Here is a 57,671-nt window from a genome sequence, read left to right on the forward strand (position 1 = left end):
GCGCAATCCTGGAATCATTTGGCCTCCGACTGGTACCGGCACCGCGGATACTCCGATGCGCGACCTGGAGGCGCTCGCCCGTCGTATTGAAGTTGCAAATCCGGACATTTGGGCCGTCAACGTGGTTGCGGGCTTCTCCTTCTCGGATATGGGCGATACAGGCGTGAGCTTCAGCCTAATCAGCACCGCATCGGATACGATCAACGCCGTGGCGCTCGAAGCGCTTTGCGCGGAAGCCTGGAAGCTTCGCCAGTCGGGCCTTGTCGAAGAATTGACCCCGCAGGAGGCTCTCGACCGGATAGGCGAAGCGAAAGCAGAAGGTCCCGCCATCCTCGTCGAGCCGTCGGACAACATCGGTGGCGGTGCGCCGGGCAACGGCACGGTTGTTCTTAGGGCGCTCATGGAGCGCGGGGTTCGCAATGCCGGCGTGATCATCAATGATCCGGAGGCCGTATCTCAGCTATCCAAGCTCGTCGACGGCGAAATGTGCATGGTCGAGATCGGCGACAGAAGCAATCGGTTCACCCCGGCCCTGAAGCTTCCCGTTACCATCGTGTCGCGCAGCGACGGCCGCTTCGGGCTTGAGGACCTCAACAGTCATCTTGCGGCGATGCGGGGAAGCCGGATCGATATGGGCCCGACTGTGGTGGTCGTCCATGAGGGCATCACGATCCTGCTCACTTCCATGAAGACGCCCCCTTTCGATCTCGGACAGTGGCGCAGCCAGGGTATCAATCCGGAAGAGCTACGCGTGATCGTAGTCAAGGCAGCGGTTGCGCACAGACGCGCATACGATCCGATCATCTCGGCCAGCTACACGGTGGCGACGCCGGGGCCCTGTGCGAGCGATCCTCGACTGCTGCCCTACCGAAAGGTCCAGCGGCCGATATTCCCCCTCGATCCGGAAAGTGAACGATGACAGGCATTTCCTACCACAATTCCCCCAATCTTCCCCACTCCCACCTGCCGTTCAGTCCGGCTGTGCGGTTCGGCAATCTCGTCTTCGTGTCCGGCCAGGCGTCCGTCGATCGTACCGGCAAGATCGTCGACGACAGCTTCGAGGGGGAAATGCGCCGTTCGATCGAGAATTTGAGGGCGGTGCTCGAAGGAGTGGGGAGCGGTCTGGAACACGTGGTGCAGACGCGAAATTATGTCCGGTACGCTGAAGATCTGTCCGCTTACAATGCGCTCTATACGGAGTATTTCCAGGCGCCTTTTCCGGCACGTACGACAATCACCAATTGCCTGTCGGGAACGCTCAAATACGAGATCGAATGCATCGCCGCTGTGCCCGATGTTTCTTGACCACGGGTGACCTGCCCTTAAGCATCAAGACTGCTACTGCTGCACAATCGGCTCCTTCTACGATATCGGCCGAAAGGGGGCGTTGCGGACCCGGCGAGATGACGTGTACTGATATTGCCCACGAGGGGGGTTGCGGTGTAACCGCGCCAAGTGGGGCAACCAATGCAGTCGCGTCGATCTGTACTTGTGGGTTCCGCCACCCTTGCCCTTTCGGCATGCATTTCAAAGTCATCGCTTGATGGGATTTCCGACGAAGTGACCGGTACCGGAAAGCTGCCGTCGCTCAAGGCACTCGGCGCCCAGCGTGGTCTCGAAATCGGCAGCGCATTTACCGGAAACCAGGATTCTGCCTATCGCCGCCTGGTGGCCTATCAGTGCGGGTTGATCACGCCCCAGTGGCAATTGAAGCCGCGCTTTTTGCGCCCGGAACGGAACTCGCCTTACAATTTCGCCCCTTGCGACGCGATCCACGCCTTCGCCGTGCGGAACCGTATGGCTTTTCATGGCCATACGTTGTTCTGGCACGAAGAGCCCATCCGCTGGGCCGAAAGCGGCGACTTTGCCGAAGTGAAGGAAAGCTATGGCGGCTTCATCCGGGATGTCGTCGCGCACTATCCGGATGCGGAATCGTGGGATGTCTTCAACGAGATACTGGACGAGCAGCAGCGCTACCGCAACGAACTGCTGATCCGCAAATACGGTCTGCAGTTCATCGACTTCTGCCTCCGCACGACCCACGAGACGGCGCCGAAGGCGCGCCTGTCGATCAACGAATACAATCTCGAATGTGGCCAGGATTGGTGCCGCTCGAAGCAGGCGAACATGGCTGCCCTGCTGCGCGACCTGAAGAAGATGGGTAGCCCCATCCATGCCGTGGGCATCCAGTCGCATCTCTCGACCGTCTATAGAGCGTCGCCCCGCGCCACGCTCGATATGATAGACGTCATCGCCGATCAGGGGCTCGACGTCTTCATCTCCGAACTCGATGTCAACGATTCCACCCTGCCGCAGGACATAGCCGAACGGGACCGGCTGGTCGCCGAGTACTATGAGGAATTCCTGACCGGGGTGCTCAGCCACAAGGCGGTCAAGCGCCTGGTTTTCTGGGGGATCTCGGATTTCGACAATTGGGTTGTGCAAGGCTACACAAGCGAGAAGCGAAAGGCCGGAACGGGAGCTGCCCGTCCGGCCTTGTTCGACTCCAAGAACCAGCCGAAGCCGGCCTTTCACGCCGTGGTCCGCGCCCTGTCGGCGGCGCCAGCCCGAACCGCTACGCCTTGACGACCCGATCGCAGACGATGTTTGCGCGCTGCATCGCGTTGCGGGTGTCGATTATCAATCTCGAATGGTTGGCGAGCAGGCCATAATCGACGTCGTCATGATCCGTCACGATGACGATCGCGTCATAGGCCGCGATCGAATCCCGCGACAGCCGGATGCAATCCTTGCCGGCGAGCGTCGGGTGCTTCCGCGTCCTTGGAATGCGCGCGACGTGCGGGTCGTGGTAGGCGATGTCGGCGACGCGGGTCTCGAGCAACTCGATCAGCTTGAGGGCAGGGCTCTCGCGGACATCGGAGACGTTCTTCTTGTACGCCACGCCGACCACCAGGATGGATGCCTGGCTGAGCGGCAGCCCAAGACGCTTGTCGAGCGCATCCGTCAACTTGTTGAGCACGTAGTGCGGCATCGACACGTTGATCTCGCCGGCCAGCTCGATGAAGCGGGTCGACACTTCGAACTCGCGCGACTTCCAGGTGAGATAGAAGGGATCGATCGGTATGCAGTGGCCCCCGAGCCCCGGGCCCGGATAGAACGGCATGTAGCCGAAAGGCTTGGTCTTTGCCGCTTCGATGACTTCCCAGACGTCAATGCCCATCGCGTCGTAGATCACCTTGAGTTCGTTGACCAAGGCTATGTTGACCGCCCGGAAGATGTTCTCCGTCAATTTGACCACTTCGGCGACCTTGATCGTCGATACCGGCACGACGGTCTCGACGATCGAGCCGTAGAACTGCGCCACAAGCTTTGCGGCGATCGCGCCATCGCCAGCGACGACCTTCGGTATCGTTGCGGTTTCGAAGCCCGCACTGCCGGGGTCCTCGCGTTCCGGCGAATAGCCGAGGAAAAAGTCGCGGCCTGAGCGAAGGCCGGTCTTTTCCAGGATCGGCTTCATCAATTCGTCCGTCGTGCCAGGATAGGTGGTCGATTCCAGGATCACCAACTGCTCCTTGCGCAGATGGCGCGCAATCGCCGCCGTCGTGTTCTCCACGAAAGACAGGTCGGGCTCGCGCTGCCTCGTCAGCGGTGTGGGAACACAGATGGCGATGACGTCGCATTCCTTGAATACGGCGAAGTCGCAAGTCGCCCTGAACCGATTGTCGGCCATATGCGACTGCAGGGTCTTCTCGCTGACCGCATCGATGTAGGACTTGCCCGCATTCAGTTTTTCCACCTTCGACCGGTCGATGTCGAAACCGATGACGTTGAAGCCGGCCCGGGCGGCGGCCGACGCAAGCGGAAGCCCGACATAGCCCATGCCGACGATGCCGATCGTGGCGGTGCGCGTCTCCAGCTTGGAAAAGAGCGATGAAGCTCGGGTCTGTTCAGCGACTAGCATGCTAATCTCCTCGTGTCGGCGCGATCTGCGCCATCAGGTACATTCTTGGACGCCAGGTTCCAGTTGTCTCAGATGCCCGACGTTACCTCCGGCGGCAGGAACGGGGTCCTTTCGGCCATGATGTATGAGATGGCTTCCAGGATGATGCCGTTCGTGTTGACGTCGGCAATTCCGGTGGCGGACTGGCTGATTTCGCCTACGCCCGAGGCGAAGCCGATGCCTGGCAATTTGCCCTTCTCGCGGATGAAGGAGATCAGGGTGTCGCTGTATTGGCTCTGGCGGCATGCGTACCAGAGATAGGACGCCTTGCTGTTGACCATCCTCAGCCTCTCTTCGCGCTTCGCCGCCTGACCTGCCTGCTTCGTCGTCGGCGCATCGACGACGAACTCGCCGCCTGTCGGGGTGATCTGGTATCCCTGGTATGTGAAGTAGGGTGGTTCCCCGACAGGGCCTTCGGATGTCGCCGTCAACGTACCGGTCTCGCGGTAACGCTTGAGCTGGGCATCGAAAAGAATGTCGGCGGCGAGACGGCCGTGCGGCGATCCGCCGAGCTCGATCTCCTCGGTGAGGTGGGGTTCCGTTGCGATGCGTCCACGGCGGGTCATCTCGTCGAACGCCGCGACCGCATCGTCCATGTTGCGGCTAGGGTCCTGCTCGCCGAAGACCGGCTTGGTGTCGAAGCCCCACAACCGGTAGCCGTTCGATACATAGTTCGCATAGCTGTTGTCGTGCAGGGAGATCGGGCGGCCCTTGCCGCTGATCATGTGCATTTCGCCCTTCACCAGGATCTTGTGGAAGCCCCACTTGCCGACAAGCTTGTCGATGCCGAGGCTGCCTCCGGTCTCATTGTCGAGCACCTTGAGCGCGATGAGCAGGCGTCCGGTATCGGCCGAATCGAACCCTTTGCGTTCGCCCGCCTGCTTGGCGAGCCGTCGTTCGGCGGGCGGTAGTCTGACGCCGGCATAGCGGTAGCTTTCCTCGCCGAGGAACTGCAGGATTCTTTCGGCTCGTTCCGCCATCGCCGTTTCGTCGATCAGGCCCAGCCGCTTCGCCGAAACGGTCGCCATGATGTTGCTCGCGACGTCCCACATGGTGGAGAAGGGATAACCCTGCTGCTTTCCGTCTTCCATCCAGGACGTGCCGGGCGCAATTCCGTTGAAGGCCTGCATGCCCCAGTCGAAGTAGCGCCAGGCGAGCGCGGCGTCGCTCAGCAGCTCGGCCTTTTCCTTGTCGGCCAGTTCCGACGGCTTCCAATTGCCGATCATGACCTCCGCCCGGGCGCTTCGGATCCGATCATAGCTTCCGAGCGGCGGCAGGACCTGGTTGCGATACTCGGCGAAGTTGACCAGCCTGGTGCCGCTCCGGCCGGACAGGAACGAGAGCACGTCCTTGATCTGCTGCATCTTCAGCGGCGTGTTCGCCGTGCTCACATGGATGCTGAACACCGCGTCGTTCTTGTCGCCGATCATGTCCAGGACTGTCTGGGTGTCCCGGTACGGATAGTCGCCGTCCCACGATTTTTCGAACATGATGGTGTTCGAGACGTGCAGCAGCCCGCGCTCATCCAGTCCAGAGAACCAGCGGAAATCATGCTTCTCGGCGCTGATGACGGGCGTGCCGATCTCCGACAGGGCGATCAACGTGTTTTCGTCATAGGCATTGTTCGGAGGGATGAAGGATACGGGCATGCGGCCGGTCGCATGGAACACCTCGGCCACGCCGTAGCGTATCAGATCGAGGTTCTTCTCGACCGTATTGCCCTCGAGCTCGGATGGTTGATGTTTCCATCCATGGGTCGAGACGTCGTAGCGCGGAAGCTGCACCATGCGCTTCAGGTAGGCTTCGATCTTCTCGTCCTCGGAAAGGAATTTGTTGTCCGAGACGGGAACCACGGCCTCGGTCACCGGATAGCCGGCGCTGATGAATTCCTCGACCAGTGCGATCTGTGCCGGATCGCGCTTCGCATCGACCCTGAGGTCGTCGAAGCGGACGACCACGAGGTTGTGGCTGTCCGGGTAGCTCTGCCGATGCAGTTCCATGGGCAGGATCGGCCTCGATTCACCCGCCTCTGTGGAACGCATTACGGCCTGCGCGATTTCGGTTGCATAGCTTGCAAGCTCGCCTTCGCTCATCTTGGCGAAGGCTGCGAAGGGAATGTCGACGATGATCGGGTCGTCGGACGTGGAAAGCTTGCCGATGCCGCTTGCGATGATGGCAGGATCGGGGATGCGTTTCGGCGTCGGCCGGCTGCTGCTTCTTGCCGAGCCGAAGATGTTCACCAGCCCGGTGTCCGTCGTCCAGTACCCCCCCTTGTCGGGCTGGATGCCAACCTCGTCCTTCACGCCGGCTGCCAGGCGGATCACCGATCGTATGCCGGTGGCCCGCATCGAAGCCCCGTCCTGATGGGAAGCGAGTGGCGAGTTGGTGGTCAGCGTGTAGGCCGTGGTGACGGCCGTGGACTTGTAGCGCTCGTATTCGTTGACTGCTTTCGAGAAGACCGCCTGCACACCGCTTGCCTGGCGGAGCTGGACATACGGATCCGCAGAGTCGATCGTCTCGGCATGAATGCCGATTTCGAGATCGGAATTCTCTTCCCGGATGGTCTGGCGCAGGTATTGCGCCATCTTGGAATCGTAGTCGAGCGTGACTCCGTCGCTGCCGTAGGGATTGACGGTCAGCGTAACCGGGACACCCCTGATACGGAAAGGTTCGATCAGCGTGGCGATCCGAATCGGATCCGATGTCGCGTCGGCGCCGCTGACGGTGACGATGAGCGGGTTTGGCCATGCGGCTGCGGCTCTCGCGGCGGTGCGCCCGAGAAGGGTAGCGGCGGGCACGCTCAATGCGCCGAGAAGAAGATTGCGTCTGGTGACGTTCATTTCACAGCTCCCTTCGGTTGTTCATGCACTGGTCGCGGTCGCATAGCGCTGGGGGCTGATCCAGCGTCCATCCGACTTGGCGACGAAAGAGGTGACGAGGGCGCGCCAGAAAAGCGCGGCATCGAGCAGCCGGATCAGCGGGAACAGGAGCCCGTAGAGAAGCATGCTCGGGCGGCGTTCCAGCAGGCTGACGGCTATGGTGAGGGTATAGTCCGCGGCAAGAAAGAGCGCGATCAAGGGTACCGGCGAGGTCATTTCGACAGTCATGTCGAGCAGGGAAAAGGCCGGAACCTGGATGTCAGCGGCCAGATAGAGCACCAGCATCAGCGGCAGGGCCAGCGCCAGCGCCGAAATGGTCAGCAGTTCGACGAGAAGCGGACCAAGCGAAAGCCAGAACAGGCTCGGCCAGACGCCATGGCGGCGAACCGTCTGCCAGAAACCCAGATACCACCGCTGAACCTGCTTGCGATAATCGTTCAGCGTGAATGGATCCTCCGACGAGCAACGGGCCCTCGGCGTATAGGCGATGCGTCCGAGCCCTTTGCGCTGCACCTCGAAGGTCATGTTGAAGTCCTCGATCACGAGCTTCGGAGCCGTGATGTCGATGTGCTTCAGGACGCTGCTGCGATACATGCTGGCGAAGCCGGGCGCGATGTAGGCGACATTCGTCCAGCGCCAGGTCTGGCCGTATTGGAACACCATCTGCAGAAGCCGATAGAGGCGCGTCCGGTACGCGGCATAGAGCATGTCGAGGCTCGGCCAGAACTGGTTGCGCCAGCGCGAGAGAACATGCCCCGCGACCACCGCGTTTCTGGGATCGTCGAAAAGCGGAAGCGCGTGATCGAGATAGTGCGGATCGATCTCGGAATCCGCGTCCTGGATCAGCACCGCCTTGTAACGCTCGCAGAGTTCGAACTTTTCGATAGCGCTGGCCAGCGCCTTTGCCTTGCCGCCGTTTGGCTGGATATCGAGGACGTTGCAGCCAGCCTCCCGCGCGATCGCGACCGTCCGATCCCTGGAACCGTCGCTGGCGACGTGGATCTGCGAAGGCGGCACGATCGCCGAGAGCGCCGCCAGGCATTTCGGCAGGGCGACCTCCTCATTGTGCGCTGGAATGACGATCGCGACATCGGTGACCGACAGCGACGGCTGTCCGCGAGGCGGCCCGGACAGGCTCTCGAAGACAAAACGGCAAAAACCGACGATGCACCAGAAGGTGGTGCTGACGCCAAGCGAGGCTGCAAGCATCGGCAACAGCCAGCCGCTATGGAATCCGATGGTCATGCCCGTGCCGGCTGACGCCTGCTCCCGCCGCGCGCAAGGGATGCGACGAGGCTTTCCTCGACGGCGCGGCGCAGTTCCAGCTCCGTCAGGAACTCCGCGTAGATTTCGCGCAGCCCCTCGTCGAGGCTGACCTTCTGCCGCCACCCCAAGGCCTCGATCTTCGAGGTATCGGGCCAGCGACCGCGATGGTCCGAAATGAAATGCCGCTGGTACGCGGCGCTTCCCTTCAGACCGGTCGCTTCCTTCACGGCTTCGAACAGCGCCGTGATGGTGATCTGCTTGCTGCCGCCGATGTTGTAGACCTCGCCGTTGCAGCCTCGCTTCATCACGGTAAGCAGGCCGGCCACCAGGTCGTTCACATGGAGGAAGGTGCGCGTCTGCGAGCCGTCGCCGTAGATCGAAGCCGGCTCGCCATTGATCAGGCTGGCGATCATCTGCGGGATGACCCGCTGGTCGTCGGGCGACATGCGCGGGCCATAGGTGTTGAAGATGCGCACGATGCGCACGTCCACCCCGTGCTTGCGCCCATAGAAGCAGGTCAGGGCCTCGCCGAAGCGCTTAGCCTCTTCGTAGGCGCTGCGCGGCCCCACCGGGTCGACATTGCCCGGATAGGACTCGGCCTGCGGAAACACCTGCGGATCGCCGTAGGCTTCCGCTGTGCTCGTGAACAGGAAGCGGGCGCCGCTGCGGCGCGCTATCGCGAGAAGATTGTAGGTTCCGGAAGAAGAGGCGAGCAGCATCTCCTCGCCGAGGATCTCGATGTTCGGCACGCCGGTCGGGCAGGCCAGATGATAGACCTCGCCGTAGTTCCGCCGGAGAAGCCGGGCACACGCCTCGGCATTCGACACATCGAGTTTGATGAAACGGAACGACGGATCTTGCTTCAGATCGGCGATATTGCCCTGTCGTCCCGTAGACAGGTCGTCGACACAGTCGACCTGCATTCCCCTGGCCAGCAAGACCCTGACCAAATTGCTGCCAATGAAGCCGGCTCCGCCGGCCACAAGGCAACGCTTCGCACGCGCCCCAAGCTTACGCATTACGCCCACACCCACTGTACTTGGAAGCGACTGTACGCCCCGCTTCCACATTAGCCCCGCCCATAAGCAAACAGATTATCCACAGAAGCGCAATGCCATAGTTAACGCATGGTTAACGGCCAATTCTGTTGAATACATTGCCTGTTTCTGTCGTGGCCCATGAAAGTGCCGTGCCCAGCCCGCGAATGGCATTCGGTACGGCGGTGAAAATTGTTGACATTCAGGTGGTTAGCGGCGCAGCCGGGAGTGACGGCGATTCGTTCTTCGCTCTGAAGGTCTATGATATCTGTCGGACGAAAAGGGATAGTTCAGCCAGGAAACTGACGCCCGATCTTCGTGCGAGGCAGCAGACTAGTTTCCCAGTCCGGACGCAGAATTTCTGCAAAAGCGGTGCGAACAGCAGCCGTGATCTGTTCGGCTCCGACTTCAAGACAAGTGGAATCTCTCTGCTAAGGCGCCACCACACGCAGCCCGAGTTTCTTCAACGATCCAGTCTTGGAAGAGCGCTATCTTCTGGATTCCCTGATAGGGCGGTGGATAAACCAGCGTGTGCGCTCCTATGACCATGTCGCCGAACTCCGGCGCGAACAGCCGCACAAGTTCGCCTCTGCGCAAATAAGGCTCTGCGAACACAGTGCTTTCCAGTGCCACGCCAAGCCCTTGAGCCGCAGCCTGAAGCGCAAGATAGCCGCGGTCGAAATGAAGGCCCCGGTTCAGCGTCCGTTTGAAGTTCTTCGCGCGGAACCATTCCTTCCACCCGATGGGCGCACGCTCGGAGATTATTAGAGGCATGTGCGTCAGCGCATCTGCGCCGTCGGGACTTCCGATGCGCTTTTTGACTTCGGGGGAGCAGAGCGGCGTCAAAGCGTCATCGAGCAGGGGAATGACGACAAGCCCCGACCAATCGGAACTCCCGTAGCGTATCTCGACATCCGTATCGGTCTTGAAGAAATCGACCGGCTGCGGGCTGGCGTGGATGCGCAGGTCGATGGTCGGATGTTTCTCGAGAAAGCCCTGGATGCGGGGCACGAGCCAGGCCGGCGCGAAACTGGGCGGGCAGTGCACCGTGAGCACGTCGCTCGCCATGCCGCCGGCCAGACGTTCGCTTGCCTGCTCGATGCGATCGAACGCGCTGCCGACGGACTGGAGATACTCCCGGCCTGCATTGGTGAGCACCATGCGGCGGTTCGCCCGGTAGAAGAGCCGGACGCCGAGATGGGTTTCAAGTTTGCGCAGGCGGTGGCTGATCGCTGAAGGCGTCAGGGCCATCTCATCCGCTGCCTCGCTTACCGATTGCAGCCGCGCGATCGCTTCGAAGGCCTGGATGGCGCGCAGGGGAGGAAGGCGTCTGGACATATGAATCCATTTCAGCTGTTCCCTGAAAACTAATCATTTGCTGTCTCTGAATTCAACAAATAGCTTGCCGCAAAAACCTGGGGCGGAAACGCATAATGGCTTTGACAGCAGAGGCTGCCGTGCGCATCGCGCGGCGGGAAGAGTTTCTTCGGCGGAACGCCGACCGTCTGGTCATCGACGCAGACGTGCATCCGAGCGATCTGGCGGCACTTCCGGCGGCGACCCGCGAGCGTATCGGGCAGGACCCCAATTACTTTCACGGCCGGCCTTTGCTATCGGACCAGCTTCTTCCCAAGATGGATCAGGCAGGTGTCGACATGGCCCTCTGCTGGCAGAATCCTGCCGTGCTTCCCTATGGCGACGACCAGGTTGAAAACGCGCTGCGTCTCGGCGCTGCCAACGAGCGCATCAACGCTCTGGCGATCAACCATCCGGAGCGAATCATTCCGGCTGGCTGGACCGACCCGAAGGCGCTCGGCACGGACCGGGCGATCGATCTGGCGAAGCGTTGTGTGGAAGAATTCGGCATGCCGGTCGTGAAAATGAATCCGGCGCAGAACCACTACCCGATCGACTCGCCTGAGGTGGCGGAGGTCGTCGACGTCATCGTGGCGCTGGGCGCCATACCCGCCTTCCATTTCGGGTCCGACAGTCCGTTCACGCCGGCCGAAGGGCTCGAACGTATCGCGCGGCGACACCCGGAGCACCCGGTGATCGGCGTCCATATGGGTGGCGGCGGCGGACATTTCGTGGAAGCCGAACCGACCTACCAGGCGGCACGCCAGATCGGTCTCGCCAATCCCAATATCTTCTACATCCTGAGCGCCAAGCGCGACACGCACATCGAGAGCGCGCTGATCACCTACGCGAGCGCAGGCGTACCTTTTGCCGGCAATCTCGGCGCCGGCAGTGATGCGCCCTACGGAGACATGGTGTGGAACTTCGGTGCCTTCCGCTCGCTCTTCGCGGCACTGAGGGACGGCACAACCTATGGAGATCCGCGGCTCACGGAACGTCCGGACCTGTTTTCTGCCGAAACCATCGCGGGTTTCATGGGAGGGAATCTTGCAAGGCTGGTCGCGGCAGCGGATGAACGCATCCTGGCGCGGCAGGGCAAGGGCCTGGAGCCGACGACATGATCGCCGCCGTCCGCCGCGCCAGTGATCTCGCCAACCGCGTGACGGAATGGGCGCTGGTGCCCGTGGTACTGTTCTTCGCCGGGCTGCTGATCGTCACCGTCTTCTCGCGCTACATTTTCCAGCTTCCGATCATCACATCGGTCGAGATGACGAGGCTTGCCTTCGTCTGGGCGACCTTCCTCGGCGTCGCGGCCGGGGTGAAGCGCGGCGTTCATGTCCGTGTCGTCGCCTTCGTCTCGCTCCTGCCGGCGCCGCTTCGCGCCCTTACCGTCTATCTCGTGCATGGCTCGTTCCTGCTCTTCGGCCTGCTGATGGTCTGGTACGGCTACTTCCTCACGGTCCAGATGTCCGGCACCAGCTTTCCGACGCTGGGCATTTCGCAGTCGTGGCTCTATGGCGTGCTGCCGGTGACCGGCGCACTCATGGTGCTTCATGCGCTGTCCGGCTTGTTGTCGAAGGAACCGGTCGACCTGCCGCTGATCGAGGAGACGGCGCAGTGATCGCTGTCATCCTCGTCGCCTTTTTCGTCCTGATCGCGCTCAGCATACCGATGGCGATCGCCATCGGGCTTGCGGTCGTCCTCGGTCTTATGGCCGCGAGCCCGTTCCCTGCGACCATCATGTTCCAGAAGATGATCGCGGGAACCGACAACTTCGTCCTTGTCGCCATCCCGCTCTTCATCCTTACCGGCAATCTGATGAATGCGGCCGGAATCACCGACCGCATCTTCACCTTCGTGCGCAACTGCATCGGGTTCGTGCCAGGCGGGCTTGCCTATACCAGCGTCGGCTCGAGCGTCGTCTTCGCCGGCATGAACGGCTCTGCGGTGGCCGACGCCGCGTCGCTCGGCAAGATGCAGGTCAAGGCGATGCGCGACAGCGGCTATACGACCGATTTTGCCGCTGCGCTGACCGCCGCCTCTTCGGTGATCGGGCCGATCATTCCGCCGTCGATCCCCTTCATCCTCTACGGCGCGCTGGCGGAAGTCTCGATCGGAAAACTCTTCGCAGCAGGCATCCTTCCGGGTCTGCTGTTCGCCCTGGTGCTCTGCGTCTGGGTGGCGATCATGGACCGCTGGCATCATTTTCCGCGCGATCCCAAGCCTACCCTTAAGGGGATTGCCAAGTCGTTCAGCCGGGCCTTTCTGGCTCTGGCCACACCCGCCATCATCCTTGGCGGTCTGCTCGGCGGCATCTTCACGCCGACGGAGGCGGGCGCTGTCGCCGCCGGCTACGCCTTTATCCTTACCTTCTTCGTCTATCGTTCGGTGAAGTTCTCGGCGCTGCCCGGCATCCTCGTCGAGACGATGGTGACGACCGCAATCGTCCTTTTCATCATCTCCAACGTCTCCTCGCTTTCCTGGGCGCTTGTGGTCACGCAGTCGGCGCAGGCGCTTGCCGGCGGCATCATGGCGATCAGCGAAAACCCGCTCGTCTTCCTGCTGCTCGTCAACCTGCTGCTCGTCTTCCTCGGCTCCTTCATCGAGGACGGCGCGGTGCTGATGCTGATGACGCCGATCCTCGTGCCGATCGCGCTTACGCTCGGCATCGATCCGGTTCATTTCGGCGTGGTGATGGTTCTTAATTTGATGATCGGCGTCGCCATCCCGCCGGTCGGAATGGCTCTGTTCGTCACCGCACATGTCGCGGGCATCTCGGTCGAGCGCATGTTCCGGGCGATCATCCCCTTCGTCATACCGATGTTCGTCACGCTGCTCATCTGCACCTACTGGCCAAGCATGGTGCTCTACATCCCGTCGCTCCTTTTCCCGTAGGGCGGCGGCCAGGATCATTCGGGAGGAACAGGGAGAAGATCATGAAATTGTTGAAGAGTTTGGCCGCCGGCGCCGTCATTGCCATGCTTGGCGCAGGCGTCGCCTCTGCCCAGACGGCGCTGAAGATCGGCCACGGCCACAGCGACAAGCACAGCTTCCATCTGGCGATGGAGAAGTTCAGCGAGATCCTGGAGCAGAAGGCCCCCGGCGCATTCACCGTCACCATCTTCCCGCAGGCTCAGCTCGGATCGGAGCGCGAGATGCAGGAGCAGCTCACCACCGGGACGCTGGAGGTCACGATCACCGGCGTGCTGGCGATCTTCGAGCCCAAGATCACGCTGCTCGAACTGCCCTATCTCTTCCGCGACCGCGAGCACATCAAGAAAGGCCAGTCGAGCGAAGCCGTCGAGCAGCTTGTCGCCGGACTGCCGGCCAAGGGCGTGCGCCTCGTCGGCTTCCTCGAGAACGGCTTCCGCAACATCACCAACAACACCCGGCCGATCAACACGCCGGAGGACGTGAAGGGTCTCAAGATCCGCACGCCCGAAAACCTGGCGCAGGTCGAGACATTCAACGCGCTCGGCGCCAGCCCGACGCCGATGGCCTTCTCGGAACTTTATGCCGCCTTGCGGCAGGGCGTCGTCGACGGCCAGGAGAATCCGCTGCAGAACATCTATGATGGCAAGCTGTTCGAGGTGCAGAAATATCTGGCACTCACCGGCCATATCTACAACTCGGCCTATGTTCTTGTTTCGGAAAGCTTCTACCAGGGCCTGAAGCCGGAGGAACGCACCGCCATCGAGGAAGCGCTCAAGGAGGCGACGGACTGGCAGTTCGACTATATCGCCCAGCTCGACAAGGAGCTTCTCGAAGCTCTCAAGAAGGAGGGCATGGAAGTGACCGAGCCGGACACGGAACAGTTCCGCGCGGCGACCGCACCCGCCTACGATGCCTTCTACGCCAAGTTCGGTGATGACGCCCGCAACTTCGTCAAGGCTATCGAAGGACTTTAAGGGGGTGACGAAGCCCGGCAGAATCGGGCTCGCGTAAATCTCTGACGATCTCGAAGAATTCCCTGCGCGCTAACGCCGGGAATTCTTCCCCTCAATCGCTCACTCCAGACGCTGACCACTACCTCGATAATTCTCCAAACTTCGCGCATCAACCGCGGGCCGGCAGGTTCTTTGCGACTTCGATGAACTGGCGCACGGCCTTCGTCCTGTTGGTGCGCTTCCAGGCGAGCACGGTCTGGATCCGGAAATCAGGGTGAATGATCGGTCGTACCTGGACGCTGCGTCCCAGAAAGCCGATCAGGCTTTCAGGATAGATGGTCACGCCGAGACCCGCCGCAACCAGCCCCAGCAGCGCCAGCGTATTCGACGCCTCGAGCTTCAGGTTGAGCGGCACGCCTTCTGCGGAGAACATGTCGTTGAGACGCCAGCGATACGCTTCCCATTCGACCATGTCGCCGAGGATGAGGTCGCAGTCGGCAAGGTCCGACGGCTTGATCTCGCGCTTGCGCAGCAACTCGTGGTTGTTCGGGGTGACCACGTAGAGCGGGTCGGAGGTCAGCAGCAGGCTGTGGAAGTCGCTGTGATCGAAGGGGCCGATCATGTAGCCGACATCGATCTCGTCATGCGCCAGCGCCAGCTTTTGTCCTTGCGTCCGGATGTAGCGCAGGCTGACGTCCACATGCGGATGGAGCCGGCGATAGCGGGAGACCGCGAGAGGCATCAATTCGGTGGCTGCGAAAGCCATGTAGGCAAGCCGCAGGCTGCCGGTCTTGCCCTCGGCGATCAGTTTCGCCGTTCGCGCAGAGCGGACGTAGTCCTGCAGTAGCCGGGCGTTCTCTTCGTAAAAGGACCGGCCTGCCGGTGTCAGCGACACCTCGCGGGTCGTCCGCTCGAACAGCGCGAAACCCAGTATGTGCTCGAGTTTCTGGATGCGCCGGCTCAGCGCCGACTGGTCCACGTGCAGGCGTTCGGCGCTGCGCCGGAAGTTCAGTTCCTCGGCAACGACGATGAAGGACTGGGTCAGTTCGAGACCGGCTTCGGGATCCATGCGCTCCGATCCGTCGGTTTTTGCGAGCGTATAGATTAATGCATGGGATGCAAGAATAATTGGCCAAAGATCATTTCCGCTCCATCCCTCGGCACGGCAGTTTTGAGGCCGCAGATACCGGCGGCATCAAGCCGACCGGTCGTCGGGACAGCAAACCCTGCGCCGAGTCTGGGCCGGGAAAAGGAGCCGCCATGAGCGAAGTGGACAACAAGGAACTCGATCGCATGCTTCAGCAGGCTTTCGAGGCGTCGACCAAAATCTACCAGGAGCGTGGCTTCCAGCGGCGCGTCGGCTTCGGCAAGCGGCCGGCACTGGTCAGCGTGGACCTCGCCAATGCGTGGACGCGTCCGGGCAACCCGTTCACCTGCGACCAGGAGGCGATGGACAACGAGATCATCCCCGGCATGCAGCGCCTGCTCAAGGCCTGCCGCGCCAACGGCCATCCGGTCATCCACGTCACCACGGCCTACGAGATCACGGACCGCAACTCGCCCTTCACCGACATGGGCTTGTGGCACTGCAAGATCCCGATCGATGTGGTGAATCTCAAGGACAAGGAATTGTGGGCAATCGACTCCCGCATCGCTCCGGTCGAAGGCGAGTACACCTTGCTGAAGAAGCGGGCGAGCGCCTTCCACGGCACCGAGTTGGCGGGCATCCTGCGCGCGGCAGGCGTCGACACCATCCTCGTCACCGGCGTGACCGCCACGGCCTGCGTCCGGACCACCATCTGCGACGGTCTTGCCGACGGCTTCCGCACCATCGCCCCGCGTGAATGCATCGGTGACCGCGTGCCCGGTGCCGTCGCCTGGAACCTCTACGACATCGACGCGAAGTTCGCCGACGTGCACAGCGTCGACGAATGCGTCGAATATCTGAACACGGTCAACTCCACCCGCCTCGCGGCGGAATGATCCGGGCGGGCGCGGCCTTCGGGGCGCGCCCTTTTTTCTTCGGGAGGAAGCAATGGCGCGCATTGGCGTGGATGTCGGCGGAACCAACACGGACCTGGTACTGGAGTGCGCCAAGGGCGTATTTTATCATAAGGTTCCGACCACCCTGAAGAACCAGTCGATCGGCGTGGTCGAGGGCGTCAGGAGCATATGCGGCCTGGCCGGCATCGAGCCGGCCGAGGTGGACGTCATCGTCCATGGAACGACCACCGCAACCAACATCACCATCGAGCACAATGGTTCCGAGACGGGCATGCTGACGACGCGGGGCTTCCGCGACATCCTGCATATCGGACGCCACAAGCGGCCCTATAACTTCTCTCTGCACTTCAGCGTTCCCCGGCAGGACCAGCCGCTGGTGAAACGCCGCAACCGGATTGCCGTTTCGGAGCGCGTCCTGCCGCCCACCGGCGAGGTCCATACGGCGCTCGACGAACAGGAAGTGCGCGAGGCGATCAAGCTGTTCAGGAAACGCGGCATCAGTTCCATTACGGTCGGCTTCATGTTCGCGTTCCTGAACGATGTACATGAGCGCCGCGCCAAGGAGATTATTCTCGAGGAGATGCCCGACGCCTACGTCACGCTGTCGAGCGAGGTCGCCAATGTGATGCGCGAATACGAGCGGTTCTCGACGGCGGCGATGAACTGCTACGTGGGACCGAAAACCGCGTTCTACCTGCGCGACCTGGAATCGAAGCTGCGCGAAGCGGGCGTTTCGTCCAAGCTGCGCATCATGCAGTCGAACGGCGGCGTTTCGACCGTCGAATCCTGCGCGGCCAAGCCGATCCGCATCCTGATGTCCGGGCCTGCCGGCGGCGTCATTGGCGGCGCCTCGGAAGGCGTGATGGCCGGCGTGAAGAATGTGATCACCGTCGATATCGGCGGCACCTCGGCCGATATCAGCACTATACCGGACGGCCGCGTAAAGATCATGAATCCGCGCGACACCTACGTGTCCGGCCATCCGGTGCTCACGCCGATGATCGACCTCGTCACCATCGGCGCCGGCGGCGGCTCGATCGCGTATATCGACGAGGCCGGCGCCTTCAACGTCGGGCCGCGTTCCGCCGGTTCGGAACCGGGGCCTGCATGCTACGGGCGCGGCGGCGTCGAACCGACCGTCACAGACGCGCAGATCGTGCTTGGCCGGCTCGATCCCGATCTGGTGCTCGGAGGCGACCTGCAGCTCGACCCGGAGCTTTCCCGAAAGGCGATCGAAGAGAAGATCGCCCAACCGCTCGGCATGTCGGTCGAGGAGGCGGCACTCGGCATCCTCAAGATCATCAACAACAACATGGCGTTGGCGATCCGGTCGAACTCGGTGGCGCGCGGCATCGACCCGCGGGACTTCTCGATCCTGCCGTTCGGCGGCGCCGGGCCGCTGCACGGCGTTGCGCTCGCCGAGGCGATTGCGGCGAGGGATGTCATCGTTCCCGTCGCGCCCGGCATCACCGCAGCGGTCGGTCTCCTGAAGACCGACCTGCAGTACGAGCACACGGAAGCCGTCATCGTCGAGATCAATGCCGCGGACGATGCACAACTCGCCCGTATCAACGATGCCGCCAGGATCCTGCACGATCGGGTCGTCGCCGAACTGGATGACGACGGCATTCCGCGCGACGGGCAGCAGGTCGAGATGATCGCGGAATGCCGCTACCACGGGCAGGGGTTCGAGCTTCGGGCGCAGATGCCCGACGGGCCGGTGACGCAGGCCAACAAGTCCGTCATCGTGGGAAGCTTCCACGACCAGCACCAGCTCGATTACGGCTACAGCTATCGGGACCAGGGTGTCGAATTGATCACCTTGCGTGCGATCGGCCGGGCATCGATCGAGCGGCTGCACATACCCAAGGTCCGGCAAACGGACGGTTCCAGCATCGACCGTGCGCTGATGTTCGTGCGCAAGACGACATTCGACGACGGCCGCACGCTGGAAACCCCTCGCTACGACCGCACCAGGCTCTATGCCGGTGACAAGGTGGAGGGGCCGGCGATCCTGGTGCAGCACGATTCAACCACTCTGGTGCCGCCGGGCTACGTGGCCGAGACGCTGGAGTACGGCAACACGCGCGTCCACCGCGTCGGGGTCGCCTGAGAAGAGGGAGGTTTTCATGGTCAGCACAGCTCATGCACTGGCGCTCAAGGAAGCGCCGGCGGAAATCGATCCCATCACGCTCCAGGTGATCCGCGGCTCGTTCGAGACGATTGCGGAAGAGATGGCGCACATGCTCTATCGCATGTCGTTCTCTTCGATCATCCGCGAATCCGAGGATCTCGGCGCCGGCCTGTTCGACGTCGATTTCAACACGCTTTGCGAATCTGAATCGACGCCGATGCATATCGGCTCCATACCGGGCTATCTGCGTGGCATCCAGGCGACGCTGGAGGACGGCGAGTGGTTCGAGGGCGACGTCGTCGTCCACAACCACCCTTATCACGGATCGAGCCACACGCCGGATCTCGCGATCGTCGTACCGGTCTTCTACCACGGGCGGCTGGTCGGATTCGCAGGCAATACCGCCCACCATGTCGACATCGGCGCGGCGACGCCGGGCCTCATCATCGACGTGCCCGACGTGTTCGCCGAAGGCATGCTGTTCGCGGGAACCAAGCTCTACCGCAAGGGCCAACCCAACAACGCGATGTGGAACTTCATCCGCAACAACAGCCGCGCGGCGCAGCAGTTGGTCAGCGATATCGAAGCCCAGGTCGCCTCGGCTCGGCTGGGCGCCAGGCGATTTGTCGAACTGGTCGACAAGTTCGGCGAGGAAACCGTCTTCCAGGCCGCCGGTCAGCTGATGGATTATGCCGAACGGATGATGCGCCAGCGCATCTCGGAAATCCCCGACGGCGAATATATGGCCGAGGGCTGGCTCGACGACGACGGCCGCAATCGCGAGCAGCGGCTGAAGGTCAAGGTCACCGTCCGGGTGAGAGGAGACGAACTCGATGTCGACCTGACCGGCTCTGCCGACCAGACACCGACGGCCTACAACGTGCCTTTCGAAGGCTCGACCAAGGTCGCAGCGTATGCGGCGTTCCGCAAGCTCCTGCTCGATGCCTACACGTCGGATGTCCGGGTGCCGTCCAACGAAGGCTCCTTCCGGCCGATCAATGTCATTGCGCCGTTGGGCTCTATCTTCAATCCGAAGCCGCCGGCCTCCGCCGAGGCGCGTTTCACCCAGTGCAATCGCATGATCGACCTGATCATCCGGGCGCTGGCGCCGGTGATGCCGGATACGGTCATCGCCGGCAGCTCGGCGTCGATCTCCTTTGCCGCCTATTCGGGTGTGCGGCCGAGCGGCGACTATTGGGTGTTCCTGGAGGTCAACGAAGGTGCCTATGGCGGGCGGCCAAGATCGGACGGACCGGATAGTATCGACAATCTGATGGCCAACACGCGCAACAATCCGCTCGAAGATCTGGCCATGCACATCCCGATGATCTGCGACCGTTACGAGCTGCGCGATGACGTGCCGCCCGGCGCCGGGCGGTTCCGCGGCGGCCTCGGCGTGGTCAAGGCGCAGCGCGTCCTCACCGAAGGCTTCATCACGCACGAGTCGGAGCGGCACATGGAAGCCCCCTGGGGGATCTTCGGCGGCACCGACGGCGCAGTAGGCAAGTGCCTGATCTACAACTCGGCTGCGCCCGATAGCTCCCGGGAGATGCATTCCAAGTTCTCTGGCCTTGCGGTGAACGCCAACGACACCATGGCCTATTTTAGCCCGAATGGCGGCGGTTACGGCTCTCCGTTGGACCGGCCTGCGCAGAAGGTGCTGGAGGACGTGCTGGACGGCTTCTATTCGGCCGAGCACGCAAGCAGCGTCTACGGCGTCGTCGTCGATCTCGAGGATGAGACGGTCGACATACAGGAAACCGCGCGGCTGCGGGCTCGGAAGAAAAAGGGATAGTTCGGCACCGTAGGGCCAGAGTTGCTGGACGGTTGCACGTCGTTTCGATGCCGGTCGATTTGCGGTACGAAATGAGTGTTGCCGAATCGTCGGGCAGCTGGCTCGAGGAGTCCTTCTGAATGCCCGGACCCTATGTCGTTCCTGTCCACGGGGATGCGGAACTGCCGAAGGAAGTCGACGTCGTCGTCATCGGTGGAGGGATCATCGGCGTATCGACGGCGCTGGAACTGTCGGAGCAGCGCCTGCGTGTCGCTTTGTGCGAAAAGGGCGGCATCGGGCAGGAACAGTCGAGCCGCAACTGGGGGTGGGTCCGCATCTCCCGCCGCGATCCCCGCGAGGTGCCGCTGATGGCCGAGGCCCTGCGGATCTGGGGTAATCTCGACCAGCGCACCGGGCGCGACACGGGATACCGGCGTGCCGGCATCATCTTCACCTGCGCGGACGACGAGGAGTACGCCAATCACGAGAAGTGGAATCGCAATCTCGACGGATATCAGCTCGACTCGCGAATGCTGGGCGCTGCCGAGTTCCGCGAGATGTTCCCCCGGTCGAACATGAAGCTGAAGGGCGCGCTCTATACCGCCGCCGATGGCCGTGCGGAGCCTCAGAAGGCTGCCCCGGCGATCGCCGAAGCCGCGCGTGCGAAGGGTGCCGCCATCCTGACGGAATGTGCGGTGAGGGGCATCGAAACCGCCGCCGGCGCAATCTCGGGCGTGATCACCGAGCGCGGTCCGATCGCCTGCAAGGCCGTAGTTCTGGCCGGCGGCGCCTGGTCCAGCCTGTTCTCGAACCGCCACGGGATTGATCTTCCGCAGCTCAAGGTCATGAACTCGGTGCTGCGGACCAAGCCTCTCGAAGGCGGGCCCGAGCAGGCGATCTGGTCGAACGGCTTCGCCGCCCGCAAGCGCCAGGACGGCGGCTACACCATCGCCTCCGGGCACGAGAACATAGTCGACATCGTGCCGAAATCCTTCCGCTATGCGCTCGATTTCCTGCCGGCGCTGCGCAAGGAGTGGCGGTCGCTGAATTTTCGGGTCGGCGGCCGGTTTCTCGACGAGGTGCGTATCCCCAACCGGTGGGAGATGGATGAGGCGAGCCCGTTCGAATATTGCCGTGTCCTCGACCCCAAGCCGTCGAAGAAGCTGTCTGACCTAGCGCTGGTGAACCTGAAACAGGCGTTTCCGGTTTTCGAGAAGGCGGAGATCGCCCAGCGCTGGGCGGGCTATATCGACGTGACCCCCGATGCCGTGCCGGTGATCTCGGCGATCGACAAGGTCCCAGGCTTTCACATAGCGACCGGCTTTTCGGGCCATGGCTTCGGCATCGGCCCGGCCGCCGGCAGGCTGATGGCCGACATCGTCCTTGGTCGCCAGCCGCTGGTCGATCCGAAGGATTTCCGCTTCTCCCGCTTTTCGGACGGTTCGAAGATCGAGTTGATCAGCGGGTTCTGAACCACCGGGTATTCTCAAGCGCTGAGCGCGCGCTTGCGGAAGGACTGCGCTAAACGTGCAGTGCAAGGCCGAGCGCCTTGAAAGCGGCCTCCTGGAACCCTTCTCCCTGGGTAGGGTGGGCATGGATCGTGCCTGCTATGTCTTCGAGGCGAGCGCCCATCTCGATGGCGAGGGCGAAGGCCGCGGCAAGCTCCGACACCGCCGTTCCGACTGCCTGTATGCCGAGCACCAGGTGATTGTCCGCGCGCGCCACCACCCGCACGAAACCGGCCTCGCCGCCGAGCGTCATGGCGCGGCCGTTGGCGCTGAGGGGGAACTGCCCCACCTTGACCTGCTTTCCTGCGGCGCGGGCAGCCTCCGGCGAAAGGCCCACGCTGACGATCTCCGGATCGGTGAAGCACACGGCCGGGATGCATCTCTTGTCCCAGGCGCGGCGATGGCCGGCCACGATCTCGGCAACCATCTCGCCCTGCGCCATCGCGCGATGGGCCAGCATCGGCTCCCCGGTCACGTCCCCGATCGCGTAGATGCCGCGCATGGATGTCCGGCATTGCTCGTCGATGCGAATGGAGCGACCGTCCATATCGAGCACGAGCTCCTCCCGACCCCAACCCTCGGTCACCGGGAGCCGCCCCACCGTGACCAGCACCTTGTCGGAGGCGATCCGCTCGTCCTTGCCGTCGGCCCGTTCAACCACAAGGGCGTCTCCCTTCGCGGCCAGGCCCTTCGCCTTGGCCGACGTCAGGACAGTGATGCCTAGGTCGCCGAGACGGCGGGCGACCGGTCGCGTGAGCTCGGCGTCGTATTGGGGCAGGATGCGCTCCATGGCCTCGACGATCGTAACCTTGGCGCCCATCTTGGCGAAGGCCGTCCCAAGTTCCAGCCCGATGTAGCCGCCGCCGACCACGGCCAGCTTTCCGGGCACCTTTGCCAGCGCCAGCGCCTCGGTTGACGAGATCACGTTGCCGCCCAAGGGCAGCGCCGGTAGCTCGGCCGATACCGAACCGGTGGCAATCACCACGTTTTCCGCCCGGATGAGCTGCTGGCCGGTCTCCGTCTCCACCTCGACCGTTTTCCCGTCGCGGAATGCAGCGCGGCCAAGGACGATCTTGACGCCAGCCTTCTTCAGCAGCCCAGCCACACCGCTGGTCAGCCGGCCGACGATGCCGTCCTTCCAGGCGACCGTGCGGGCGAGATCGATCTTCGGCTCGGCGACCGATATGCCGATATGGCCCGTACCGGCGGCCATGGCGGCCGCCAGCGCGAACTCGTCGGCGGCGCGGATCAGCGCCTTCGAGGGGATGCAGCCGACATTGAGGCAGGTGCCGCCGGGCTTGGCCATTTCCACGATCACAGTGTCGACGCCGAGCTGGCCGGCGCGGATGGCGCAGACATAACCGCCGGGACCGGCGCCGATGACCAGCAGCCTGCAGGAGATTTCCTTCACGGCCTCATCCCTCCACGAAGATCATCGCCGGTGTTTCGAGCAGCGCCTTCACGCGCTGGACGAACACGGCCGCATCCCAGCCGTCGACGATGCGATGGTCGAAGCTGGACGACAGGTTCATCATCTTGCGCGGGATGAACTGTCCGCCGTCCCACACCGGCCTGACCATGATCTTGTTGACGCCCACGATCGCCACCTCCGGATGGTTGATCACAGGCGTCGTCACGATGCCGCCCATCGCCCCCAGCGAGGTGATCGTGATGGTCGAGCCGGTGAGTTCCTCGCGTGTCGCGGTGCCGGCGCGGGCCGCCTCCGCCAGGCGGTTGAGTTCCGCTCCGCAGGCCCAGACGTCGCGCGCCTCCGCGTGGCGCACCACCGGCACGACGAGCCCCGACGGCGTCTGCGTCGCGATGCCGATATGGACGCCGCCATATTGATGGATCACTCCCGCTTCGTCGTCGAACAGCGCATTGATCGTGGGCTGCTCGGCGATCGCCTTCACCATAGCGCGCATCAGGAAGGGCAGCAGCGTCAGCTTGGGCTGGTCGGAGCGCTTCCCCTTGTTGAGCGCGGCGCGCAACTCCTCCACCTCGCCGACATCCACCTCTTCGACATAGGTGATGTGGGGAATACGTGATTTGGAGAGGCTGGTCTTTTCGGCAATGCGCCGCCTCAGGCCCGTCAGCTTGATGTCGGTGACCGAGTTGTCTCGGGCCAGCCCCGGCGCGCCGGCAGGCTGGCGCCCGGCCGCAAGGAAGGCGTCGAGGTCTTCATGGGTGATGCGTCCGGCCGGCCCGTTGCCGGAAACCTGCCGCAGGTCGACGCCCGCCTCGCGGGCCCTGAGCCTTACCGCCGGCGCTGCGATCGGCCGCTCTGCGCCGACCCTGGCCGATCCCGGTCTTTCCTGCACCGGCGGCTTGTTCCGTGCAGGCTCAGGCTGAGCCTTGGCTTTCGCCGCAGGTGCTTGCTCTACGGGCTTTGCTGGGGAGGGCGCAATTTCTGCGTTCGCGGGGGTCGTTTCGCCTTCGTCCTCTCCCGTCTTGCCGCTCGCGTCCGTTCCGGCTTTCACGCCGGAGGCATCCTCGCCGGCGATGCTGAGCCGGACGAGCGGCGCGCCAACGGCTACAGTGTCGCCGATTTCGGCGCCCAGCCAGACGATCTCGCCATCGACCGGCGAGGGGATTTCCACCGTCGCCTTGTCGGTCATCACGGCGGCAAGGACTGCGTCTTCGCGGACCAGGTCGCCGACCTTCACGTGCCATTCGACGAGTTCGGCCTCGGCGACGCCTTCGCCGACATCGGGAAGCTTAATGACATGCTCCGCCATTCAACCCTCCATGACGTCCTGCAGCGCCCGTCCGACGCGCGCCGGGCCGGGGAAATAGTCCCATTCCTGCGCATGCGGATAGGGTGTGTCCCAGCCGGTCACGCGGGCAATCGGAGCCTGCAGGTGATAGAAGCAGTGCTCCTGCACCAGAGCCGCCAGTTCGGCGCCGAAACCGGATGTCAGCGTCGCCTCGTGGACGATGACGCAGCGGCCGGTCTTCTTCACCGAGGCGACGATCGTTTCGAGGTCGAGCGGAAGCAGCGTGCGCAGGTCGATCACTTCGGCGTCGATGCCCTTTTCCTCGCAGGCCGCCTGGGCCACATAGACCATCGTGCCGTAGGCCAGCACGGTCACGTCCCCGCCTTCGCGCCGGATGGCAGCCTTGCCGAGGGCGATGTTGAAATGACCGTCCGGAACGTCGCCGAGTTCGTGTTTCGACCATGGCGTCACGGGCCGATCATGGTGGCCGTCGAACGGGCCGTTGTAGAGCCGTTTCGGTTCAAGGAAGATCACGGGGTCCGGGTCCTCGATGGACGATATCAGGAGGCCCTTCGCGTCGACCGGGTTCGAAGGCACCACCACCTTCAGCCCGGAAACATGGGTAAATAGCGCTTCCGGGCTCTGGCTGTGCGTCTGGCCGCCGAAGATGCCGCCGCCGGTCGGCATGCGCACGACGATCGGGCAGGTGAACTCGCCGTTGGAGCGGTATCTCAGCCGGGCGGCTTCAGAGACGATCTGGTCGTAGGCCGGATAAACGTAGTCGGCGAATTGCACTTCCACGCAGGGACGCAGGCCATAGGCCGCCATCCCGATCGCCGCGCCGACGATTCCCAGTTCGCTGATCGGCGTGTCGAAGCAGCGGCTTTTCCCATACTTCTGCTGCAGTCCCTGCGTGCAGCGGAACACGCCGCCGAAATAGCCGACATCCTCGCCGAAGACGACGACGTTGTCGTCGCGCGCCATGGATACATCCATCGCGCTGCGGATCGCCTCGATCATGGTCATCCGCGACATTGGCTATACCCCCGCCTGCTGACGCTGGCGCCTGAGGTGAGGCGGCATGGTCTCGTAGACGCCCTCGAACATGTCGCGCGTCGAGGGCTTGCCGCCCGAATGCAGCGTGCCGTGCTTCTCGGCTTCCTTCTGCGCCGCAATCACGGTGTCGAGCACCTCGGCCTCGGCCTGCTTGTGCCGTTCTTCGCTCCACAGTCCGCGCGCGATGAGATGGTTCTTCAGCCGGATGACGGGGTCGCCGAGCGGCCATGCGTCGGATTCGGTCTTCGGCCTGTAGGCGGAGGGGTCGTCCGAGGTCGAATGCGCTCCGACGCGGTAGGTGACGTATTCGACCAGCGTCGGCCCGAGATTGCGCCGCGCGCGCTCCACCGCCCATTTGGCGACGGCGTGTACCGCGAGGTAGTCGTTGCCGTCCACCCGCAACGCGGGAATGCCAAAGCCCAGGCCCCGCGCCGCGAAGGTTCCTGAACCGCCGCGGGCGATGCCCTGGAAGGTCGAGATGGCCCACTGGTTGTTGACGATGTTGAGAATGACAGGCGCGCGGTAGGTCGAGGCAAAGACAAGCGCGGCATGAAAATCGCTCTCGGCCGTCGCCCCGTCGCCGACCCAGCCCACGGCAATCCTTGTGTCGTTCTTGATCGCCGACGCCATCGCCCAGCCGACGGCCTGGGGGAACTGCGTCGTCAGATTGCCTGAAATCGAGAAGAAACCGTGTTCCTTCGAGGCGTACATCACCGGCAATTGGCGGCCCTTCAGCGGATCGGCCTCGTTGGAATAGATCTGGTTCATCATGTCGACCATCGGATAGCCGCCGGCGATCAACAGCCCGGCCTGGCGATAGGTCGGAAAATTCATGTCGCCCGGAGCCAGCGCGCGCCGGAAGGCGCAACTGACGGCTTCCTCGCCCATATGCTGCATGTAGAAGGAGGTCTTGCCCTGCCGCTGCGCCGTCAGCATGCGCGTGTCGAAGGCGCGAAGCGTCATCATGTGCTTCAGGCCTTCCGCGAGTTCTTCGTCGGTCAGGGTGCCCGCCCACTCGCCGACCGCCTCGCCGTCCCGGTTAAGCACACGGATGATGGAGTAGGCGAGATCGCGAATCTGCCTGGGATCGACGTCTACGGGAGGGCGGGGGACCGAGCCGGCCTTGGGGATGGGAACGTTGGAGAAATCAGGCGTGCCGCCGGGTCTGACCTCCGGTTCGGGCACATGGAATTTGAGCACACCATCGCCTCCTGCCATCTGCATTCCTCCTCGCGGTTGGCCGACGAGAGTCTTGTCGCCTCCAGATCAATATGGGGCTCGCCGCCCCCGGTGGCGAGCGCCTTGATGCGAACGCCATGATACGAGCACGAAGAAGGTGGTCATCTATCCGGAAAGGGCTCCGGCGACCGTTGCGGTCTGGCTCTGACGCAGGCCGGGCGGGGAGGGCGCCGGCCTGCCTGCCGTGCGATCGGCCGGCTGACCCGGTGCCCCCGGGGTCTGCCGGCCTCGGGGCGGCCATGGCTCACAAGGTGTTCTTGTGGACCCTGCCGTCCTTCATGATGACTGCCAGGTTCTTTTCCGGATCCTCGATCAGGCGGATGTCGTCGAGGGGATTGCCGTTCATCACCAGAATGTCTGCGAACGCGTCGCGCTCGATGACGCCTATCTTGCCGGGATACGGAGTACGAAGATTGGAAAGGGCGAGCAGGTCTGCGTTGACCGACGTGGCCATGCGCAGGATCTCGGCATTCGTGTACCAGTTGCTGAGATGGGTGAGCATGATATTCTGGCGCGGCGTGAGTTCCGGTGAGAACAGGACGTCCGAGCCCCAGGCGGTCTTGATGCCGTACTTCTTGACGAATTCGTAGACTCTCGGGGTTCCGGCAAAAAGCTGCTGTACCCGTTCGACGCCCGGTCCGGTCTGCGAGGCGGCGTCCGCCATCGTCAGGAAAGGCTGCATGCTGAGCCAGACGTCCTTGTCGGCGATCATCCTTGCCGTTTCTTCATCCATCAGATGCGCGTGTTCGACACAGGTCACCCCGGCCGCCAGCGCCCGCTGGACCGTGTTGGAGGCATAGGCATGGACCGTGACATAGGTATTCCAGTCCTTGGCGACGTTCACCGCCGCGCGCAACTCGTCTTCGCTGAAGGTGGTCATGTCGAGCGGGCTGCGCGGCGACGACACGCCTCCGCCCGCCATCACCTTGATCTGGGAGGCGCCTTGCAGAAGCTGCTCCCGCACGCGCATCTGCAGGCTGCCGATATCGTCGACGATGGCCGCGCCGCCCATGCGTTCGCCGAGGCTGAGCTTGTCGCCATCGCGTGGAATCTCGAACGGCATGCGGAGATCGCCGTGTCCGCCGGAAGTAGTGATCATCGCTCCCGAAGGGAAGATGCGCGGACCGGGTATTATGCCGGTGTCGACCGCCTGCTTGAACGAGAAAGCCGGGCCGCCGAGGTCGCGCACGGTGGTGAAACCGCGCATAAGCGTGCGCTCGGCTTCCGCGGTCGACGTAGCGAAGATGATCCCGGGATCGCCCGCCATGAGAACCGGCAGCGGCACGGCGGCAAACACCACATGCCAATGCGCATCGATCAGGCCCGGCATCAGCACGCGATCGTTGCAGTCGATGACAGTCGCGTCGCCGGGCGGAGCGTTGTTCGCCGTGTCGATCGATGCGATCCTGTTCCCCTCGACAAGCACCTGGACGTTTGTCTTGAGCGTATCCGATGTGCCGTCGAACAGCCGGGCACGGGTGAAGAGGAACTTGGAACCGTTCCCGCCCGTCTGGGCAAAGCCGGGCCTTGGCATCATGCCAGCCAGCGCCGCCGCCCCCATGCCTGTAAGGAAGTTCCTGCGCGAGAATTCAACCTGTAGCCGCCGCGAGGCCTGCTGGAGAACCGGGCTATGGCATCCGCAGCCGGCGCCGTGCACGAGATGCTGGTATTTCTGGCCCAATCGAAGCATTCGCTTTTCCTATCGGCTGGTCGGTTTCACTAGGGAGTTGGAGCGGCTGCGCAGGGCTCACGTCCTGCGTGCGATCCAGGCCAGCCAGCCAAGGGCGGCCCCTTCGCTGATCAACTCGATGCCGAGGAGCGCGCCCAGAAGCCACGCGGAAGCCACCGGCATGCTGGCCCAAAGCACCAGCGCCAGCACGATGCCGACGATCCCGCTGAGCAGAACCCAGACCCAGTTTGGAAACGGCCTAATGGTGAGGGCGAGGACGATCTTCGACATGCCCTCGACCATGAACAGCACGATCAGGAGCAGGGTGAGCGTCAGCAGGCTCTCGCCGGGATTGCGCAGGAAAAGCGCACCGATCAGCAGGAACAGGACGACTGACAGCAACTGCAGCCAAAAATGCGGTGCGCCCCCTGCGCCGATCAGTCCCAGCGCCTGGAACAGGCCGCATGCGATCAGGAGCCAGCCCAGGAAAACGACCGCCGCGATCGACGACGCGACCGGGAAAAGCAGAGCCAGGATTCCTGCCAGTATCATCAACCCGCCCTGGAACAAGTACCAGAGCGAATGACGCTTGACCGTCTGGCGCATCGCCTCGCGCATGACCTGTGAGGCGGCTTCAAGTGAGATGGACATGCAATGCTCCGTCTTGGCTTGCGGATGGGATGAGGTCGTGGCCCGTCGGCCGGGTGGCTACTTTTTGCCTGGATCCTGTCCGCCTGCGGGAATCTGGCCGGGTTTGTAGTCCGGCAGCCGCCCGGCCGGAACGATCGCCAGGAACGCCAGTGCCGCCATGATCAGGAGCCCGATCTTCAGCGCGCGCAGCCGTGCCTCGGTGTTGACGCGCATGGCTTCCGTTACCTGTTCGGGCGATGCGTCTGTGCCGGCCAAGATGGTTTCCAGCCGGTCGTTGCTGACGAAGGTGGTGCTGTCCAGGTCGACCTGCGACTGGATCTCCTTGGGCAGCAGGGGATTGGCCGCGATACGGCTCATCACGGCTGCGCTCAGCAGGCCGACGAGAAGTGCGCCCGCAACGGCGGTGCCGACGGCCGCCGCGAGATTGTTGGTCGTGCCTCGCAAGGAACCGACGTCGCCGGCAAGCTCCTTCGGCGAGGCCGTGACCAGCACGTTGAACAGCAGCGTGACCAGCGCGCCCTGGCCGATGCCGAACAGGATCAGCCCGGCGAGGACGGGAATCTCGCTCCAGTCGTTGCGTACGACGAAGGCCAGCCACAACAGCGCCAGGGTGCAAAGAATGAAGCCGTAGCGGCCGATCTGCCTGGGCGTCAGGCGGTCGTAGACCCTCACTATCAGCATTGCCGCGAAGAATACCGTGAGGTTGAACGGCATCATGGCGACTGCTGTCGCCAGTGGCGAACGGCCCTGGACGATCTGGATGTAGAGCGGCACCGTGAAATTGAGCGCCGCCTCGAGCGCGACAACGGCAAACATGGCGTAGACGGCGGCGCGCTCCTGCGGAGAGTCGATGACCTCGATGGCCAGGAGCGGGGTCTTTCCGCCGCTTGCGCGTCGGTGCGTCCACGACAGGAAGGCCTGGCCGAGCCCGATGCCGAGCACGATCAGGATCGGAGCAGGGGATAGGCCGAGCAGGTTGAAAGGCGCATTCGGGCCGGCCAGCATCAGCCCCCAGCCGTTCAGATTGTTGAAGCCGAAGCTGATCAGGATGATTGAACCGGCCGCCAGGACGACGCCCACCAAGTCGATGCTCACGTCAGCGCTTCCCGGTATCGACTTGAGACGGAAGCTCAGCAGGAAGACGATAGCCGAGACGGCGATCAGGATGCCGAAGGCGGGTCGCCAACCGATATAGGTTCCGAGGATGCCACCGACCACGAAGGCGAGCACGCCGGCGGCCGCACGAGCCGAACCCAGCGCGCCGATCGCCGTCGCCTGCTGGCGGCCTCTGTAGTTCTCGGCAATCAGCGCCACCAGCGCCGGTACGATGACCGCGCCGGCGGCGCCACAGAGCGCCTGGGCGCTGATCATGGCGACGGCGGTCGGGCTGAACGTCATCAACACCTGCGATGCGCAGAACACGATGACGGCGGCGCGGAAAACGCGCGCCGCGCCGTAGCGCTGGACGAGTTTGGCGCCAAGCATCACGAAGCCCGCCACCAGCATGGAATAGGCCACGATGCCTGTTGCGACCGTGGTGGGCGGGACGCCGAAACTTTCCACCATTCCGCCGAGTGCGACCGGCAGCGACGCGACGTTGAAGGACATGATCATCTGTCCAAGCGCGATCGCGATCATTGGCACCCACGAGTCGCGGGCCTCGGCGTCGGTGCGTTCAACGGCAATCGTGCTCATGTAGGTCCCTCCAATGCGCTCGGGGCGCGATACCTGTACGGCTCGAAATCTCGCTCAGACTTCCGGTTTCGAAACGAACAGGTCCAGTCCAAGTCCTTGTGACAGGAACTTTGCGACGAGCTGTCCCTTCACGCTGTTTCCGGCGCCGTCGAGGAGGGGCGCGAACGTGCCCAGCCCGCCCTTGCCGGGCGAGACGGTCACGATGCCGCCGCCGATGCCGCTCTTGCCTGGCAGGCCTATCTCATAGAGCCAGTCGCCCGATGTCTCGTAGAGGCCCGCGGTGGCCATCACCGCCAGCGCGTAGTGGCACACTGCCGGATCGACCACGCGCTCCTTCGTCACCGGATTGACTCCGCCGTCGGCAAGCGTTGCGCCCATAACCGCGAGGTCCCTGGCGCTGACGTTCAGCGAGCACTGCTTGGTGTAGAGATCAGTCGCCTCGACCGGGTCGCAATAGATCCGGTCCAGGCTCTGCAGCATGCGGGCAATGGAGCGGTTCCGGAAGTTGGTTTCCGATGCTGACGCGTAGACTTCATTGTTCACCAGGAGTTCGCGCCCCGCCAGCCGCGACAATCCTTCCTGGATGAAGGTCCATTTGGCTTCTTTTGTCTCCCCGGGCACCAGGCTTGTCGTCGCAATGGCGCCGGCATTGACCATCGGATTGGTGCGCCCATCGGGGCTGAACTCCACGCCAGCCAGCGAATTGAAGGGGAAGCCGGTGCTGTTCGCACCGATCTTCGCATGCGCCTCCTTCGGGCCGATCTGCTCGCAGATCAACGCGAACAGGAACGGCTTCGAGACGCTCATGATGGAGAATTCGTGGTCGGAATCCCCGACCGCGTAAATTTCACCGCTGGTCCCGACCACGCATATGCCGAACATGTCCTCGGGAACACGGGCAAGCGCGGGATAGACCTGCGAGTTTTTGCCGTCCCGGTTGGATTTGAAGCGCCGATAAGATTCGTCGACCAGACTTTGTACCCGTTCGGCAGGCGGGAGGTGACCGGTCGATATATAGAAAGGATCCTGATCTGTCAGCGACGCTGGCATGGACCGCCTCTTGATCAATAAAATAATACTGAAATAGGTCCAGCAACAAGTTGTCATACCCGTCAGGGGTTGTAAACCGATGGAACATTACAACGCGTGTGAAAGTATCGGCTTGTCCGGGACGGCTCGGAGCGCTCGTTAGGGCGAAGCAGGCGCCGGTCGAATATACTGGTGACGCCGAACCCCGCGACGGCGCAAGAGGAAGACGGTGCGATGCGAATCTACCTGGTGATCGTACCGTTGGTCCTGGCCTTGCTCCATTTCGCCAGCTCGGTCTTCATGCCGTTGTTCTTTGCGTTTTTCCTGATCGCGATCGCATGGCCGGTGCAGAATGCGCTGCAGCGCCGGCTGCCGAAGCTGCTCGCCCTGCTGATCACGCTCGGGCTCATCGTCATCGTGATCGTCGCGATCACCTCGTCGATCGTATGGGGGTTCGGGAGGCTCGGTCAGTGGCTTTTCCTGAATGCCGCGCGTTTCCAGGCGATCTATCTCGACTGGACCTTGTGGCTGGAAGAAAACGGCATCGCGATAGCCGGTCCGATCGCGGATCGGTTCAATGTGACCTGGCTGGTCGGTCTGGTGCAGAGCGCGCTGCTGCGGATGAACAGCATGACGGGCTCCGCCGTTCTCGTTTTCGTCTACGTCATGCTGGGTCTGCTCGAAGTCGATGATTTCAACAGGCGTCTGCGGGCGCCGCTCGCACAGCCGATAGGCGAGAAGATCCTGTCGGCCAACCGCGAGATCGGACGCAAGCTGCGCCGCTTCATGATGGTGCGCACCGCCGCCAGCGTCCTCACCGGCCTTGTGGTCTGGATATTCGCGCTTGCGGCCGGGCTCGAGCTGGCTGCTGCGTGGGGGGCGATTGCCTTCGCGTTGAACTACATACCCTTCCTCGGCCCGTTCCTCGCCACCGTGTTTCCGACGCTGTTTGCGATCGCGCAGTTCGAATCCTGGCAGATGGCGGTCGTCGTGTTCGGCTGTCTCAGCCTCATTCAGTTCATCATCGGCAGCTATCTGGAACCCTTGCTCACCGGCGCCTCGCTGGCGATCTCGCCTTTCGCCGTCGTGTTCGCGGTGTTTTTCTGGAGCTTCATGTGGGGAGTGCCGGGGGCGTTCGTCGGAGTTCCCATCCTTATCGCCGTCATCGCCTATTGCGCACAGGAACCATCGAGCCGTTGGATCGCGGTGCTGCTGTCCGGCAACGAGGTCAATCGGAACGGCAACGCACTGGAGCCGGGACGCGAATGACGCCAGGGAGAAGTCTCGCTTTCCGGGAAGTCATGGTGCATCATCCCGGTTCGTGGCAGCGTTCTCCTCCGGCATTGCAGCCTCCCGGCTATGATCGCTTTGGACGGCGTTCCCCGAATGCGAACCGCCTGATTGGGTGAACCATGCTGACTGCGGAATTTCTGGTCCCGATCATCATCGAGATCGTCACGGGCGCAGCCAGCGCGGTGTTTATCGGCAACATCATCCCCCCTTTGTCGCTGGGACCGTGGAAAAACGCGGCGGTCGGTGCGCTGGGCGGCGTTGTCCTGACCTGGCTGGCCGCCCGGACGCCGGGGGTGGAACAGTTCGTCGAAGATCTCGATCCGGGACTTCCGGGAGGCGGTCTGTCGCCCGAGCTGCTGGCCGGAGTAGGGGTTGCCGGACTGCTCGGCGGTGCTCTCTTCGTAACCGTCGTCGGTCTGCTCCGGAAACGTGCAGCAACTTGAACAGTCTGAGGTGCCCGCCACCCGCGCATCGGGCCAGGGCGCGAGCGCTACGCCGATTCGTGCACGAGGTCCGGTGTGTTTCGTTGCGCCTTGGCGGAAATCGTCTGATGGAAACGCTTTGACATGATGCGTCGCGGGCTGGCCCGATTCTGGAACTCCCTCTCGGTCGCAGGGCTGCTGCTTGGGACGCTGTTCTTCGTGGGGTCGTTGACCCCATCCCTCGTGCCCCGCACCTATGTGATGCAGGGCGCGCTGGCGGGTATCTGCTTTGCTGCCGGCTACGGCATCGGCGTCGGTTGGCGGTGGCTCTGGTTCTACATGGAGTTGCCGGGAATTCCGGATCGGTCCCTGCGCGTTTTCCGGATGGTGGCCACCGTCGTCTGCGCCGTCGGAATGTCCGTTGCGCTGTGGCAGGCCGCTGAATGGCAGAACTCCATCCGGGTGCTGATGAAGATGGAGCCCTTGTCGACCGGGCATCCATTTGAAGTATGGGCGATAGCCGCTGCGACTTTCGTGCTGCTGATCGCCGTGGCGCGCCTTTTCGTCCTAGTCTTCCGCCTGATCTCCGGAAGCGCCGGCCGCGTCGTGCCGCCGCGTATATCCAAAGTGCTCGGCTTCTCGGTTGCCGTCGTTCTGTTCTGGGGGATAGCGAACGGCGTGCTGTTCCGCTTCGCGTTCCATGTCCTCGATTCCTCCTTCAGGGAACTGGATGCGCTGATCGAGCCGCAGTTCGCCCAGCCCGACGATCCGCTCAAGACCGGGAGCGCGGCATCCCTCGTCAAATGGACGGAGGTGGGCCGCGCCGGACGAGAGTTCGTGACCTCCGGACCGACGTCGGCCGAAATAGGCGCCTTCACCGGCAGGAACGCGCTTGAGCCGCTCCGGGTCTATGTCGGGCTTCGGGCGGCCGAGACCGTGGAAGAGCGTGCAAGTCTTGCGCTGGAAGAACTGAAGCGCGTCGGCGGCTTCGACCGCTCCGTGCTCGTCGTCATCACGCCGACCGGCACGGGCTGGGTCGATCCGGCGGCGATGGACAGCATCGAATATCTGGAGGACGGTGATATCGCGAGCGTCGCCCTGCAATACTCCTACCTCTCCAGCCCGCTTTCGTTGATGGTTCAGCCGGAATACGGAGAGGATGCCGCACGCGCGCTTTTTGACGCTGTCTACAGCTACTGGACGACGCTTCCGAGGGACCAGCGTCCGAGGCTCTTCCTGCATGGATTGAGTCTGGGTTCGATGAACTCCGAGAAGTCGGTCCAGTTTCTCAGGATGCTGGGCGATCCCATCAACGGCGCCTTGTGGAGCGGTCCGCCTTTCGAAAGTACTCTCTGGCGCTCGATCGTCGACGACAGAAACAGCGGCTCGCCGGCATGGCTCCCGCAATTCGGCGACGGGTCACACGTCCGTTTCATGAATCAGGATGGCGCGACGGTGCCGGCGGATACCCCTTGGGGGGCGATGCGCATCGTCTATCTGCAGTATGCCAGCGACGCGGTGACCTTCTTCGACATCCGCGACGTCTATCGCGAGCCGGCCTGGATGACGATGCCGCGCGGACCGGACGTATCCTCGCAATTGCGGTGGTACCCGGTCGTCAGCATGCTTCAACTTGCCTTCGACATGGCGGTCTCGACGTCCACTCCGATCGGCTATGGGCACGTCTATGCGAGCGAGCACTATATCGAAGCATGGGTCGCCGTTGCCGACGTCCGCGGCTGGTCAGCCGAGCAGGTCGCACGGCTGAAGCAAAGCCTTGCGGATCAGCAGCGGGCAGCCGCCGGTTCTGCCGTAGAAGCTTACGAAAACCGCGGCGGCTGAGAGCATCCCGGCAACGCCGATCAGCCGGCGCGCTTTTTGAGCGCTGTGGTCTGTCGGTAGAGAGGGAGGCAGGCATGGGGTCTGCCTCCAGTTGGCTGGCGTCTCGTCAGCTCGTGAAGAAGCTTTGTGTGCCGTGCGCCTCGATCGCCTCGGCGAGGCGGCCGAGCGCGTGGACATAGGCCGCCGTGCGCATGGTGACTTCCTTCTCGCGCGAGACGCTCCAGATCGCGCGGCCTTCGCGTTCCATGATGGAGCGCAGCCGATGATGGATTTCTTCCTCGGTCCAGTAGAAGCCCTGCCGGTTCTGCACCCACTCGAAATAGGAGACGGTGACGCCGCCGGCGTTCGCCAGAATGTCGGGCAGGACCACGGCGCCGTTCTTGGCAAGGATGTCGTCCGCCTCCGGCGTCACCGGTCCGTTCGCCAGTTCCAGCACCAGCTTCGCCTTGACCGAGCCGGCGTTCTTCGCGTCGATCATGTTTTCCAGCGCTGCCGGCACCAGCAGGTCGCAGTCGACACTGACGAGATCTGCCGGAGACATGGCTTCGTGTCCGCCCTGACCGACCGTGCTGGAGACGGAGCGGCCATGGCCCTTCGCGTCGATCAGCATGTCCACATGAAGGCCCGCATCGGAGCGCACCGCGCCTTCCGAGTCCGACACCGCGACGATCTTGTGGCCGTCGGCGGCGAGCAGGCGGGCAATGTGCTGGCCGGCATTGCCGAAGCCCTGGACGGCGACGCGCATCGTCTGGCCGAGGCCGAGGTCGTCGGCGAGATGGCGGACCAGATAGTAGCCGCCGCGCGCCGTAGCGTCGCCGCGCCCCAGCGAACCGCCGAGCGCGATCGGCTTGCCGGTGATGACGGCCGGTTCGGCCTGCCCGACGATCTGGGCATATTCATCGGCCATCCAGCCCATGATCATCGAGTTGGTGTAGACGTCCGGCGCGGGGATGTCGCGGTCGGGCCCTATGATGCGGGCGAACGCCTGGATATAGGCCCTCGACAGCCGCTCCAGTTCCGCCTTCGACAGTTTGCGCGGATCGACCTGCACGGCGCCCTTGCCGCCGCCATAGGGCAGGTTCATCACGGCGCATTTGAACGTCATCCAGAAGGCAAGCGTCTCCACCTCGTCCGCTGTGGCCTCGGGATGGTAGCGGATGCCGCCCTTGGTCGGGCCGCGCGTGTCGTCATAGCGGCAGCGCCAGGCGAGGAAGGACTTGCGCGATCCGTCGTCCATGCGGATCAGAAGACGCACTTTGGTCGTCTCGCGGGCGTATTTCAGTTTCTCGATCACGTCCGGGTCGATGCTGATGTGCGTGGCTGCCTCGTCCAGACGGACGAGCGCGTGATCGAGAAGACTGTCTTCCACCATCTGGCTCCTGCAGGTTGGATTGATACCATCTGCATAAAAGACGGAGGGGAACATCGCAAGTCGGGACAGTGTCCCTGACCTATTTTGGCGGCAGGTTTTTAAGAATCCTCGCGATTTTACCCGGATTCGGGGGTCGCCAGCCTATTGGATGGCGACTGTCGGCATCATGCGGTCATAGGGAGGAGCTCGGTCCGGCTGCTCGATCACCGGCTCCGCATGGACATAACGCCTGTGGAAACGGCGGCCCAGGCGGGTCAGGATCTCATAGCCGATGGTCCCGGCGGCCTCTGCGACGTCGTCGATGCTCTGCTCCTCGCAGATCAGATCGACAAGCTCCCCTTCGCGGGGCTGAATGGCGCAATCGGTCAGATCCAGCACGATGCTGTCCATCGATACGCGGCCGGCGAAGGGCAGCCGGCTGCCCCGGAAGAAGGCGTGAGCCGGTGCATTGCGGGGCCACCCGTCGGCATAGCCGATTGAAATCGTCGCCAGCCGCGACGCGCGGCCGGCAGAGGCAGCATGGCCGTAGCCTATGCCCGTGCCGGTCGGCACGTCCCGAATCTGGATCACCCGGGCGGAAAGACGCACCACGGGCCGCATGGGATTTTCCGCCGAAGGTGTCGGGTTGATGCCGTAGAGGGCCGCACCCGGACGGGCGAGGTCGAAATGGAAGGACCTGCCGAGGAATATTCCCGAGGAGTTCGCGAGCGAAGCCGGGGCTGGCGGCAGCATCGCACGAAGTCTGTTGAACTCGCGCAACTGCGCCTCGTTTGCTGGATGCCGCGGCTCGTCGGCACAGGCGAGATGGCTCATGACCAGCTTGATCCGCAGGCCTTCGAGGCGCGTCCAGTCGTCTGCGATCGCGGCGACGTCGCGTGATGGCAGACCGAGCCTCGACATGCCGCTGTCCAGTTGCAGCGCGACGTCGATCGGACGGCCTGCTGCCGCCGCATGTTTCCGCCAGGCCGACAACTCGGCCAGCGAGTTGATCACCGGGACGAGATCGGCGGCGGCGAAATCCACTTCGGTGCCCGCGGGCGTGCCGTTGAGGACGAAGATGCGGGCGTCGCCCCCTAGAGCCCCGCGCAGCGCAATGCCTTCTCCCGGATGGGCGACGAAGAAGCTGCGTACGCCGGCCTCGGCCAGGACGCCCGCAACCTCAGCGGCGCCCAGACCATAGGCGTCGGCCTTGACGACTGCGGCGCAGGCTGTGTTGCCGAGTTTCGCACGCAGCAGGCGCCAGTTCGAAACGATGGCGCCGAGGTCGACGGTAAGGACGGCGCCGGCCCGTTCCAGCGAAACAGTCATGCCCGATACCGCCCGAGGTCCAGGCCGGAAACGTCGATCTCCGGCGTTCTGCCACTCACCATGTCGGCCAATACGCGGCCCGAGCCGCAGGCCATGGTCCAGCCGAGCGTGCCGTGGCCGGTGTTGAGGTAGAGACCGTCGATGCCAGCGGATCCGATGACCGGCGGGCCGTCCGGTGTCATCGGCCTCAGCCCGCACCAGAACGTTGCCTCGGCGACTCGGCCGCCCTGGCCGAAAAGATCGGTGACCGAGTGCTCGAGGGCGTCGCGCCGCGACGGCCTCAGCGAGAGGTCGTATCCGGCGATCTCGGCCGTCCCGCCGACCCGGATCCGATCGCCCAGCCGGGTGATCGCGATCTTGTAGGTCTCGTCCATGACGGTTGAGACGGGCGCTCCGGCTGGATCGGCGATCGGAACCGTCAGCGAGTATCCCTTCACGGGATAGACGGGCAGCCCGATGCCGAACGGGCGCAAGAGATGCGGCGAATAGCTGCCCAGCGCAACGACGACCGCATCGGCCTGAACGGTCTTGCCGTCGGCGCGCACGCCGGTGACGCGGCGGCCGTCGCGAAGGATTTCCTGTACGGTGACGCCGTAGCGGAAGTCGACGGACGCTGAAGCAAGCTCCGCCAGCCGGTTCGTGAAGATGTGGCAGTCACCGGTTTCGTCGCCCGGCAGACGCAGGCCGCCGACGAATTTTTCGCTGACGCGCGCGAGCGCCGGCTCCGCGGCTGCACATCCCTGCCGATCGAGCACCTCGAAGGGGACGTCGAACTGCTTCAGGACCTCCACGTCGCCGCCGATGCCGTCGAGCTGCTTCTGCGTACGGAAGAGCTGGAGGGTGCCCTGGCTGCGCTCGTCATAGGCGATGCCGGTTTCCGTGCGCAATTCGCGCAGGCAGTCGCGGCTGTATTCGGCGATAGGCACCATGCGCGCCTTGTTGATGGCATAGCGGGCCGAGGTGCAGTTGCGCAGCATGCGAAGCACCCACGACCACATGGCGGGGTCCAGGTGCGGGCGGATCGCCAGCGGACCGTGCTTCATCAGCAGCCATTTCACGGCCTTGACCGGTACGCCGGGGCCGGCCCAGGGCGACGAATAGCCGGGTGAGATTTCGCCGGCATTGGCGAAGCTCGTCTCGAGGGCGGGGCCGTCCTGCCGGTCGAGGACGATGACCTCATGTCCGGCCTTGGCGAGATACCAGGCCGATGTCACGCCGATGACGCCTCCGCCGAGAACAACGACTCTCATTTGGAGCATCCTTCTGCCAGAGAAATAGGCTGGCCGCGCCGTCCGGTCCGGACGTTGCGTGCACGTGCGAAATCAACGGCGAGCGCCTGGCGAAGCAGCCGGCTGAAGGAAGGATGCGGCTTCGCCGCCTTCGATGTTTCTTTGCAAAGATGGAAGTCGCATGCCGCCATGCCGCGGCCCGGAAAGTCTGTTCTCATCATACATCTCCACCGGGCCTGCGGTGGCCGGGACCCGGAAATCAGAACCGATTGTGTGTCTGGCTTGGATTTCCGGCCCCCGGTCGACGGCCTTGCGGCCGCGCCAGGGCTAGATGCATGCGATGAGGCTGCCCGCGTGGTTCAAAAACCGGACGCGGCTCCTTGCAGGGCTGAAATTGAGAAAGCGCATTGGCAATGTGCTACGGGCCCACGCGGGAGAACCTGAACGGTGCATATATAGCTTTATCGGCGTTGCAAGCAAGATCGTGGTTGTCGCAGGAATACCGACACGTTGTGTTTGAGACTCACTGGTTAGGAGGCTCAGCCGCGTCGGCAGTTTCTCCTTCGTCGGTCGCAACGACGATCCACGCGTTGCCGATCGCGGGCACGGGCCGGGAAAATGTCCAGAGATCGGCCGATAGGGTGACGGCCGCCGGGTTGCCGCCGATGATGTCGCCCGTGGCCGACCGCTCGGCGCTGACGATCAGCGCGCGGAACAGCACGGTGATCTCGATCGCGTCGGCGGTGCTTTCGATGTCCGTGATGCTGGCCGTCTCGAGGCCGATGAAAGTCAGTTCCAGCGTCTCCTGCCTTTCCTGGCGCAAGGCGCAGGCATCGGCGAATGCCTTGAGCACTTCGGCAGACAACAGCGACCGGAGCGTCTTCAGGTCGCCGAGCGCGTAGGCGTTAAGCACCGTCTCGTAGGCCCGCTTGGCGCCGCTGAGGAAAGTTTCCCTGTCGAACGTTGGGTCGAGCTTGCGAAGCTCCGCCTCGCGTGGATCCGCCGCGTCGTCGTCGGGAGGTTTTGCCGGCGCCCGGTCCGGCTTCTCGGACTCGGCTGGCGTGAACAGGAGGTCCAGCGTCGACAGGAATGCCCACCATAGGGAAAGCAGGACGACGGCGGGGATGTTGTTCGCAACGTCGGCGGCTTCGTTCATGGCAACTCCTCCTCATTGGATCCGAGGCAGGGAACTGAACTGATGGAACGGCGGCGGAGACGACAGCGTCCATTCGAGCGTCGTGGCTCCTTCGCCCCATGGGTTGGCAGACGCCTGGCGCTTGCGCGCGAAGGCCTCGATCACCGCGACGAAGAAGACGAGAAGCCCCGCCGCCGAGATGTAGGAGCCGACGGATGAAACGAAGTTCCAACCGGCGAAGGCGTCGGGATAATCGGCATAGCGGCGGGGCATGCCGGCAAGCCCGAGGAAATGCTGCGGGAAGAAGACCAGGTTGACGCCGATGAAGGTCAGCCAGAAGTGGATGCGGCCGAGCGTCTCGCTCATCATGTAGCCGGTCATCTTCGGGAACCAGTAGTAGAAGGCGGCGAAGATGGCGAAGGCGGCTCCGAGCGACAGCACATAGTGGAAATGTGCAACCACGTAGTAGGTGTCGTGCAGCACGCGGTCGACGCCCGGATTGGCGAGCACGACTCCGGTTACGCCGCCGATGGTGAAGAGCAGCACGAACCCTGTCGCCCATAGCATCGGCGTCTTGAACGTGATCGAGCCGCCCCACATGGTCGCCAGCCACGAGAAGACCTTCACGCCGGTGGGCACTGCGATGACCATGGATGCGAAGGCAAAGTAACGCTGGGAATCGACCGACAGGCCGACCGTGAACATATGGTGCGCCCACACCACGAAGCCGATCGCTCCGATCGCCACCATCGCATAGACCATGCCGAGATAGCCGAAGATCGACTTTTTGGCGAAGGTCGAGATGACGTGGCTGATGATGCCGAAGCCCGGCAGGATCATGATGTAGACTTCGGGATGACCGAAGAACCAGAACAGGTGCTGGTAGAGGATCGGGTCGCCGCCGCCCGCCGGCGCGAAGAAGGTCGTGCCGAAATTGCGGTCGGTGAGCAGCATGGTGATGGCGCCGGCCAGCACCGGCAGTGCCAGGAGCAGCATGAAGGCGGTCACCAGCATTGACCAGGCGAAAAGCGGCATCTTGTGCATGGTCATGCCGGGCGCACGCATGTTGAAGATGGTGGTGATGAAGTTGATCGCGCCGAGGATCGACGATGCGCCGGACAGATGGATCGACAGGATGACGAGATCGACTGCCGGGCCCGGCTGACCGTCGGTCGAGTAGGGCGGATACAGCGTCCAGCCTCCGCCGTGGCCCGGCGATCCCGAGGCGCCGGGAACGAACATCGACACCAGGAAGAGGACGAGCGAGGCGACCAGCAGCCAGAACGAGATGTTGTTCATGCGCGGGAACGCCATGTCCGGAGCGCCGATCATGATCGGTACGAACCAGTTGCCGAAGCCGCCGATCAGCGCCGGCATGATGACGAAGAAGATCATCACCAGTCCGTGGGCGCTGACCACGACGTTGTAGAGATTGGGATCGGCGAATATCTGCAGGCCGGGTTCCTGGAGTTCCATGCGCAGGGCGACCGACAGGCCTGTGCCGAGTATGCCGGACAGCATGGACAGGATCAGGTAGAGCGTCCCGATGTCCTTGTGGTTGGTGGAGAACAGCCAGCGCCTGACGAAGGGTGGCCTGGCATTTTCTGTTGCGGTTGCTTCCGACATCGCGTCCTGCCTTTCGTCTCATGGCAGGCTTGGCGGTTTCGGAACGGGACGGCGTCTCAGACCGTCGTCACAACTGGGAACCAGGCCTTGCCTGCATCTTCTCGATCAGTCCGTGACGACCACATCCATGGGAATGTCGTGGGACTGGGGGTAAATGGTCGGTATGCGAGTCTGTGCGTAGCCGACGCCGATCGTCAGCGGCTTCCTGGGCATGGCCGCGAGCGTGCGGTCGAAGAAGCCGCCGCCATAGCCCAGCCGATAGTGCGCCTCGTCGAAGCCGACCACCGGCGCGATCATGACGTCGGGCTGGACCGCGGGGCCGCGCGACGGCACGAGGATGTTCCAGACACCGCGTTCCAGCGGATCGCCGGGCGTCCATATCCGGTATTCGAGGGGCCAGCCCTTGCGGATGACGACGGGCAGCGCGATGCGTCCGCCGCGCTCGATGACCCTGATCCCCCAGTTGCGCAGGTCGGGCTCGCCTCGGAACGGCCAGTAGGTTCCCACGATCCGCCCGCTGAACTTGCCGATCGTCAGATCGAGCATGCTGGCGATGCGTCCGGAGCGGATCTGCCGCTCCTCCGGCGCGAGCGCGAGGCGCTCATTGATGAGACGCTCGCGCTCGGCCCTCCTCCACTTCGAGACCTCGCTCCAGGCATCCGGCGGGGTCTGCGCATCACGACTGTCGGACGCCAATTCGTGCATGAAGGAAGGTGGCGCCGTGTGTTTGGCTATGATGGCTTCGTCCGCCATGGTCAGTCCCGCTGAGTGCTGGATCTGAGCGTGGCGGCGCTGAAAGAAGAAGGCAAACGGAATTAAATGCTGTATGAGTGCAAATAATTTGCACTAAGCGAGATGCAGCAAATGGACATTGACCGGGCTCGCACGTTTCTGGAGATCGTGCATACAGGCAGCTTTCTCAAGGCTGCCGATCGCCTCCATGTCACTCAGACCACGGTAAGCGCGCGCATCCGAACGCTGGAGGAGGGGCTCGGCCGACAACTCTTCGTGCGCAACCGCAACGGCGCCACGCTGACGCCGGCCGGCCGGGAGTTCGAGCGCTTCGCTCAATCCTTCGTCCAGATATGGGAGCGCGCCCGTCAGCAGCTCACCATTCCGCCGGGGCGCAGTAGCGTCGTGGCGCTGGGAGGCGAGCTCAGCCTTTGGAACCCGCTGCTGCTCGACTGGCTGGTCTGGATGAAGCGGGAACAGCCGAAGATCGCCATTCATGCCCATGTCGGCGTGCCCGACCAGTTGCTGGAGCAGTTGCGTACGGGCGTGCTCGACGTCGCGGTGCTTTACGCGCCCAAGCTTCTGCCCGGCTTCAAGGTCGAGCTGATCGAAGAAGAGCAACTCGTGCTGGTCAGGACCCCGGCCCGGAACGGGGACGAACCGCTGGACTACGTCCATGTCGATTGGGGTCCTTTGTTCGCAGCACAAGGGGGTTTTGGCCAGGCTGCATTCGGCGAGCCTGGACTGATGGTCGGGCTCGGTCCCCTCGGCCTCAGCTACATATTGAGGTCCGGCGGCATGGGCTATTTCCGAAGAGGGGTGGCGGCGCCCCATATCGAGGCCGGGGAGCTGGAGCTCGTCGAAGGAGCGCCGGAATTCACCTATCCGGCCTATGCCGTCTATCCCGAATCCGCAGAGGCGCGCGGCGATCTGCAGGAAGCCTTGCGCGGCCTGAAGGAGGTCGTGGTGGCTGGATAGGCCTAGCCGGCCGCGTCATCCTGGCGGGCGTTCAGCAAAGTGGTGATGACCAGTTCGCGGCCCTGTCGGCTGATGCCGATTTCGCCCGATCTCGTTACCGCAAGCCCCAGCTCGATCAACCGCAAACCCACGGCTTCCGCGAGCGCGGGATACGGTCCACGGTTCATGCGCTTCAACGCAGTCCGTTCCGGCTCGGAAAGATCGTCCCAGCTCACCTGGCTGGCAGAATCGGCCGAGATGGGATCTGTGGCGCTTTCTGTCCTTCGCCGCGATCGGGCCGGCCTCGATCTCAAGGCACGTCGTCCATGGCGACGGTTCCGCCTTCTCCCTCGAGAGTGGCGATCCGGCGGACATCCGCCCGGCTGAATTTGAGCCGGACGCCAACGCCTCCGCCGTTCTCAGCGATGAACAGCGCACCGCCTGCCTCCAGCGCCCGCTCGATCTTCTGTCGGTCGTCGCCGGTCGGTTCAGCGAGCTTGCGTTCGAATGCCTCGATGACGGCGGCGTCGACATCGGCCTTCCGGGCCAGCGTTTCGCGCGTCCATTCCACCAGGGCGCGCGCAGCCCGGCACTGAGCACCTGTAACCACGATCGAAACTGTCTCCTTCACGGTATCCAGTCAGGATGCCGCCCGGAATCGTTTCTGGCAAGCGGTGGGCCGGCGACCTTTTGGCAGCACCACGGGAGAGATCATTCCAACCTGATTGAGTACAAAATTTTTGTGCTCAGCCAGCAATATCATTCGTTTGTCAGCCCCGATTCCGCCGGTAAATGTCTTGCGGCCGACGTGCAGTCGCTGGAACATCCCGGCTGGTCCGCCTGCGGTAGCAAGATGAAGGTCAGGCGGCGTAACGGGGAAGGCGACATGACACAGCGTGATCCCAGGACCATCGCCGCGGCGAACGGAATCGCTTCGGACGAAAATTTTGGCGCGGTGACGCCGCCGATCTATCTCAGCAGCACCTTTGCCTTCTCCGGCTTCGAGAAGCACCGCGGCTACGAGTACAGCCGCACGGCCAATCCCGGCCGCGATCTTCTCGCCGATACGCTCGCCAGGCTTGAAGGCGGCGCCGACGCCATCGTCACCTCGTCGGGAATGGCGGCCGTCGATCTCGTGCTGTCGCTCGCCCGGCGCGACGAACTGATCGTGGCGCCGCATGATTGCTATGGCGGCACCTACAGGCTGCTGTCGGCACGACGCGACAGGGGGCATTTCGACGTCGTCTTCGTCGACCAGTCCGACGCCGCCTCGCTGGCGTCGGCGCTGGCCCGCAAGCCGTCGCTGGTGCTGGTCGAGACGCCGTCCAATCCGCTGATGCGGGTCGTCGACATCCGCGCCATTGCGCGACAGGCGAAGGAGGCCGGCGCAAAGGTCGCCGTCGACAACACCTTCCTGTCGCCGGCCCTGCAGCGGCCGATCGAGCTTGGCGCCGATTTCGTCATCCATTCCACCACGAAATATCTCAACGGCCATTCCGATGTCGTCGGCGGCGCCGTCGTCTGCGCGGCCGGGACCGATGTCGAGGCACTGCGCTTCTGGGCCAACGTCACCGGCGTCACCGGCTCGCCCTTCGACGCCTACCTCACCCTGCGCGGCCTGCGCACTCTGTTCCCACGCATCGAGCGCCAGCAGGCGAATGCCGCCGCGGTCGCCGCCTTCCTGTCGACGCATCCTGCCGTGGCGGCCGTGCACTATCCGGGCCTGGAGTCCCATCCGGGCCATGCCATCGCGCGCAGACAGCAGAGCGGGTTCGGCGCCATGCTGAGTTTCGATCTCGCAGGTGGCGCCGAGGCCGTCCGCCGCTTCGTCGAAAGGGTAGAGACTTTTACCCTCGCCGAGTCGCTTGGCGGCGTGGAGAGCCTTGTCGCGCATCCGGCGACAATGACCCATGCCGGCATGGGGGCGGAAGCCCGCAAAGCGGCCGGCATCGGCGACGGCCTCTTGCGCCTGTCGGTCGGGCTCGAGGCCGAAGCCGACCTTATCGCCGGTCTCGAAGTCGGATTGGCGGCGATAGAAGATCGCCGCCTCTGATCGGGGCAGTGGGCCTCGCTGGCTCCACGGCCAGTGAACAAATCGCCGGCGGCAATCCTCAGCCTTGGGGGTTGCCGTGGACGACCTTTGCCAGCGTCGCCAGCGCAGCCCGGACGTCGGCTTGCTGGAACACGTTTCGCCCGAACATCAAGCCCTTTGCGCCGGCGCCGATCGCGTCCTCCGCGAACCGCACGGTGTCGGCCAGGGTCGCCAAGGCCGGACCCCCGGCTACCGCGATGGGAGCGAGGGACTGCTGCGTGATTTGCCTGAAGCGGGCGGCCTCGCACCAGTCCGTCTTGATCCAGTCGGCTCCGAGTTCGCCGGCCATGCGGCAGTTCATCGCGACAACGTCGGGATCGTCGGCGCGCGCGAAGCCGCCTTTGGCCGCCATCGCCTCGATGACGTGGACGACACCCCATTTTCGGCATTCGGCCGCGACGGCGCCGGCGATCTCGAAGGATCTGGTCTCCTCCTCCGGCCGGTTGTTGCAGGTGAAGAGGTAGGTGATCACCGCCTCCGCGCCCATCTGCACCGCTTCCTCGACGGTCGAGACCAGCCTGTTGTGCGTATCCGGGTAGCCGGTTTTCGTGTCGTGCCGCCACATCGTCGTCTGGTCGAGGCGCAGGATGACCGCCGGTCCGCCGGCAAGCCGGTGCCCATGGCGGACGAGCATGCCGGGGTTGACGATCACTGCGTCGACGCCGGCCTCCACCACGATGTCGATCAGCAGCGCCGGATCGGCGATGCCGGCTATCGGCCCGACCTGCATGCCGTGGTCGAGCGGCACGCATAGCATGCGTCCTGAGCGCTTCTCGAACAGCCGCGCCATCCTGCGAGCCTTGCCGATTTCGGACATTGCTTCCCCTCGTGAATGAAATTGGTCTGCGGGTCCCGGCTCAGACGAGCTCGAGCTTGACGCCTGCCTGCCTCATCTGTTCGACGACGGCCTTGTCGACGGAGTGCGAGACGAGGACGACGTCGAAGACGCTGAGGTCGGCGACATAGTTCAATGCCGAAAAGTGGAACTTGCTCTCGTCGACGAGCAGGATCTTCTTGCGTGCGATCTCGATCATCGCCTGCTTGGCGCGCAGCACCTGTTCGTCCTGCGTGAACATCGACAGGCCCTGGATGGTTGTCGTCGACATCAGCGCGACGTCGACCCGGTAGGACCGGATGGCGCGCTCGCAGGCAAGCCCGAAGAAGCCGTTGTAGGAGCGGTGGAATTTTCCGCCGAGCGCGATCAGGTCGATGTCCGGCGCGTCGCGCAGCTTCTCCATCACCGGCAGCGCGTTGGTGATGATCGTGACCGGCGCCACCTGCTCGATGAATTCGGTCACGTGGAAGGTGGTCGAACTGTCGTCCCAGACGATGGCATTGCCGGATTCGATATGGGCGATCGCGGCGCGCGCCAGCTTGCGCTTCTCGCTGACATGCTGGCGGGTGCGGTAGAGATAGCTGCTTTCGAACAGCATCGACTTCTCGGCCGATACCGAACCGCGCAGACGGCGCACCAGGCCTTGTCCCTGCAGGTCGTTCAGATCGCGATGGATGGTCATCAGGCTGACGTCGAGACGCGTCGCCAGTTCCTTGATCTGCAGGGAAGGGCTTTCCATCAGCAGCCGGATGATCTCGGCGCGACGCTGGTCGGCCTTCGACAGGTGCTGCATGTCGCCGTCCGGTTCGAACAAGACGGGAGCCTCCCTCTCCGTGCTCATGACGCAATGCCTCTAGCATGACTGTGATGCGACGGAAAGAAAAATGTTAAATTATCAAATACTCCGTTGTGCAATGCGATATCGCACATGCGTACATGGAGGCTGATGTCGTCGTGGGAAGGCAGAAAAATCAATGGGTTGTGGCTTGAAGTCGCTATGCTGGTTCGTTCTAACATTGCTTGACTCTTAAATTTTCAGGCTGTTTCAAGCAGTTATAGGTAACAAGAAAAATGAGAAAATATAAGTTTCTTGTTGATATTTTTAACTGTGCTGACTAGCGTCGAGAGAGGGCAGGAGACGGGACGGAGGAGATCGGCCGCCGGCTGGATTGCCCGCCTAACGCTGGAGGAACACCATGAATCACGCAACGCGTACGCGTCTGCTCGCGTCCGCTGCTGTCGCTGCGACGGCGATGGCCGCAAGCGCGGGTCTCGCCCGCGCCGACACCACGCTCACCTTCGTCTGGCATGCCGGAACCTGCGCCGACGCGCTGGTCGAAATCGCCAAGGATTATCCGGACAAGTCGGTCAAGATCGTCCCGGCTCTCGTGCCCTATGGCCCGCAGTGGCACGACAAGATCGCCTCCGAGTTCGCCATCCAGGGCGACGCTTTCGACTTCGCCATGTGGGACAGCCAGTCGACGGCCGAGTTCGCCTCGCACGCCGTCAAGCTCAACGACATGTTCGACCAGTCGAGCTATCTCAAGGCCGACATCTTCCCGCCGGCCTCGCTGTCGCGCTACGGTGAGTATCCGGATGGCTCGGGCGAATTCTACGGGCTGCCGGCCAACCAGGACGCCTACGGCCTGACCTATCGCAAGGACCTCTTCGAGGACCCGAAGGAGCAGGAAGCGTTCAAGGCCAAGTACGGCCGCGACCTCGCGGTTCCACAGACCTACCAGGAAGCCAAGGAAGTCGCCGAATTCTTCACCCGTCCCGACCAGGGCCTCTACGGCTGGGCGCAGATGGGCGGCCGCGATTACGACTTCGCCACCACCGCGTCGAACTCGTTCCTGTGGTCGTTCGGCGGCGAGCTCTACAATCCCGAGACCTTCGAGGTTAAGGGCTACCTCGACTCGCCGGCTTCGGTCGATGGCGTGCAGGCCTTTGTCGACATGTTCAAGTTCGGACCGCCCGGTTCGCAGAACTGGGGCTTCGACGAGGTCAACACCGCGATCCAGCAGGGCCAGGTCGCGATGGCGATGCAGTGGTTCTACTTCAACGGCTCGAACGCCGACCCGAAGGTCTCGAAATTCGCCGACAAGGTGGGCTTCGCGGTGCTTCCGGGCGCCGTCGGTCGCGACGGCAAGTTCCGCCGCCAGTTCTCGGTCGGCGGCCAGGGCATGGGCATCAACAAATATTCCAAGAAACTGCCCGAACTGACCAAGTTCATGGAGTGGTACTTCCAGCCCGAGCAGCAGAAGCGCTACGCGGCGGTCTGCCAGACCGGCCTCAAGGCCGTGCTGGAAAGCCCGGACTGGCAGGGTCTGAACTCCTACAACAGGCAGTTCTCGACGGCGCTGGCCTATCTGAACGACTACTGGCACCTGCCGGAATATCCCGTGCTGCTCGACGAATTGCAGCAGGAGATCTCCGCTGCCGCAGCCGGCACCAAGACCGTGCAGCAGGCGCTGTCGGACGCCGCCGAGAAGAACGAGCGCACGCTCGAGCGCGCCGGCTACGAGATCAAGCGTGGCGAAAGCACCCCGGAGGTTCCCGACCAGACGATCTCGCCGGTCGGCCAGGACAAGGTCGTGCCGGTCGAATAACGGCGTCCTCCCACGGGGCGCGCGGGGAGTATTCCGCGCGCCCTTTCCGTCTTACCGTGCAGGCCGTTCTTAAAGTGGCCAAACGACAAGGTTCGGCATGACGAACTCGCGAACATCGATGGTCGATCTGGTGACGAGGTGGCTCATCCTCGGCCTGCTGATCGTCTACACGATCTACAATGTCGGGCCGATCTTCTGGCTGATCCTCTCGTCCTTCAAGAGCCGCATGGACCTCTTCACCATGCCGCCGAAACTGTTCTTCACGCCTGACTTCAGCGGCTACCAGAGCGTGTTCGGCGTCGGCGCCGCCAAGGACAGCGCGTCGTCGGTCGGCGTCTTCGATTCCCTGGTCAACAGCATCATCGTCTCGGTCGCCGGCACCTCGCTTGCCGTCTTCTTCGGCACGCTTGCCGGCTATGTCTGCTCGCGCTTCAACTTCAGGGGCAAGGGCGACTTCATGTTTTTCGTGCTGTCGACCCGCATGCTGCCGCCGGTCGCGGTGCTCGTCTTCTACCACCTGATGTTCGCGCGGCTCGGCCTCGCCGACACCCGTTTCGGCCTCGTGCTCGTCGCCATCTTCGCCAATATCGGCCTCGCCACCTGGATCATGAAAGGCTTCTTCGACGGGGTGCCTAAGGAGGTCGAGCAGATAGCGATCGTCAACGGCTACACGCGCATGTACGCCTTCACCAGGCTGGTGCTGCCGATGGTGAAGGGCGGCATCGCGGCGACTGCCGGCTTCTGCTTCATCTTCGCGTGGAACGAATTCGCCTTTGCGTCGATCCTGACGACCACCCAGGCCAAGACGCTGCCGGTCAAGATTTCCGCCGCTTCCGGCGCCACCGGCATCGAGTGGACGCAGATCTGCGCGGCCGGCGTCGTGCTCATCATACCGGTGCTGATCTTCTTCTATCTGATCCGCAAGCACCTCCTGATGGGCATGACCTTCGGCGTGCTGGGCAGGAGGTAGACATGGCCGCCGCTGACGCCCCCATCACCCCGGAAGGCCAGGCTGCCGCCCACGCTGCGCGGCAGGCGAAATTGCGCAAGCGTTCCTCCGGCCGCCTGATGATCTTCGGCTTCCTGTCGCCGAGCCTGGCGATCCTGCTCTTCATGGTCGCCTATCCGGTCTTCTCACTGGTCTACTATTCGTTCTTCAACTTCTCCGCGCTTCGCCAGGCGACCATGAAGCCGGTCGGGCTGAAGAACTACACCTTCCTGCTGTCCGATCCGGAGCTTTGGGAGCGCTTCGTCTTCACCGGCAAGTTCGTCTTCATCTGCGTCACCCTGCAGATGCTGATCGGCATTTTCGTCGGCTACCAGCTGCAGAAGAATTTCCGCGGACGCGACGTCATCTTCACCATCCTGATGATGCCGATGATGCTGTCGCCGGTCGTCGTCGGCTTCCTGTGGCGCTACATGCTGAATTCCGAGTGGGGTATCGTCAATTTCCTGCTGTCGTCGGTCGGCCTGCCGAAGGTCGACTGGCTCGGACAGACCAATGCCGCCCTCTGGGCAGCGGCCGCGGCGGACACCTGGATGTGGGCGCCGTTCATCGCGTTGCTGGCCACGGCGGCGTTCCGCGGCATTCCCGAGACGATCTACGAGGCAGCCGAGGTCGACGGGGCCAGCCCCGCCTACCGCTTCTTCCGCATCACCTTGCCGATGTCGGCGCCGGTGCTCTTCATCGCGCTGATCCTGCGCCTGATAGACAGCTTCAAGCAGTACGACCTCTTTGTCGCGCTGACGGGCGGCGGGCCGGGGTCGAGCACCGAGACGGTGTCCTACGCTGTGGCGAAGACGGCGTTCAGCTATTTCTACACCGGCGAGGCGTCGGCTCTCGCGGTCATCCTGCTTCTCATCATCACCGGGCTGTCGCTCATCCTTGTCCGCCACCTGACCAAGATGAGCGAAAAGTACTGATGGCCGAGATCTCGCTCAAGAACCTCACCATCGAGTTCGGCGCCTTCAAGGCGGTGGACGACGTGAGCCTGACGGTCAAGGACGGCGAGTTTGTCGTCTATCTCGGCCCGTCCGGCTGTGGAAAGACGACGACGCTCAGATGCATCGCCGGTCTGGTGCCGGCGACGTCAGGCGACGTGCTGTTCGACGGCGTGCGCGTCAACGAACTGTCGGCGAGCGAGCGCAACATCGCCATGGTGTTCCAGTTCGTCTCGCTCTACCCGCATCTCAGCATCAAGGAGAACATCGTTTTTCCGCTGAAGGCGCGCGGCGTTGCCAAGGCCGAAATCGCGCGCAAGCTCGACTGGGTCACCGACGTGTTCAAGCTCGGCGACGAGCTCGCCCGCTATCCCAGCGCCCTGCCGCCCGGCGCGCGCCAGAAGGTGGCGCTGGCCCGCGCTGTGATCCGCGACCCCGCCGTGCTCCTGCTCGACGAGCCGCTTTCTGCCATCGACGAGCAGTTCCGCGAGGAGATGCGCTGGGAGCTCGGCCACCTGCAGCGCCAGCTCGGCGTCACCACGATCTACGTCACGCACGATCAGCGCGAGGCGATGTCGCTCGCCGACCGCATTGTGCTCATGAACGATAGTCGCATCGTCCAGGTTTCGGTGCCCGACCGCATGTTCTTCGATCCTGTCAACGTCTTCGCCGGCCAGTTCATCGGCTCCCCTTCGATGAACCTCATCGACCTTGAGCCAGTGGCCGGCGGGCTGAGGCTCGGCAGCAGCGACGTCACGCTGACGGCCGAACGCGACCGCCTGCCGCAATGGGCGCTCTCGGCCAGGCGGCCGCTGAAGCTCGGGGTCAGGCCGATCAACGTCCACCTGACCGACGATCCGGCCGCCGGCGTCGTCCTTCCGGTCGACGACGTGTTTTCGGTGGGCCGCGAGCGGTTCTTCTCCTTCCGCATCGGCGATACCATCCATCAGGGCGTCGACAAGCGAAGTTCCCGCAACGGCTCGGAAGGCCGCATCCATTTCGAACCCGAGGGGCTTCTGTTCTTCGACGCAGCCACCGGCCGGCGGGTCGGCGCGGAGGACGCGGCATGAGCGCCGGCCCGATGCTCCAGCTTCAGGGATTGAAGAAGGCCTACAAGGGCAAGGCCGCGTTGCGTGGCCTCGACCTCACCGTCAACGACAATGAGATCTTCGCGCTGCTCGGCCCGACAGGCGCCGGCAAGAGCTCGACGCTGCTGGCGTCCGCCGGGCTGATCGAGCTCGATGCCGGTCGTGTCGACCTCGCCGGCCGCGACGTCACCGACGCCGATCCGGCGAGCCGCGACGTCGCCATCGTCTTCGAAGGCTTCAACCTGCTGCCGGTTCTCGACGTGAAGGACAACATCGCCTTCGCGCTGCGTTCGCCGGAGTTCCGTGAAGCGGAGGACGAGATCGCAAGGCGGGTCGGCCGCACGGCGGAGCTGCTCAGGATATCGCATTTGCTCGATCGCGACGTCGGCACGCTTTCAGGCGGCGAACGGCAGCGCGTCGCCATCGCCCGCGCGCTGGTCCGCCGTCCCGTCATGTTCCTGCTCGACGAACCGCTGTCAGCGCTGGATTTGAAGCTGCGCGAGGGCCTCCGGGCCGAACTCCGGCAGATCCACCGGCAGTACCGCTCCACCATGCTTTATGCGACGCACGATTATCACGGCGCCATCGCGATCGCCGATCGCATCGGCATCATCGACGGCGGCGTCCTTCAGCAGGCCGGTCCGATCGAGGAAATCTATCGGCTGCCGGCCAATGTCCTCGTCGGCAAGCTGATCGGCAGCCCGTCGATGGCTTTTCTGGAGGCGCATGTGGAAAGCGGCCATGTCGTCATCAAGGGGGCCGAGCAGCGGCTGCCGATCGGCGAGTTCGGCACGGTGGCCCCCGGAAGCGGGAAAGTGCTTCTCGGCGTCTGGCCGGAAGATATCGAAGTCGGGCCTGCCGGTGCGGAGGGCGCGAGCGCTGGCACGGTCTACGCGGTCGACAATCGCGGCTTCGAGCGGGCCATCCAGGTCGAGACGCCGGCCGGTTCGTTCCGCAAGGTGGTGCCGCTGTCCATGCCCGTTGCGCAGGGCGACGCCTGCTCCTTCCGCATCCCGGCGAGGGCGGGGTTCCTGTTCGATGCCGAGAGCGGCAGGCGCATCTCCCAGACCGGGGAAGGCGGACGCTGATGGCCTCTTTTTTCAGCAAGAAATGGCTTTACCGGCTGGCGTCGACGTTGATCCTGGGCGGCTTTGCGATGCTTTGCCAGCCGTTCACGCATGCTCTCTTCGTGCTGGGATTTCCGGTCCTGCTCGCTGGCGTCGTCGTGTTCATGATCCTCGACCATGTGCCGGATGGAAGGATCGAGGAGGACAAGAATGGCTAATCCGAAGAAGATATTGAACGATCCGAAGAAGGTCGTCGCCGAGATGATCGATGGGCTGGTGCTCGCCAATGACGGACGGGTGCGCAAGCTGCCCGATCATGCGGCGATCGTCCGCACCGATCTGCCCGACAGCAAGGTCGCGCTGCTCATCGGCGGCGGCAGCGGACACGAGCCGCTGTTCCACGGTTTCGTCGGCCGGAACATGGGCGACGGCGCGGCGTGCGGCCAGGTCTTCGCCGCACCGGCGCCGGACATCATCTACGAAGCCGCCAAGGCTGTACATCGCGGCAAGGGCATCCTGTTCCTCTACGGGAACTATGCCGGCGACAACATGAACTTCGACATCGCGGCCGAGATGCTGGAGGACGACGGCATCGACGTCCGCACGGTGCGCGTTACCGACGACGTCGCCGCCGCGCCGCCGGAGCGCACGCATGACCGCCGCGGCATTGCCGGCGACATCTACATGATCAAGATCGTTGGCGGGGCCGCGTCCGAACTGGACACGCTCGATGAGGTCGAGCGTGTTGCGCGCAAGGCGGTCGCCAACGTCCGTTCGATCGGCGTCGCGGTCGCCGCCGGCTCCATCCCCGAGACCGGCAAGCTCACCTTCGAGCTGGCCGACGACGAGATCGAGATCGGCATGGGCGCGCATGGCGAGGCCGGCGTGGCGCGCCAAAAGATGAAGTCGGCGGACGCCGTCGCCGACGAGCTTCTCCAGAAGCTCTTGTCCGACCTTCCCTTCAAAGCCGGCGACGAGGTCGCGTTGCTGATCAACAATCTCGGCGCCACGACGATGATGGAGATGCTCATCGTCAACCGCCGCATACGCCAGATCCTGGAGCGCGAAGGCATCAAGGTGCATCGGAGCGACGTCGGCACCTGGCTGACCGTGCAGGAGATGGCCGGTTTCTCGGTGACGCTGATGAGGCTGGACGACGAGCTCAAGCACTATCTCGATATGCCCGCCGAGTCCCTCGGCTATTCCAGGATGTAGCCCGACATGGCTGATACGCTCGATCTCAAGGCTTCGACCGACATGCTGAGGACTGTCTCGCGTTCGGTCATCGACCAGACCGACGTGCTGACCGACGCCGACCTCGCGATCGGCGACGGCGACCACGGCATCGGCATGCGGCGCGGTTTCGAGGGCGCGCTGGAGAGCCTCGACGCGACACCGCCCGATTCCATCGAGAATGCGCTCAAGGCGGTCGGCACCGCGATCCTGTCTAAGACGGGCGGCGCTGCCGGGGCGATCTTCGGCACGCTGTTTCGCGCCGGCTCGAAGCCGCTGGCCGGCCGCGACAGGCTGGATGGCGAAGGTTTTGCGGCCTTCCTGGAAACCGGGCTTGAGGCCGTCTTGAAGCGTGGCGGCGTGACCGAGGGCCAGAAGACCATGATCGACGCCATCGCGCCCGCGGCCCGCGCGGCGCGGACCAGCAGCGGCGAGGGGCTGCCGGCGACAGTCGCCGCTGCGGCCGCAGCTTCGCTCGAGGGCGTCGAGGCGACGAAGAACATGATCGCCACGACCGGCAAGGCACGCTCGCTCGGCGAGCGCAGTCTCGGTCATCCCGATCCGGGCGCGATCTCGGTCTCGCTCATCCTCAAGGCGATGCAGGATTTCACCGCGAAGGCCTGAAGGCCGCGCGGCCAGTACGAAAGGGTTCAGACATGGCAGACCTCTGCGACAACAAGGGCGGCAAGGCCGTTGCCATGTTCCACCTGGAGCCAGTCAAGGCAGCCTGATCATGGTTCATCCCGAGGCATATCCGGAACAGGGTCCGCTGGGCGGCAAACGCGTCGTCGTGACTGGCGCGGCGAGCGGCATAGGCCGCGAGATCGCGCGCGTCTTTGCCGGCGCCGGCGCCGCCGTCGCCATCCTCGACATCAACGAAGCGGCGCTCGCAAAGGTGGCCGCCGACAATGGCTGCCGGCCATATCTCTGCGACGTCACCGATCCTGCCGCGGTTGCCGGCGTGTTCGAAGCCGTCGCGGCGGACATGGGCGGCCTCGACATACTTGTCTCGAATGCCGGATCGGCCGGGCAGGGGGCCATCGGCGACCTGCCGATCGAGGAGTTGCGGCGCAGCTTCGAGTTGAATTTCTTCGGCCACCAGAACGCCTGCCAGGCGGCCATCAAGATCTTCCGGCGGCAGGGCCGGGGCGGCACGATCCTCTTTAACATCTCCAACCAGTCGGTCAATCCGGGCAAGGATTTCGGACCCTACGGCATACCGAAGGCGGCGACGCTGGCGCTCATGAAGCAGTATGCGGTCGACCACGGCCGCGAGGGCATCCGCGCCAACGGCATCAATGCCGGGCGCATTCGCAGCGGCCTGATGACCGACCAGATGATCGTCGAGCGCGCGGGCGCCCGGGGCCTGACGCCGCACGAATACATGGCGGGCAACCTGCTCGGCGTCGAGGTGACCGCCAGCGACATTGCCGACGCGTTCCTGCATCTCGCCCAGATGGACAAGGTCAACGCCGCCGTGCTCACTGTCGATGGCGGTGTCATGGCGACATCGCTGCGGTAGGCAAGCCACCGCTCCGGTAGCCAACGAAGTGCAGGTAAGATGACGACGATCCACGACGCACCCGAAGACTTCGCCGCCGCCGCGCTGGCGGGCTTTTGCGCCATACACGGACGCAACGTACGCCTGGTGAGGGGCGGCGTGGTCCGCTCCACCGAAACGCCCAAGGGCAAGGTCTCGCTGGTTGTCGGCGGCGGTTCCGGCCATTTCCCGGCCTTCGCTGGCTATGTCGGTCCGGGCCTCGCCGACGCTGCCGTGGCGGGCGACGTGTTCGCCTCGCCGTCGACCGCCGCCGTCGCGCGCGTCTGCCGTCATGCCGACCATGGCGGCGGCATGATCCTGGGTTTCGGCAACTACGCCGGCGACGTGCTGAATTTCAGCGTCGCGGCCGAACGCCTGCGCGCCGAGGGGATCGACGTGCGCATCGTGCCGGTGACCGACGACGTCGCCAGCGCGCCGGCTGAAACCGCCGCGAAGCGCCGCGGCATCGCCGGCACCGTCCTCGTCTACAAGGTCGCCGGCGCGGCGGCCGAGGCCGGCTTGCCGCTCGACGAGGTCGAGCGCATCACCCGCCACGCCAACGACCGGACCGTCTCCTTCGGGGTGGCGTTCGGCGGCTGCACGCTGCCCGGTGCGTCCGCCCCGCTGTTCACCGTTCCCGACGGCAAGATGGGGGTGGGGCTAGGCATTCACGGAGAGCCGGGCATCCGCGAGGAGAAGACGCCGCCCGCCAGCGAACTCGCGAAGGTGCTGGTCGGCACGCTGGTTGCCGAGCGGCCCGCCGGCGCCAGGAAAGCCGCGGCGCTGCTCAACGGCCTGGGCGCGACGAAATACGAGGAACTCTTCGTTCTCTGGCAGGCGGTCGCTGCCGAATTGAAGGTGCATGGGCTTGAGATCGTCGAACCGGAGGCCGGCGAGTTCGTAACCAGCCTCAACATGCAGGGCTGCTCGCTCAGCCTCATGTGGCTGGACGACGAACTGGAGCGATACTGGCGCGCGCCGAGCGATGCCCCCGTGCTGCGCAAGGGCGTGGCCATCGAGGCGAGACCGGCGACGGACATATTGGAGGATCGCGAAGACCAGGCCGTGTACGGTCCGGCGTCGGACGCATCCAGGGAGAGCGGCCGTTGCATCGCGTCTCTCATTGCCGGCTTGGCCGCCGCCCTTCATGCGGCGGAGGACGAGCTTGGCCGCATCGACGCCGTCGCGGGCGACGGAGACCACGGCCAGGGCATGAGCCGCGGCTCGGCAGCGGCGTCTGCCGCCGCCTCGAAGGCGGTCGCCGCCGGTGCCGGAGCCGCCAGCGTGCTTGCCGCGGCAGGCGATGCCTGGGCGGACCGGGCAGGCGGCACGTCCGGCGCCCTGTGGGGCCTGCTCCTGCGGGCATGGAGCGGCGCGTTCGCCGATGACAAGGCAGTCAGCCCGGACGCCGTCGTGGCCGGTGCGCGCCTAGCCCTTGACGGTGTGACGCGGCTTGGCCGGGCCCGCCTCGGCGACAAGACGCTGGTG

The 57,671-nt window shown here is 63.8% G+C and carries 50 protein-coding genes (2 of these 50 cut by a window edge); 26 read left to right on the forward strand and 24 right to left on the reverse strand.

The features are described from left to right. From D8676_RS07460 to D8676_RS07470, 3 genes are all read left to right on the forward strand, one after another. Positions 1-919, forward strand: the 3' portion of a protein-coding gene (locus tag D8676_RS07460; protein WP_121580203.1) for a M81 family metallopeptidase. Its footprint begins 572 nt before the window's first position; the window shows 919 of its 1,491 coding nt (coding positions 573-1,491); its start codon lies off the left edge, out of view; it ends in the stop codon at positions 917-919. Beyond that, entirely contained in the window at positions 916-1,305 is a 390-nt protein-coding gene (locus D8676_RS07465) for a RidA family protein (RefSeq protein WP_121580204.1), read from the forward strand. Before D8676_RS07460 ends, D8676_RS07465 begins: the two co-directional genes overlap by 4 nt. Before the next feature lie 255 nt (positions 1,306-1,560). Next, entirely contained in the window at positions 1,561-2,586 is a 1,026-nt protein-coding gene (locus D8676_RS07470; RefSeq protein WP_183097019.1) for an endo-1,4-beta-xylanase, read from the forward strand. Here the strand turns inward: D8676_RS07470 and D8676_RS07475 are convergent. From D8676_RS07475 to D8676_RS07495, 5 genes are all read right to left on the reverse strand, one after another. Continuing rightward, entirely contained in the window at positions 2,576-3,922 is a 1,347-nt protein-coding gene (locus D8676_RS07475) for a nucleotide sugar dehydrogenase (RefSeq protein WP_121580206.1), read from the reverse strand. The two genes, D8676_RS07470 and D8676_RS07475, sit on opposite strands and share 11 nt — an antisense overlap. Before the next feature lie 68 nt (positions 3,923-3,990). Beyond that, a complete protein-coding gene (locus D8676_RS07480; protein WP_121580207.1) occupies positions 3,991-6,801 on the reverse strand; it encodes a DUF3131 domain-containing protein in 2,811 nt (936 codons plus the stop codon). A gap of 21 nt (positions 6,802-6,822) precedes the next feature. After that, on the reverse strand, positions 6,823-8,085 hold the full coding sequence (locus tag D8676_RS07485; RefSeq protein WP_121580208.1) for a glycosyltransferase family 2 protein: 1,263 nt from the start codon (positions 8,083-8,085) through the stop codon (positions 6,823-6,825). Continuing rightward, the gene (locus D8676_RS07490) at positions 8,082-9,176 is read right to left on the reverse strand and encodes an NAD-dependent epimerase/dehydratase family protein (protein WP_210210710.1); all 1,095 of its coding nucleotides are present in this window, start codon (positions 9,174-9,176) and stop codon (positions 8,082-8,084) included. The genes D8676_RS07485 and D8676_RS07490 overlap by 4 nt, the downstream gene beginning before the upstream one ends. A gap of 375 nt (positions 9,177-9,551) precedes the next feature. Further along, positions 9,552-10,481 (reverse strand): LysR substrate-binding domain-containing protein, encoded by a 930-nt coding sequence (locus D8676_RS07495; protein ID WP_121580209.1) that lies wholly within the window; start codon positions 10,479-10,481, stop codon positions 9,552-9,554. A gap of 95 nt (positions 10,482-10,576) precedes the next feature. Between D8676_RS07495 and D8676_RS07500 the strand changes: the two genes are divergently transcribed. The 4 genes from D8676_RS07500 to D8676_RS07515 are packed head-to-tail and all read left to right on the forward strand — an operon-like array spanning position 10,577 to position 14,407. Beyond that, the gene (locus D8676_RS07500) at positions 10,577-11,620 is read left to right on the forward strand and encodes an amidohydrolase family protein (protein ID WP_121580210.1); all 1,044 of its coding nucleotides are present in this window, start codon (positions 10,577-10,579) and stop codon (positions 11,618-11,620) included. Next, positions 11,617-12,120, forward strand: a complete 504-nt coding sequence (locus D8676_RS07505) for a TRAP transporter small permease (protein ID WP_121580211.1) — start codon at positions 11,617-11,619, stop codon at positions 12,118-12,120. The genes D8676_RS07500 and D8676_RS07505 overlap by 4 nt, the downstream gene beginning before the upstream one ends. Next, positions 12,117-13,394, forward strand: a complete 1,278-nt coding sequence (locus tag D8676_RS07510) for a TRAP transporter large permease (RefSeq protein ID WP_121580212.1) — start codon at positions 12,117-12,119, stop codon at positions 13,392-13,394. The genes D8676_RS07505 and D8676_RS07510 overlap by 4 nt, the downstream gene beginning before the upstream one ends. A 41-nt stretch (positions 13,395-13,435) precedes the next feature. Next, entirely contained in the window at positions 13,436-14,407 is a 972-nt protein-coding gene (locus D8676_RS07515) for a TRAP transporter substrate-binding protein (RefSeq protein WP_121580213.1), read from the forward strand. 148 nt (positions 14,408-14,555) lie between these two features. Here the strand turns inward: D8676_RS07515 and D8676_RS07520 are convergent, their stop codons facing one another. After that, on the reverse strand, positions 14,556-15,455 hold the full coding sequence (locus D8676_RS07520) for a LysR family transcriptional regulator (RefSeq protein WP_121580214.1): 900 nt from the start codon (positions 15,453-15,455) through the stop codon (positions 14,556-14,558). 191 nt (positions 15,456-15,646) lie between these two features. Between D8676_RS07520 and D8676_RS07525 the strand changes: the two genes are divergently transcribed. From D8676_RS07525 to D8676_RS07540, 4 genes are all read left to right on the forward strand, one after another. Then, positions 15,647-16,369, forward strand: coding sequence for an isochorismatase family protein (locus D8676_RS07525; RefSeq protein WP_121580215.1), 723 nt, complete (start codon positions 15,647-15,649; stop codon positions 16,367-16,369). Positions 16,370-16,421: 52 nt separating this feature from the next. After that, a complete protein-coding gene (locus D8676_RS07530; RefSeq protein WP_121580216.1) occupies positions 16,422-18,503 on the forward strand; it encodes a hydantoinase/oxoprolinase family protein in 2,082 nt (693 codons plus the stop codon). A gap of 16 nt (positions 18,504-18,519) precedes the next feature. Next, the gene (locus D8676_RS07535) at positions 18,520-20,319 is read left to right on the forward strand and encodes a hydantoinase B/oxoprolinase family protein (protein WP_121580217.1); all 1,800 of its coding nucleotides are present in this window, start codon (positions 18,520-18,522) and stop codon (positions 20,317-20,319) included. Between the two features lie 119 nt (positions 20,320-20,438). Further along, positions 20,439-21,770, forward strand: coding sequence for an FAD-binding oxidoreductase (locus tag D8676_RS07540; RefSeq protein ID WP_121580218.1), 1,332 nt, complete (start codon positions 20,439-20,441; stop codon positions 21,768-21,770). Between the two features lie 49 nt (positions 21,771-21,819). Here the strand turns inward: D8676_RS07540 and lpdA are convergent, their stop codons facing one another. The 8 genes from lpdA to glsA all read right to left on the reverse strand — a co-directional run bounded on the left by lpdA (position 21,820) and on the right by glsA (position 31,883). Further along, complete coding sequence (gene lpdA, locus D8676_RS07545; protein WP_121580219.1) at positions 21,820-23,217, reverse strand: dihydrolipoyl dehydrogenase; 1,398 nt, start codon at positions 23,215-23,217, stop codon at positions 21,820-21,822. Positions 23,218-23,221: 4 nt separating this feature from the next. Next, a complete protein-coding gene (locus tag D8676_RS07550) occupies positions 23,222-24,544 on the reverse strand; it encodes a dihydrolipoamide acetyltransferase family protein (RefSeq protein WP_121580220.1) in 1,323 nt (440 codons plus the stop codon). Continuing rightward, complete coding sequence (locus D8676_RS07555) at positions 24,545-25,558, reverse strand: alpha-ketoacid dehydrogenase subunit beta (RefSeq protein WP_121580221.1); 1,014 nt, start codon at positions 25,556-25,558, stop codon at positions 24,545-24,547. Positions 25,559-25,561: 3 nt separating this feature from the next. Continuing rightward, on the reverse strand, positions 25,562-26,797 hold the full coding sequence (locus tag D8676_RS07560; protein WP_121580222.1) for a 3-methyl-2-oxobutanoate dehydrogenase (2-methylpropanoyl-transferring) subunit alpha: 1,236 nt from the start codon (positions 26,795-26,797) through the stop codon (positions 25,562-25,564). Between the two features lie 265 nt (positions 26,798-27,062). Beyond that, positions 27,063-28,508 carry an amidohydrolase family protein gene (locus D8676_RS07565; protein WP_121580223.1) on the reverse strand — a complete coding sequence of 482 codons (1,446 nt, stop codon included), beginning with the start codon at positions 28,506-28,508 and terminating at the stop codon, positions 27,063-27,065. Between the two features lie 57 nt (positions 28,509-28,565). Beyond that, on the reverse strand, positions 28,566-29,138 hold the full coding sequence (locus tag D8676_RS07570; RefSeq protein ID WP_121580224.1) for an HdeD family acid-resistance protein: 573 nt from the start codon (positions 29,136-29,138) through the stop codon (positions 28,566-28,568). A gap of 57 nt (positions 29,139-29,195) precedes the next feature. Continuing rightward, positions 29,196-30,833 carry an MFS transporter gene (locus D8676_RS07575; protein WP_183097020.1) on the reverse strand — a complete coding sequence of 546 codons (1,638 nt, stop codon included), beginning with the start codon at positions 30,831-30,833 and terminating at the stop codon, positions 29,196-29,198. Positions 30,834-30,887: 54 nt separating this feature from the next. Then, positions 30,888-31,883 (reverse strand): glutaminase A, encoded by a 996-nt coding sequence (gene glsA, locus D8676_RS07580; protein WP_121580225.1) that lies wholly within the window; start codon positions 31,881-31,883, stop codon positions 30,888-30,890. 213 nt (positions 31,884-32,096) lie between these two features. On the opposite strand from glsA, the gene D8676_RS07585 reads away from it, so the two are divergent. From D8676_RS07585 to D8676_RS07595, 3 genes are all read left to right on the forward strand, one after another. Continuing rightward, positions 32,097-33,131 carry an AI-2E family transporter gene (locus D8676_RS07585; RefSeq protein WP_121580226.1) on the forward strand — a complete coding sequence of 345 codons (1,035 nt, stop codon included), beginning with the start codon at positions 32,097-32,099 and terminating at the stop codon, positions 33,129-33,131. Between the two features lie 143 nt (positions 33,132-33,274). Continuing rightward, positions 33,275-33,598, forward strand: coding sequence for a hypothetical protein (locus D8676_RS07590; RefSeq protein WP_121580227.1), 324 nt, complete (start codon positions 33,275-33,277; stop codon positions 33,596-33,598). Between the two features lie 123 nt (positions 33,599-33,721). Continuing rightward, complete coding sequence (locus tag D8676_RS07595; protein ID WP_121580228.1) at positions 33,722-35,419, forward strand: alpha/beta-hydrolase family protein; 1,698 nt, start codon at positions 33,722-33,724, stop codon at positions 35,417-35,419. Between the two features lie 106 nt (positions 35,420-35,525). Here the strand turns inward: D8676_RS07595 and D8676_RS07600 are convergent, their stop codons facing one another. From D8676_RS07600 to D8676_RS07625, 6 genes are all read right to left on the reverse strand, one after another. Further along, complete coding sequence (locus D8676_RS07600; RefSeq protein WP_121580229.1) at positions 35,526-36,791, reverse strand: Glu/Leu/Phe/Val dehydrogenase; 1,266 nt, start codon at positions 36,789-36,791, stop codon at positions 35,526-35,528. 141 nt (positions 36,792-36,932) lie between these two features. Then, the gene (gene alr, locus D8676_RS07605; RefSeq protein ID WP_121580230.1) at positions 36,933-38,099 is read right to left on the reverse strand and encodes an alanine racemase; all 1,167 of its coding nucleotides are present in this window, start codon (positions 38,097-38,099) and stop codon (positions 36,933-36,935) included. Beyond that, positions 38,096-39,349, reverse strand: a complete 1,254-nt coding sequence (locus D8676_RS07610) for a D-amino acid dehydrogenase (RefSeq protein ID WP_121580231.1) — start codon at positions 39,347-39,349, stop codon at positions 38,096-38,098. The genes alr and D8676_RS07610 overlap by 4 nt, the downstream gene beginning before the upstream one ends. A gap of 502 nt (positions 39,350-39,851) precedes the next feature. After that, the gene (locus D8676_RS07615; RefSeq protein WP_121580232.1) at positions 39,852-40,484 is read right to left on the reverse strand and encodes a Tim44/TimA family putative adaptor protein; all 633 of its coding nucleotides are present in this window, start codon (positions 40,482-40,484) and stop codon (positions 39,852-39,854) included. 12 nt (positions 40,485-40,496) lie between these two features. Further along, positions 40,497-42,089 carry a cytochrome c oxidase subunit I gene (ctaD, locus tag D8676_RS07620; protein WP_121580233.1) on the reverse strand — a complete coding sequence of 531 codons (1,593 nt, stop codon included), beginning with the start codon at positions 42,087-42,089 and terminating at the stop codon, positions 40,497-40,499. Between the two features lie 105 nt (positions 42,090-42,194). Then, positions 42,195-42,842, reverse strand: coding sequence for a 5-formyltetrahydrofolate cyclo-ligase (locus D8676_RS07625; protein ID WP_121580234.1), 648 nt, complete (start codon positions 42,840-42,842; stop codon positions 42,195-42,197). Positions 42,843-42,953: 111 nt separating this feature from the next. Here D8676_RS07625 and D8676_RS07630 point away from each other — a divergent pair, with 111 nt between their 5' ends. Next, a complete protein-coding gene (locus D8676_RS07630; protein WP_183097021.1) occupies positions 42,954-43,799 on the forward strand; it encodes a LysR family transcriptional regulator in 846 nt (281 codons plus the stop codon). Positions 43,800-43,801: 2 nt separating this feature from the next. On the opposite strand, the gene D8676_RS27240 is transcribed toward D8676_RS07630, so the two are convergent. Next, positions 43,802-43,975 (reverse strand): hypothetical protein, encoded by a 174-nt coding sequence (locus D8676_RS27240; RefSeq protein WP_183097022.1) that lies wholly within the window; start codon positions 43,973-43,975, stop codon positions 43,802-43,804. 113 nt (positions 43,976-44,088) lie between these two features. After that, positions 44,089-44,409, reverse strand: a complete 321-nt coding sequence (locus D8676_RS07635; protein WP_245426662.1) for an XRE family transcriptional regulator — start codon at positions 44,407-44,409, stop codon at positions 44,089-44,091. Between the two features lie 255 nt (positions 44,410-44,664). Between D8676_RS07635 and metB the strand changes: the two genes are divergently transcribed. Further along, entirely contained in the window at positions 44,665-45,831 is a 1,167-nt protein-coding gene (metB, locus tag D8676_RS07640) for a cystathionine gamma-synthase (RefSeq protein WP_121580466.1), read from the forward strand. Between the two features lie 58 nt (positions 45,832-45,889). Here metB and D8676_RS07645 read toward each other — a convergent pair whose 3' ends face one another. Continuing rightward, the gene (locus D8676_RS07645; protein ID WP_121580236.1) at positions 45,890-46,687 is read right to left on the reverse strand and encodes a fructose-bisphosphate aldolase; all 798 of its coding nucleotides are present in this window, start codon (positions 46,685-46,687) and stop codon (positions 45,890-45,892) included. Positions 46,688-46,727: 40 nt separating this feature from the next. Continuing rightward, positions 46,728-47,546 (reverse strand): DeoR/GlpR family DNA-binding transcription regulator, encoded by an 819-nt coding sequence (locus tag D8676_RS07650; protein ID WP_121580237.1) that lies wholly within the window; start codon positions 47,544-47,546, stop codon positions 46,728-46,730. Positions 47,547-47,901: 355 nt separating this feature from the next. On the opposite strand from D8676_RS07650, the gene D8676_RS07655 reads away from it, so the two are divergent. From D8676_RS07655 to D8676_RS07700, 10 genes are all read left to right on the forward strand, one after another. Continuing rightward, complete coding sequence (locus D8676_RS07655) at positions 47,902-49,314, forward strand: extracellular solute-binding protein (protein ID WP_121580238.1); 1,413 nt, start codon at positions 47,902-47,904, stop codon at positions 49,312-49,314. A gap of 97 nt (positions 49,315-49,411) precedes the next feature. Next, a complete protein-coding gene (locus D8676_RS07660) occupies positions 49,412-50,284 on the forward strand; it encodes a carbohydrate ABC transporter permease (protein ID WP_121580239.1) in 873 nt (290 codons plus the stop codon). Positions 50,285-50,286: 2 nt separating this feature from the next. After that, positions 50,287-51,237, forward strand: a complete 951-nt coding sequence (locus D8676_RS07665) for a sugar ABC transporter permease (RefSeq protein ID WP_121580240.1) — start codon at positions 50,287-50,289, stop codon at positions 51,235-51,237. Further along, entirely contained in the window at positions 51,237-52,325 is a 1,089-nt protein-coding gene (locus D8676_RS07670) for an ABC transporter ATP-binding protein (RefSeq protein WP_121580241.1), read from the forward strand. The genes D8676_RS07665 and D8676_RS07670 overlap by 1 nt, the downstream gene beginning before the upstream one ends. Beyond that, the gene (locus D8676_RS07675) at positions 52,322-53,431 is read left to right on the forward strand and encodes an ABC transporter ATP-binding protein (protein WP_183097023.1); all 1,110 of its coding nucleotides are present in this window, start codon (positions 52,322-52,324) and stop codon (positions 53,429-53,431) included. The genes D8676_RS07670 and D8676_RS07675 overlap by 4 nt, the downstream gene beginning before the upstream one ends. Then, positions 53,431-53,628, forward strand: a complete 198-nt coding sequence (locus tag D8676_RS07680; protein ID WP_121580243.1) for a hypothetical protein — start codon at positions 53,431-53,433, stop codon at positions 53,626-53,628. The genes D8676_RS07675 and D8676_RS07680 overlap by 1 nt, the downstream gene beginning before the upstream one ends. After that, on the forward strand, positions 53,621-54,625 hold the full coding sequence (locus D8676_RS07685) for a dihydroxyacetone kinase subunit DhaK (RefSeq protein ID WP_121580244.1): 1,005 nt from the start codon (positions 53,621-53,623) through the stop codon (positions 54,623-54,625). Before D8676_RS07680 ends, D8676_RS07685 begins: the two co-directional genes overlap by 8 nt. Before the next feature lie 6 nt (positions 54,626-54,631). Continuing rightward, positions 54,632-55,267: a dihydroxyacetone kinase subunit DhaL gene (dhaL, locus tag D8676_RS07690; RefSeq protein ID WP_121580245.1), complete on the forward strand. Its 636-nt coding sequence runs from the start codon at positions 54,632-54,634 to the stop codon at positions 55,265-55,267. Between the two features lie 109 nt (positions 55,268-55,376). Beyond that, entirely contained in the window at positions 55,377-56,165 is a 789-nt protein-coding gene (locus D8676_RS07695) for an SDR family oxidoreductase (RefSeq protein ID WP_121580246.1), read from the forward strand. A gap of 39 nt (positions 56,166-56,204) precedes the next feature. Further along, positions 56,205-57,671 carry the 5' portion of a dihydroxyacetone kinase family protein gene (locus tag D8676_RS07700; protein WP_121580247.1) on the forward strand. The gene runs 249 nt beyond the window's last position, so only the first 1,467 of its 1,716 coding nucleotides appear in the window; its start codon is at positions 56,205-56,207; its stop codon lies beyond the right edge, outside the window.

Source organism: Mesorhizobium sp. YM1C-6-2, assembly GCF_003666685.1.
In the GTDB taxonomy this organism is placed as follows: domain Bacteria; phylum Pseudomonadota; class Alphaproteobacteria; order Rhizobiales; family Rhizobiaceae; genus Mesorhizobium_K.

Excerpts from the sequence above, each read along its gene's own strand:
- D8676_RS07465 (WP_121580204.1), top strand. The coding sequence starts at position 916 with ATGACAGGCATTTCCTACCACAATTCCCCCAATCTTCCCCACTCCCAC.
- D8676_RS07475 (WP_121580206.1), bottom strand. The coding sequence starts at position 3,922 with ATGCTAGTCGCTGAACAGACCCGAGCTTCATCGCTCTTTTCCAAGCTG.
- D8676_RS07480 (WP_121580207.1), bottom strand. The coding sequence starts at position 6,801 with ATGAACGTCACCAGACGCAATCTTCTTCTCGGCGCATTGAGCGTGCCC.
- D8676_RS07485 (WP_121580208.1), bottom strand. The coding sequence starts at position 8,085 with ATGACCATCGGATTCCATAGCGGCTGGCTGTTGCCGATGCTTGCAGCC.
- D8676_RS07490 (WP_210210710.1), bottom strand. The coding sequence starts at position 9,176 with ATGTGGAAGCGGGGCGTACAGTCGCTTCCAAGTACAGTGGGTGTGGGC.
- D8676_RS07495 (WP_121580209.1), bottom strand. The coding sequence starts at position 10,481 with ATGTCCAGACGCCTTCCTCCCCTGCGCGCCATCCAGGCCTTCGAAGCG.
- D8676_RS07500 (WP_121580210.1), top strand. The coding sequence starts at position 10,577 with ATGGCTTTGACAGCAGAGGCTGCCGTGCGCATCGCGCGGCGGGAAGAG.
- D8676_RS07505 (WP_121580211.1), top strand. The coding sequence starts at position 11,617 with ATGATCGCCGCCGTCCGCCGCGCCAGTGATCTCGCCAACCGCGTGACG.
- D8676_RS07515 (WP_121580213.1), top strand. The coding sequence starts at position 13,436 with ATGAAATTGTTGAAGAGTTTGGCCGCCGGCGCCGTCATTGCCATGCTT.
- D8676_RS07520 (WP_121580214.1), bottom strand. The coding sequence starts at position 15,455 with ATGGATCCCGAAGCCGGTCTCGAACTGACCCAGTCCTTCATCGTCGTT.
- D8676_RS07525 (WP_121580215.1), top strand. The coding sequence starts at position 15,647 with ATGAGCGAAGTGGACAACAAGGAACTCGATCGCATGCTTCAGCAGGCT.
- D8676_RS07530 (WP_121580216.1), top strand. The coding sequence starts at position 16,422 with ATGGCGCGCATTGGCGTGGATGTCGGCGGAACCAACACGGACCTGGTA.
- D8676_RS07535 (WP_121580217.1), top strand. The coding sequence starts at position 18,520 with ATGGTCAGCACAGCTCATGCACTGGCGCTCAAGGAAGCGCCGGCGGAA.
- D8676_RS07540 (WP_121580218.1), top strand. The coding sequence starts at position 20,439 with ATGCCCGGACCCTATGTCGTTCCTGTCCACGGGGATGCGGAACTGCCG.
- D8676_RS07550 (WP_121580220.1), bottom strand. The coding sequence starts at position 24,544 with ATGGCGGAGCATGTCATTAAGCTTCCCGATGTCGGCGAAGGCGTCGCC.
- D8676_RS07555 (WP_121580221.1), bottom strand. The coding sequence starts at position 25,558 with ATGTCGCGGATGACCATGATCGAGGCGATCCGCAGCGCGATGGATGTA.
- D8676_RS07560 (WP_121580222.1), bottom strand. The coding sequence starts at position 26,797 with ATGGCAGGAGGCGATGGTGTGCTCAAATTCCATGTGCCCGAACCGGAG.
- D8676_RS07565 (WP_121580223.1), bottom strand. The coding sequence starts at position 28,508 with ATGCTTCGATTGGGCCAGAAATACCAGCATCTCGTGCACGGCGCCGGC.
- D8676_RS07570 (WP_121580224.1), bottom strand. The coding sequence starts at position 29,138 with ATGTCCATCTCACTTGAAGCCGCCTCACAGGTCATGCGCGAGGCGATG.
- D8676_RS07575 (WP_183097020.1), bottom strand. The coding sequence starts at position 30,833 with ATGAGCACGATTGCCGTTGAACGCACCGACGCCGAGGCCCGCGACTCG.
- glsA (WP_121580225.1), bottom strand. The coding sequence starts at position 31,883 with ATGCCAGCGTCGCTGACAGATCAGGATCCTTTCTATATATCGACCGGT.
- D8676_RS07585 (WP_121580226.1), top strand. The coding sequence starts at position 32,097 with ATGCGAATCTACCTGGTGATCGTACCGTTGGTCCTGGCCTTGCTCCAT.
- D8676_RS07590 (WP_121580227.1), top strand. The coding sequence starts at position 33,275 with ATGCTGACTGCGGAATTTCTGGTCCCGATCATCATCGAGATCGTCACG.
- D8676_RS07595 (WP_121580228.1), top strand. The coding sequence starts at position 33,722 with ATGATGCGTCGCGGGCTGGCCCGATTCTGGAACTCCCTCTCGGTCGCA.
- D8676_RS07600 (WP_121580229.1), bottom strand. The coding sequence starts at position 36,791 with ATGGTGGAAGACAGTCTTCTCGATCACGCGCTCGTCCGTCTGGACGAG.
- alr (WP_121580230.1), bottom strand. The coding sequence starts at position 38,099 with ATGACTGTTTCGCTGGAACGGGCCGGCGCCGTCCTTACCGTCGACCTC.
- D8676_RS07610 (WP_121580231.1), bottom strand. The coding sequence starts at position 39,349 with ATGAGAGTCGTTGTTCTCGGCGGAGGCGTCATCGGCGTGACATCGGCC.
- D8676_RS07615 (WP_121580232.1), bottom strand. The coding sequence starts at position 40,484 with ATGAACGAAGCCGCCGACGTTGCGAACAACATCCCCGCCGTCGTCCTG.
- ctaD (WP_121580233.1), bottom strand. The coding sequence starts at position 42,089 with ATGTCGGAAGCAACCGCAACAGAAAATGCCAGGCCACCCTTCGTCAGG.
- D8676_RS07625 (WP_121580234.1), bottom strand. The coding sequence starts at position 42,842 with ATGGCGGACGAAGCCATCATAGCCAAACACACGGCGCCACCTTCCTTC.
- D8676_RS07630 (WP_183097021.1), top strand. The coding sequence starts at position 42,954 with ATGGACATTGACCGGGCTCGCACGTTTCTGGAGATCGTGCATACAGGC.
- metB (WP_121580466.1), top strand. The coding sequence starts at position 44,665 with ATGACACAGCGTGATCCCAGGACCATCGCCGCGGCGAACGGAATCGCT.
- D8676_RS07645 (WP_121580236.1), bottom strand. The coding sequence starts at position 46,687 with ATGTCCGAAATCGGCAAGGCTCGCAGGATGGCGCGGCTGTTCGAGAAG.
- D8676_RS07650 (WP_121580237.1), bottom strand. The coding sequence starts at position 47,546 with ATGAGCACGGAGAGGGAGGCTCCCGTCTTGTTCGAACCGGACGGCGAC.
- D8676_RS07655 (WP_121580238.1), top strand. The coding sequence starts at position 47,902 with ATGAATCACGCAACGCGTACGCGTCTGCTCGCGTCCGCTGCTGTCGCT.
- D8676_RS07660 (WP_121580239.1), top strand. The coding sequence starts at position 49,412 with ATGACGAACTCGCGAACATCGATGGTCGATCTGGTGACGAGGTGGCTC.
- D8676_RS07665 (WP_121580240.1), top strand. The coding sequence starts at position 50,287 with ATGGCCGCCGCTGACGCCCCCATCACCCCGGAAGGCCAGGCTGCCGCC.
- D8676_RS07670 (WP_121580241.1), top strand. The coding sequence starts at position 51,237 with ATGGCCGAGATCTCGCTCAAGAACCTCACCATCGAGTTCGGCGCCTTC.
- D8676_RS07675 (WP_183097023.1), top strand. The coding sequence starts at position 52,322 with ATGAGCGCCGGCCCGATGCTCCAGCTTCAGGGATTGAAGAAGGCCTAC.
- D8676_RS07680 (WP_121580243.1), top strand. The coding sequence starts at position 53,431 with ATGGCCTCTTTTTTCAGCAAGAAATGGCTTTACCGGCTGGCGTCGACG.
- D8676_RS07685 (WP_121580244.1), top strand. The coding sequence starts at position 53,621 with ATGGCTAATCCGAAGAAGATATTGAACGATCCGAAGAAGGTCGTCGCC.
- dhaL (WP_121580245.1), top strand. The coding sequence starts at position 54,632 with ATGGCTGATACGCTCGATCTCAAGGCTTCGACCGACATGCTGAGGACT.
- D8676_RS07695 (WP_121580246.1), top strand. The coding sequence starts at position 55,377 with ATGGTTCATCCCGAGGCATATCCGGAACAGGGTCCGCTGGGCGGCAAA.